The 55,961-nt window shown below is 64.7% G+C and carries 52 protein-coding genes and 1 tRNA gene (2 of these 53 running past the window's edge); 26 read left to right on the plus strand and 27 right to left on the minus strand.

The window, feature by feature from the left end; translation table 11 throughout:
* Positions 1-428 carry the 3' portion of a deoxyguanosinetriphosphate triphosphohydrolase gene (locus Q8M85_RS14705; RefSeq protein WP_305545931.1) on the plus strand. It extends 757 nt beyond the left edge of the window, so only the last 428 of its 1,185 coding nucleotides appear in the window; its start codon lies off the left edge, out of view; its stop codon occupies positions 426-428.
* Positions 429-473: 45 nt separating this feature from the next.
* Here the strand turns inward: Q8M85_RS14705 and Q8M85_RS14710 are convergent, their stop codons facing one another.
* Complete coding sequence (locus Q8M85_RS14710; RefSeq protein WP_305546058.1) at positions 474-935, minus strand: disulfide bond formation protein B; 462 nt, start codon at positions 933-935, stop codon at positions 474-476.
* A 283-nt stretch (positions 936-1,218) separates the two neighbouring features.
* Here Q8M85_RS14710 and Q8M85_RS14715 point away from each other — a divergent pair, with 283 nt between their 5' ends.
* The 4 genes from Q8M85_RS14715 (at position 1,219) to Q8M85_RS14730 (ending at position 6,713) form a co-directional block, all read left to right on the plus strand.
* Complete coding sequence (locus Q8M85_RS14715; RefSeq protein ID WP_305545933.1) at positions 1,219-2,079, plus strand: neutral zinc metallopeptidase; 861 nt, start codon at positions 1,219-1,221, stop codon at positions 2,077-2,079.
* A gap of 44 nt (positions 2,080-2,123) precedes the next feature.
* Positions 2,124-2,207, plus strand: a tRNA-Leu gene (locus Q8M85_RS14720).
* A gap of 490 nt (positions 2,208-2,697) precedes the next feature.
* Positions 2,698-3,324: a Hint domain-containing protein gene (locus Q8M85_RS14725; protein WP_371135258.1), complete on the plus strand. Its 627-nt coding sequence runs from the start codon at positions 2,698-2,700 to the stop codon at positions 3,322-3,324.
* A 185-nt stretch (positions 3,325-3,509) separates the two neighbouring features.
* The gene (locus Q8M85_RS14730; protein ID WP_305545935.1) at positions 3,510-6,713 is read left to right on the plus strand and encodes a Hint domain-containing protein; all 3,204 of its coding nucleotides are present in this window, start codon (positions 3,510-3,512) and stop codon (positions 6,711-6,713) included.
* Here the strand turns inward: Q8M85_RS14730 and Q8M85_RS14735 are convergent.
* From Q8M85_RS14735 to Q8M85_RS14775, 9 genes are all read right to left on the minus strand, one after another.
* Positions 6,705-7,319, minus strand: coding sequence for a nucleotidyltransferase family protein (locus Q8M85_RS14735; RefSeq protein ID WP_305545937.1), 615 nt, complete (start codon positions 7,317-7,319; stop codon positions 6,705-6,707). The two genes, Q8M85_RS14730 and Q8M85_RS14735, sit on opposite strands and share 9 nt — an antisense overlap.
* 53 nt (positions 7,320-7,372) lie before the next feature.
* On the minus strand, positions 7,373-9,793 hold the full coding sequence (locus Q8M85_RS14740) for an FAD-dependent oxidoreductase (protein ID WP_305545939.1): 2,421 nt from the start codon (positions 9,791-9,793) through the stop codon (positions 7,373-7,375).
* Between the two features lie 118 nt (positions 9,794-9,911).
* Complete coding sequence (locus Q8M85_RS14745; RefSeq protein ID WP_305545941.1) at positions 9,912-11,216, minus strand: branched-chain amino acid ABC transporter permease; 1,305 nt, start codon at positions 11,214-11,216, stop codon at positions 9,912-9,914.
* A 1-nt stretch (position 11,217) separates the two neighbouring features.
* The gene (locus Q8M85_RS14750) at positions 11,218-12,222 is read right to left on the minus strand and encodes a branched-chain amino acid ABC transporter permease (protein WP_305545942.1); all 1,005 of its coding nucleotides are present in this window, start codon (positions 12,220-12,222) and stop codon (positions 11,218-11,220) included.
* A complete protein-coding gene (locus Q8M85_RS14755) occupies positions 12,222-12,575 on the minus strand; it encodes a hypothetical protein (protein ID WP_305545944.1) in 354 nt (117 codons plus the stop codon). The genes Q8M85_RS14750 and Q8M85_RS14755 overlap by 1 nt, the downstream gene beginning before the upstream one ends.
* A gap of 31 nt (positions 12,576-12,606) precedes the next feature.
* A complete protein-coding gene (locus Q8M85_RS14760; protein ID WP_305545946.1) occupies positions 12,607-13,320 on the minus strand; it encodes an ABC transporter ATP-binding protein in 714 nt (237 codons plus the stop codon).
* Between the two features lie 52 nt (positions 13,321-13,372).
* The gene (locus tag Q8M85_RS14765) at positions 13,373-13,978 is read right to left on the minus strand and encodes a hypothetical protein (protein WP_305545948.1); all 606 of its coding nucleotides are present in this window, start codon (positions 13,976-13,978) and stop codon (positions 13,373-13,375) included.
* On the minus strand, positions 13,975-14,760 hold the full coding sequence (locus Q8M85_RS14770) for an ABC transporter ATP-binding protein (protein WP_305545950.1): 786 nt from the start codon (positions 14,758-14,760) through the stop codon (positions 13,975-13,977). Before Q8M85_RS14770 ends, Q8M85_RS14765 begins: the two co-directional genes overlap by 4 nt.
* Positions 14,761-14,864: 104 nt before the next feature.
* Complete coding sequence (locus tag Q8M85_RS14775) at positions 14,865-16,061, minus strand: ABC transporter substrate-binding protein (protein ID WP_305545952.1); 1,197 nt, start codon at positions 16,059-16,061, stop codon at positions 14,865-14,867.
* A gap of 201 nt (positions 16,062-16,262) precedes the next feature.
* Here Q8M85_RS14775 and Q8M85_RS14780 point away from each other — a divergent pair, with 201 nt between their 5' ends.
* Entirely contained in the window at positions 16,263-17,372 is a 1,110-nt protein-coding gene (locus Q8M85_RS14780; protein ID WP_371135259.1) for a PQQ-dependent sugar dehydrogenase, read from the plus strand.
* Here the strand turns inward: Q8M85_RS14780 and Q8M85_RS14785 are convergent.
* Positions 17,369-18,388, minus strand: a complete 1,020-nt coding sequence (locus tag Q8M85_RS14785; protein WP_305545954.1) for a GlxA family transcriptional regulator — start codon at positions 18,386-18,388, stop codon at positions 17,369-17,371. The two genes, Q8M85_RS14780 and Q8M85_RS14785, sit on opposite strands and share 4 nt — an antisense overlap.
* A 155-nt stretch (positions 18,389-18,543) precedes the next feature.
* Here Q8M85_RS14785 and Q8M85_RS14790 point away from each other — a divergent pair, with 155 nt between their 5' ends.
* Complete coding sequence (locus tag Q8M85_RS14790; protein WP_305545956.1) at positions 18,544-19,914, plus strand: class II 3-deoxy-7-phosphoheptulonate synthase; 1,371 nt, start codon at positions 18,544-18,546, stop codon at positions 19,912-19,914.
* A gap of 48 nt (positions 19,915-19,962) precedes the next feature.
* On the opposite strand, the gene Q8M85_RS14795 is transcribed toward Q8M85_RS14790, so the two are convergent.
* Complete coding sequence (locus tag Q8M85_RS14795) at positions 19,963-20,577, minus strand: PAS domain-containing protein (protein WP_305545958.1); 615 nt, start codon at positions 20,575-20,577, stop codon at positions 19,963-19,965.
* A 144-nt stretch (positions 20,578-20,721) separates the two neighbouring features.
* Here Q8M85_RS14795 and Q8M85_RS14800 point away from each other — a divergent pair, with 144 nt between their 5' ends.
* Genes Q8M85_RS14800 through Q8M85_RS14810 form a run of 3 tightly spaced genes read left to right on the plus strand, consistent with a single transcriptional unit; the run spans position 20,722 to position 22,778 of the window.
* On the plus strand, positions 20,722-21,615 hold the full coding sequence (locus Q8M85_RS14800; protein ID WP_305545960.1) for a YicC/YloC family endoribonuclease: 894 nt from the start codon (positions 20,722-20,724) through the stop codon (positions 21,613-21,615).
* A 3-nt stretch (positions 21,616-21,618) separates the two neighbouring features.
* Positions 21,619-22,263 (plus strand): guanylate kinase, encoded by a 645-nt coding sequence (gene gmk, locus Q8M85_RS14805; protein WP_305545962.1) that lies wholly within the window; start codon positions 21,619-21,621, stop codon positions 22,261-22,263.
* Positions 22,260-22,778 carry a gamma carbonic anhydrase family protein gene (locus tag Q8M85_RS14810; protein ID WP_305545964.1) on the plus strand — a complete coding sequence of 173 codons (519 nt, stop codon included), beginning with the start codon at positions 22,260-22,262 and terminating at the stop codon, positions 22,776-22,778. The genes gmk and Q8M85_RS14810 overlap by 4 nt, the downstream gene beginning before the upstream one ends.
* Before the next feature lie 4 nt (positions 22,779-22,782).
* Here the strand turns inward: Q8M85_RS14810 and Q8M85_RS14815 are convergent, their stop codons facing one another.
* Complete coding sequence (locus tag Q8M85_RS14815; protein ID WP_305545966.1) at positions 22,783-23,088, minus strand: hypothetical protein; 306 nt, start codon at positions 23,086-23,088, stop codon at positions 22,783-22,785.
* 205 nt (positions 23,089-23,293) lie between these two features.
* On the opposite strand from Q8M85_RS14815, the gene Q8M85_RS14820 reads away from it, so the two are divergent.
* Entirely contained in the window at positions 23,294-24,307 is a 1,014-nt protein-coding gene (locus Q8M85_RS14820) for a cell wall metabolism sensor histidine kinase WalK (RefSeq protein WP_305545968.1), read from the plus strand.
* A 352-nt stretch (positions 24,308-24,659) separates the two neighbouring features.
* Complete coding sequence (locus Q8M85_RS14825) at positions 24,660-26,024, plus strand: P-loop NTPase fold protein (protein ID WP_305545970.1); 1,365 nt, start codon at positions 24,660-24,662, stop codon at positions 26,022-26,024.
* A gap of 20 nt (positions 26,025-26,044) precedes the next feature.
* Here Q8M85_RS14825 and Q8M85_RS14830 read toward each other — a convergent pair whose 3' ends face one another.
* Positions 26,045-26,977, minus strand: coding sequence for a nucleoside hydrolase (locus Q8M85_RS14830; RefSeq protein ID WP_305545971.1), 933 nt, complete (start codon positions 26,975-26,977; stop codon positions 26,045-26,047).
* 122 nt (positions 26,978-27,099) lie between these two features.
* Between Q8M85_RS14830 and Q8M85_RS14835 the strand changes: the two genes are divergently transcribed.
* Together Q8M85_RS14835 and Q8M85_RS14840 are read left to right on the plus strand one after the other, a co-directional pair.
* The gene (locus Q8M85_RS14835; RefSeq protein ID WP_305545973.1) at positions 27,100-28,125 is read left to right on the plus strand and encodes an exo-alpha-sialidase; all 1,026 of its coding nucleotides are present in this window, start codon (positions 27,100-27,102) and stop codon (positions 28,123-28,125) included.
* Between the two features lie 134 nt (positions 28,126-28,259).
* Complete coding sequence (locus Q8M85_RS14840) at positions 28,260-31,316, plus strand: type ISP restriction/modification enzyme (protein ID WP_305545974.1); 3,057 nt, start codon at positions 28,260-28,262, stop codon at positions 31,314-31,316.
* 12 nt (positions 31,317-31,328) lie between these two features.
* Here Q8M85_RS14840 and Q8M85_RS14845 read toward each other — a convergent pair whose 3' ends face one another.
* The 3 genes from Q8M85_RS14845 to Q8M85_RS14855 all read right to left on the minus strand — a co-directional run bounded on the left by Q8M85_RS14845 (position 31,329) and on the right by Q8M85_RS14855 (position 34,062).
* Positions 31,329-32,339 carry a Fe(3+) ABC transporter substrate-binding protein gene (locus Q8M85_RS14845; RefSeq protein WP_305545975.1) on the minus strand — a complete coding sequence of 337 codons (1,011 nt, stop codon included), beginning with the start codon at positions 32,337-32,339 and terminating at the stop codon, positions 31,329-31,331.
* A 190-nt stretch (positions 32,340-32,529) separates the two neighbouring features.
* Positions 32,530-33,348, minus strand: coding sequence for a nucleoside triphosphate pyrophosphohydrolase (mazG, locus tag Q8M85_RS14850; RefSeq protein ID WP_305545977.1), 819 nt, complete (start codon positions 33,346-33,348; stop codon positions 32,530-32,532).
* A gap of 72 nt (positions 33,349-33,420) precedes the next feature.
* Positions 33,421-34,062 carry an outer membrane protein gene (locus Q8M85_RS14855; protein ID WP_305545979.1) on the minus strand — a complete coding sequence of 214 codons (642 nt, stop codon included), beginning with the start codon at positions 34,060-34,062 and terminating at the stop codon, positions 33,421-33,423.
* 247 nt (positions 34,063-34,309) lie between these two features.
* Here Q8M85_RS14855 and Q8M85_RS14860 point away from each other — a divergent pair, with 247 nt between their 5' ends.
* Positions 34,310-35,485 (plus strand): M20 aminoacylase family protein, encoded by a 1,176-nt coding sequence (locus Q8M85_RS14860; protein WP_305545980.1) that lies wholly within the window; start codon positions 34,310-34,312, stop codon positions 35,483-35,485.
* Here Q8M85_RS14860 and Q8M85_RS14865 read toward each other — a convergent pair.
* Positions 35,470-35,853, minus strand: coding sequence for a hypothetical protein (locus Q8M85_RS14865; RefSeq protein WP_305545982.1), 384 nt, complete (start codon positions 35,851-35,853; stop codon positions 35,470-35,472). The two genes, Q8M85_RS14860 and Q8M85_RS14865, sit on opposite strands and share 16 nt — an antisense overlap.
* 66 nt (positions 35,854-35,919) lie before the next feature.
* On the opposite strand from Q8M85_RS14865, the gene Q8M85_RS14870 reads away from it, so the two are divergent.
* The 8 genes from Q8M85_RS14870 (at position 35,920) to Q8M85_RS14905 (ending at position 43,399) form a co-directional block, all read left to right on the plus strand.
* A complete protein-coding gene (locus Q8M85_RS14870) occupies positions 35,920-36,327 on the plus strand; it encodes a DUF6636 domain-containing protein (protein WP_305545984.1) in 408 nt (135 codons plus the stop codon).
* 247 nt (positions 36,328-36,574) lie between these two features.
* A complete protein-coding gene (locus tag Q8M85_RS14875; protein ID WP_305545986.1) occupies positions 36,575-37,981 on the plus strand; it encodes an aminotransferase in 1,407 nt (468 codons plus the stop codon).
* A gap of 102 nt (positions 37,982-38,083) precedes the next feature.
* Complete coding sequence (gene speB / locus Q8M85_RS14880) at positions 38,084-39,049, plus strand: agmatinase (protein WP_305545988.1); 966 nt, start codon at positions 38,084-38,086, stop codon at positions 39,047-39,049.
* Between the two features lie 11 nt (positions 39,050-39,060).
* Positions 39,061-39,489: a DUF1499 domain-containing protein gene (locus Q8M85_RS14885; RefSeq protein ID WP_305545990.1), complete on the plus strand. Its 429-nt coding sequence runs from the start codon at positions 39,061-39,063 to the stop codon at positions 39,487-39,489.
* A gap of 19 nt (positions 39,490-39,508) precedes the next feature.
* Positions 39,509-40,453, plus strand: coding sequence for a hypothetical protein (locus Q8M85_RS14890; protein ID WP_305545992.1), 945 nt, complete (start codon positions 39,509-39,511; stop codon positions 40,451-40,453).
* Positions 40,454-40,492: 39 nt separating this feature from the next.
* Positions 40,493-41,548, plus strand: coding sequence for a peptide chain release factor 1 (gene prfA, locus Q8M85_RS14895; protein WP_305545994.1), 1,056 nt, complete (start codon positions 40,493-40,495; stop codon positions 41,546-41,548).
* The gene (gene prmC, locus Q8M85_RS14900; protein WP_305545996.1) at positions 41,545-42,399 is read left to right on the plus strand and encodes a peptide chain release factor N(5)-glutamine methyltransferase; all 855 of its coding nucleotides are present in this window, start codon (positions 41,545-41,547) and stop codon (positions 42,397-42,399) included. Before prfA ends, prmC begins: the two co-directional genes overlap by 4 nt.
* Positions 42,400-42,580: 181 nt before the next feature.
* Positions 42,581-43,399 (plus strand): DUF4167 domain-containing protein, encoded by an 819-nt coding sequence (locus Q8M85_RS14905; RefSeq protein WP_305545998.1) that lies wholly within the window; start codon positions 42,581-42,583, stop codon positions 43,397-43,399.
* A 171-nt stretch (positions 43,400-43,570) separates the two neighbouring features.
* On the opposite strand, the gene Q8M85_RS14910 is transcribed toward Q8M85_RS14905, so the two are convergent.
* The 6 genes from Q8M85_RS14910 to Q8M85_RS14935 all read right to left on the minus strand — a co-directional run bounded on the left by Q8M85_RS14910 (position 43,571) and on the right by Q8M85_RS14935 (position 49,200).
* Positions 43,571-44,116 (minus strand): fasciclin domain-containing protein, encoded by a 546-nt coding sequence (locus Q8M85_RS14910; protein ID WP_305546000.1) that lies wholly within the window; start codon positions 44,114-44,116, stop codon positions 43,571-43,573.
* 106 nt (positions 44,117-44,222) lie between these two features.
* Entirely contained in the window at positions 44,223-44,879 is a 657-nt protein-coding gene (locus tag Q8M85_RS14915; protein WP_305546002.1) for an anti-sigma factor domain-containing protein, read from the minus strand.
* On the minus strand, positions 44,876-45,409 hold the full coding sequence (locus Q8M85_RS14920; RefSeq protein ID WP_305546004.1) for a sigma-70 family RNA polymerase sigma factor: 534 nt from the start codon (positions 45,407-45,409) through the stop codon (positions 44,876-44,878). Before Q8M85_RS14920 ends, Q8M85_RS14915 begins: the two co-directional genes overlap by 4 nt.
* Before the next feature lie 53 nt (positions 45,410-45,462).
* Entirely contained in the window at positions 45,463-47,499 is a 2,037-nt protein-coding gene (locus Q8M85_RS14925; protein WP_305546005.1) for an ASKHA domain-containing protein, read from the minus strand.
* Position 47,500: 1 nt separating this feature from the next.
* Positions 47,501-47,887, minus strand: a complete 387-nt coding sequence (locus tag Q8M85_RS14930; RefSeq protein ID WP_305546006.1) for a cupin domain-containing protein — start codon at positions 47,885-47,887, stop codon at positions 47,501-47,503.
* A gap of 548 nt (positions 47,888-48,435) precedes the next feature.
* Positions 48,436-49,200, minus strand: a complete 765-nt coding sequence (locus Q8M85_RS14935; protein ID WP_305546007.1) for a helix-turn-helix domain-containing protein — start codon at positions 49,198-49,200, stop codon at positions 48,436-48,438.
* Between the two features lie 126 nt (positions 49,201-49,326).
* Here Q8M85_RS14935 and Q8M85_RS14940 point away from each other — a divergent pair, with 126 nt between their 5' ends.
* Positions 49,327-49,749: a hypothetical protein gene (locus tag Q8M85_RS14940; RefSeq protein WP_305546009.1), complete on the plus strand. Its 423-nt coding sequence runs from the start codon at positions 49,327-49,329 to the stop codon at positions 49,747-49,749.
* On the opposite strand, the gene Q8M85_RS14945 is transcribed toward Q8M85_RS14940, so the two are convergent.
* Positions 49,746-50,891, minus strand: a complete 1,146-nt coding sequence (locus Q8M85_RS14945; RefSeq protein ID WP_305546011.1) for a CaiB/BaiF CoA-transferase family protein — start codon at positions 50,889-50,891, stop codon at positions 49,746-49,748. The genes Q8M85_RS14940 and Q8M85_RS14945 overlap by 4 nt on opposite strands.
* An 82-nt stretch (positions 50,892-50,973) precedes the next feature.
* Between Q8M85_RS14945 and Q8M85_RS14950 the strand changes: the two genes are divergently transcribed.
* Entirely contained in the window at positions 50,974-52,782 is a 1,809-nt protein-coding gene (locus Q8M85_RS14950) for an ABC-F family ATP-binding cassette domain-containing protein (RefSeq protein ID WP_305546013.1), read from the plus strand.
* A 198-nt stretch (positions 52,783-52,980) separates the two neighbouring features.
* Positions 52,981-53,577 carry an outer membrane protein gene (locus Q8M85_RS14955; RefSeq protein ID WP_305546015.1) on the plus strand — a complete coding sequence of 199 codons (597 nt, stop codon included), beginning with the start codon at positions 52,981-52,983 and terminating at the stop codon, positions 53,575-53,577.
* A gap of 170 nt (positions 53,578-53,747) precedes the next feature.
* Here the strand turns inward: Q8M85_RS14955 and Q8M85_RS14960 are convergent, their stop codons facing one another.
* Both Q8M85_RS14960 and Q8M85_RS14965 read right to left on the minus strand, forming a co-directional pair.
* The gene (locus Q8M85_RS14960) at positions 53,748-54,650 is read right to left on the minus strand and encodes a TPM domain-containing protein (protein WP_305546017.1); all 903 of its coding nucleotides are present in this window, start codon (positions 54,648-54,650) and stop codon (positions 53,748-53,750) included.
* Positions 54,647-55,961 carry the 3' portion of a pyridoxal-dependent decarboxylase gene (locus Q8M85_RS14965; protein ID WP_305546019.1) on the minus strand. The gene runs 68 nt beyond the window's last position, so the window shows 1,315 of its 1,383 coding nt (coding positions 69-1,383); its start codon lies beyond the right edge, outside the window; it ends in the stop codon at positions 54,647-54,649. The genes Q8M85_RS14960 and Q8M85_RS14965 overlap by 4 nt, the downstream gene beginning before the upstream one ends.

Below are 55,961 nucleotides of genomic sequence, written 5' to 3' on the forward strand. Positions count from 1 at the left end.
AAGCCCTGCGCCGGGTCTTCGGCCGCATGGTCGAGGATGTGATCGCCGTCGCCCAGAACCGCCTGACCTCGGCCCAGCCGAAGTCGGTCGACGACATCCGCGAGATGGGGACCACGGTGATCCGCTTCTCGAAACCGCTTTATCAAGAGCTGAAGGCGGTCCGCAGCTTCCTTTTCCACCGCATGTACCGCGCGCCCAGCGTCATGGCGGTCCGGGCCGAGGTCACGCGGATGATCGACGACCTCTTTCCGCTGTTCATGAAGCAGCCCGACCTTCTGCCGCAGGAATGGCAAGGGGATGTGCAGGCCGCGACGGACGAGACCGCGCTTGCCCGCGTGGTTGCCGATTACGTGGCAGGGATGACCGACCGCTTCGCGATCCAGGAACATGCGCGGCTTTTCGGCACGACACCCCCACCCGGGACCTGATCTGCGGCGATGCGGGAGGTCCCGGGTCAAGCCCGGGATGGGCCCTCAGGCCGCCCGCGCCGCCTTGACCCAGAGCCCCGCGAAGATCACCGACAGGATCGCGTTCCAACCGGCCATCGAGATCCCCAGCATCTGCCAGGCGATCTCGTCGCAGCGCACCACGGCGGCCACGTCCTTTGACGGGTCCAGCAGATCCGCCGTCGAAATGCCTGCGATCGACCCCGCAGTGCAAGACGCCAGGCCTTCCCACCAGAGCTGCTCGACGCCGACGTGGAAGATGCCGATCCCGGCCGTCGCCAGCGCGGCCAGCGCGCCTGCCCATGCCAGCCCGCGCCAGCCGGTCAGCAGTGCCAGAGCCCCGATCCCGATGGCCGCGGCGTGTGGCCAGCGCTGCCACAGGCAAAGCTGGCAGGGTGCAAGGCCGCCGACATACTGGAAGGCGAAGGCCCCGCCCAGCAGGGCCACCGAGCCCAGGGTGGCGACCAGGATCAGGGTGCGGCTCGACAGGGACATGGCTTGCTCTCGGACAATGGGGCCGCGACGGGGCGCGGCGGGGCGGGGCGCGGCGCGACCATAGGCCGGAGGGCGGACAAGGGAAAGAGGAACCGAAGTCGCGGGGCAGGGGTTCTCATTCCGGCTTCCGATGCGGTCGCGGGGCGGATAGGATTTCCGAGAACCGGGGGTGGGCGCGGGTTAAGGATTCGTGAATGCCCACGGCCAAGGCATTGGATTTGCAGGGGAAGGGCGGATTGTCCACTGTGGACACCGACCCACAGGAAAGGGTGACGACATGCAGTGGCGCGGGCGCAGGGGCAGCAGCAACATCGAGGACCGGCGCCGGATGGGTGGCGGCGGGGCCGCGCGGGTAGGCGGGATCGGCGGGGTCGGGGCTGTCGTCGTCTTCCTGATCGCCATGTTCCTGGGGGTGGACCCCAGCCAGTTGCTCGGCCCCGAAGGAACCGGCGGCACCACCTCCTCTGCCCCGGTCGAGTTGACCGCAGAGGACCGTGCCGAGGGTGAATTCGTCTCGGTCGTCCTGGCCGATACCGAGGAAATCTGGACCCGTGTCTTCAAGGACCAGCTTGGCCAGCAGTATCGCCCCGCCACGCTGGTCCTCTTCAAGGAGGGAACCCGCTCCGCCTGCGGGGGCGCGACCGAGGCAACCGGGCCGTTCTACTGCCCGATGGACCGGAAGGTGTACCTGGACACCGCCTTCTTCACGACGATGCACCGCCGCCTCGGCGCCTCGGGCGACTTCGCCGCCGCTTACGTCGTCGCCCACGAGATCGGCCACCACGTCCAGAACGAGCTTGGCATCCTGGAGGAAGCGACCCGCGTCCGTCAGCAGGTCAGCCAGGAGGAATCGAATGCGATTTCGGTTCGGGTCGAGCTGCAGGCCGACTGCCTGTCCGGCATCTGGGCACGCGAGGCCGCTCAGTCGCTGGGGACAGTCGAACGCGGTGATCTGGAAGAGGCAGTGAACGCCGCCCGCCAGATCGGGGACGACACCCTGCAGCGCAATGCCGGCCAGCGCCCGATGCCCCATACCTTCACCCACGGCACGTCAGAGCAGCGGTCGCGATGGTTCATGATCGGCCTCCAGTCTGGCCGTCTCGCTGACTGCGATACCTTCGGAACCAACGATCTGTGACGCGTTGACGGCGGGCTGCCAAGGTATTAGACGATCTTCCGGTGGCCCGAGTGGTGGAATGGTAGACGCAGGGGATTCAAAATCCTCCGCCGCAAGGCTTGCGAGTTCGAGTCTCGCCTCGGGCACCACCCTCTCCCTGATTCGGCTTTTCAGTGACGCCTGAAAGGCATCCTCCTCGGTTCGGGGCCAGTCCCGCAGTCCGTCGCCGTTTGCCCGGGGTTGGGAAACACTCGGTCCGACGGGCCGGCGGCGGAACGGTCGCAAGCAACGGCATCACCAAGCCGTGACTGCACCCGCGCAAGGCATGTCGCAGATCGGGTTGAGTTGGTGAATAGAATACACGGTAAAATTGAAAGGACTTCTGGCAGGCCCGGTTAGCCGGGCCGATCTTCCAGCGATGACGGTCGTTTGCGCGAACAGAGCCAAGGCGGCGTGACAATCCCGCGTTGCACGCCACACGTCTCGGCTGAAAGTCGCCGGTGTTGTCCTTGTTTTCCAAGAACTTTCCCCTTCCCATCCCCCTGCTGGCAGGACTATCCAGAAGCAGGAACCCGGCCCTTTTCCCGCCGGGCGCCAAGTCGAACAGCAGGTCAACGACGCCAGGACGAGTATGCAAGAATGACATTTGACACGCCCCTTTCCCCGAAGCCCCAAAGGTGCACGCCCTGCTTCACACCGGGCACCCTGATCACCACTCAGCGCGGCGAACTGCCGGTCGAATTCCTGTCCTCTGGCGACCGGGTCGTGACCCGCGACAACGGCATCCAGACCGTGCGCTGGGTGGGAAAGACCCAGATGTTCCTGCACGACTTCCAGGCGGACCCGCATCTCCTGCCGGTGTTCATCCAGCAGGGGTCGCTGGGCAAGGGCTTGCCCGAACGTGACATGATGGTCTCGCCCAACCACCGCATCCTGGTGGCCAACAACCGGACCTCCGTCCGCTTTGCCGAGCGGGAAGTCCTGGTCGCGGCAAAGCACCTTGCTGCGCAGGGTGTGCATACCGTGCAGTCCAGTGGGACAACCTACATCCACTTCATGTGCGACCGGCACGAGGTGGTGCTAAGCAACGGGGTCTGGACCGAAACCTTCCACCCCGAGGACACCTCGCTGAAGGGAATCGGCAATGCGCAGCGGTTGGAGATCTTCGAGATCTTCCCCGAGCTTAAGACCGAGGCAGGCCGTGCAGCCTATGGACAAAGCCGCTTCATCGCCGATGGCCCGCATCGCGCCGAAGCTGTGGTTTAAGGCAACACCTGGCCTCTCCCGCGCGCCTGATTGTGCAATGGCGTTGCAGGAGACGAGGGCCGTGCGCTAGTTAGAAGCAGCATTACGTAGAGACGTCATCAGAATGGCGCAAAGCTTCCCGGGTTCGGACACTGATCGAACACGAAAGCTGACTACGGCTGAGCTGCGAACGGGGACAGACAAGTATGGCGACGATTGAAGGCTCGGGCGCGGGCAGCGTTCACACAGGGAACGATGCCGAGAACGACTCGATCTGGGGGGCTGGCGGCGCGGACGTCCTTTATGGCGGGCCCGGCACCGGCGGCGGCAACGATTTCCTGGATGGTGGCACGGGCAGCGACGTCATTTACGGTGGTGACGGCGACGACACGTTGATCGGTGGTTCGGGCGGAGGCGACGACACGCTTTATGGCGGAGCCGGTATCGATACCGCTGATTATAGCCGCCATCTGACCGACCTTGAGCCATCCCCTGTCTTCGTGGCCAACACCACTGCAGTCAACGTCAATTTGGCCACCGGCTTTGCCACCGGCCTTGGCACCGACCGGCTGTTCGGGATCGAGAACGTCATGACCGGCGGAGGGGCTGACACCGTAACCGGAAACGCGCAGGCGAACCTGATTTCGCTGGGCGGCGGGGCGGACACGGCGGATGGGGCCGCAGGCGACGACACGATTTTCGGCGAGGCTGGGGCGGACTCGCTGCTAGGCTCTGCAGGCAATGACCGGCTTTTCGGCGGCGCTGATGCGGACCGTCTATTCGGTGGAATCGACAACGATTATCTGGATGGCGGCGCGGGGGTCGACCTCCTGTACGGCGGTTCGGGTCGGGATACGCTGGTCGGCGGTGAAGGCGGCGATCTGCTTGATGGCGGGCAGGGGTTCGATGTTGCGGATTACAGCGGGTCGACCAACGCAGTTCAGGTCAACCTGAGCGATGGGGCACCCGAGACCGGCGGCCATGCGGCAGGCGACACCCTGATCGGAATCGAAGGCATCATCGGTTCGGCCTTCAACGATTCCCTCGTCGGCACGTCCGATGCGAACTTCATCGATGGCGGTGACGGAGCGGACACGATTTTCGGCGGTTTCGGCAACGATTCCATAGTCGGCGGCGGTGGAAACGACGTCATCGACGCAGGCCCGGATACTCCACCCACCGTCACCCCAGCGCCCGCCGAGAACCTGCGGCTGGACTGGGATGCCCAGCCGGGCGGTGTTGGAACCAGTTACGAAGCGGGGTTCACCCAGCTTGTCACCGGCGCGGGCGGAACGGCCCGGATGAACGTCACGGTGACCTACACCGAAGACAACCCGAACTCGCAGTTCACCGAGGACGATGTTCCAGGCGGGGGCGCGTCCGTGCCGATCTATGCGGGAGCAACCGATTTCCCGGACGGACGCAGTTTCGACACGACGTCTGCGGGCGTGCTGTATCGGGACGGTGGACCAGGTGTCTCGGAAGTCACCATCGACTTCTCGGCCCCTGCCGGATCAGGTGTGACCGATCAGGTCAGCAATGTCTTTTTCCGCATCTCGGACGTCGACACGTCGGACACTGCCCTCGGTTTCCGCGACACGGTCACCGTCACTGCTTACGATGCATTCGGCAATCTGCTGCCGGTGACCATCACCGTCGGCTCTACCCAGCTGGAGCAAACCGGGAATACGGTCACGGCCGTCCCGCAACCCGGGGACCCGAACGGGTTCAACACCTCGCCCGGGTCTTTGACCGGGTCTATCCTCTACAACATTGCCGGTCCGGTCGCGTCGATCGTCATCCAGTACGGCGATGCCGGCACCACGGGTTCGCCGCAAGCAATCCTTGTTTCGGACATCCATTTCACGACCATCCCGGAAACAGCTGCCACGGCTGACGATGATACGGTCTCGGGCGGACTGGGTGACGACTTCCTGCAGGCCGGGCTTGGCGAGGATCTGCTTTACGGCGATGAGGGTCGTGACACCCTGTTGGGTGAGGCGGGCAACGACACGTTGTACGGCGGGGTTGAGAACGACCTGGTCTATGGCGGTACCGAAGACGATCTGGTCTATGGCGGGGCCGACGAGGACACGCTTTACGGCGATGCGGGTAACGACACTCTGTTCGGCGGCGATGGCGCGGACCAGATCTTCGGTGGCCTGGGCAATGACAGCGTCGAGGCGGGCGATGGTGCCGACCTTGTCTACGGCGGGGACGGCAACGACCGGCTTCATTTCGGCTCGGGCGACGACACGGTCTATGGTGGCGCCGGCGATGACACGATCGACGATGTGCCGTTTGCGAACCTTGCGGGACGCAACCTGATCTATGGCGGCGACGGCAGCGACACTGTCTGGACCGGGGACGATGCGGACACGATCTACGGTGACGCTGGGCCGGATGTGCTTAACGGGGAGGGCGGGAATGACCTGATCTTCGGCGGCACTGGCAACGATCAGCTGTACGGTGGCGACGGGGTCGATACGCTTTTTGCCGACGAAGGCAACGACACGCTGTACGGCGAGCTTGGCAACGATATCCTTTACGGCGGGCTCGGGTCCGACGTGATCTATGGCGGCGACGACCGCGATCTGATTTCGGCGGCTTTTGCCGATGTCACCGGGCCCGAGAGTGTCTTTGGCGGCGGTGGCGGTGATGACAATGACACGTTGCGGGTCGACATCACCGGCTTCGGATGGGCGCGGATCGATCTGGTCTATGACCCGCTGAACGCCGAGAACGGGACGATCACCTTCTTTGCCGCCGACGGGGTTACCGTCATCGGCACGCTGACCTTCACCGACATCGAAAACCTGGTGATCGTCTGCTTTACGGCGGGTACACGGATATTGACCGCCGACGGGCCGGTCCCGGTCGAGACGCTGGCGGCAGGCGACATGGTGATCACGCGCGACAATGGCTTGCAGCCGCTCCGCTGGGTGGGCCGTCGCACGCTCAGCGCCATCGACCTGCAGGCCCGCCCTGAACTTCAACCGGTTCGGATCAGCGCGGGGGCGTTGGGCGCCGCTGGCCCGGAACGCAGCATCTTGCTGTCGCCGCAGCATCGCGTGTTGATCGAAGGGGCCAGAGCCGAGATGTATTTCGGCGAAAGCGAAGTCCTCGTCCCGGCAAAGCATCTGATCGGCTTGGCCGAAGTGTCTCGCGCCCTGCCAGCCGAGGGCGTGACCTATGTCCACATCCTCTTTGACCGGCACGAGATCGTGCTGTCGGACGGAATCTGGACCGAAAGCTTCCAGCCGGCCGAACGCACGCTGAACGCGCTGGAGGACGCTGCCCGCGCCGAAGTGCTGGCGCTGTTCCCCGAACTGGCCGCCGATGTGACAAGCTTTGCGGCTGCCCGCCTGTCGCTGAAAGCGCACGAGGCGCGGGTGCTGATCTCAGCTTAATGGCGTCGGGCGTCCGCGAAAGACCTCCCAGTCATCCGGCGTGTCCAGGTCCAGCGTCGCCATACTGCCGGGCAAGGGCACCTGACGGACCCGGTCCGTGTGGCGCTTCAGAACGGAACGGCCACCTTCGTCCCCGGTGATGGCGGCAAGCTCGGGCCAAAGATCGCGCGGGATGATCGCAGGATGACCCGGAGTGCCATCAATCGTTCCGCCGCGCCAGATCAGATCGGGCTCGGCCCGGAACCGCGAGATAAGGTCGGCCAGGGCCTTTGGGGAAAACCCGGGCATGTCAGCGGGCAGGATCATCACCGCGTCTTCTGGACCAGCCTCGCCGATCGCGGAAATTCCCCGTACGATCGAGCGCGACATGCCCTGCGCTGCATCCGGGACGTCCACCACCGTCACCGGAAGATCCGCGACCGCCGCACGCCGCGCGGCGGCGGCGGGCGGCAGGGTGACCAGGACCGGGGCACCGCTGGCAAGTGCCGTCTCAGTCACCAGCCGCAGGATCGGTCGGCCCCTGATCGTCTGCAAAAGCTTGTCGGCCCCGCGCATCCGCGAGGACGCTCCGGCAGCAAGCACAAGGATATGGACGGTCGGTCGCATGGGTAATGCTCCATCCGCCCCGGCCCAATTGTCAAGCGCGGCGTGACGCTACGTCAAGCGCGCATCCGGCCGCCGTCGTCCCACAGCGGGGCCAAGTGGACACGCGCCTTGCGACGCTCGCCAAGGATCTCGACTTCCAGCTCAAGCCCGTCCTGCACCCGGTCGGCCGGGATGAAGCCCTGGGCGACCGACTTTCCGGTCCAATGGCTGTATCCGCCCGAGGTGCACCAGCCCACGACCGCGCCGTCCAGCCAGATCGGCTCCCAGGCCACGACGTCGGCGTCACTGGCATCGACCACGATGGGCACCAGCTTGCGCGACGGGCCTTCGGCCTTTTCTTTCGTCGCAGCGGCCTTGCCGATCCAGTCGGCGGGTTTGTTCCAGCTGATGAAGCGGTCCAGCCCGGTTTCCGCAGGCGTGTAATCCGGGCTGAATTCGCGCCCCCAGGAACCGAACCACTTGTCCAGCCGGAGTGACATCATCGCCCGCATCCCGAAGGGTCGGATGCCCAGGTCCTGACCGGCGACCCAGAGCGTGTCCCACAACTGACGGACCGACATGTGGTCCGTAAAGATCTCGTAGCCCAGGTCGGCGGTGTAGCTGACGCGCTGGACGATGCAGTTGGCCATACCGACGGTCATGCGGCGGACGTCCATGAACTTGAACGCCTCGGCGCTGACGTCGCTGCGGGTGACGCGCGACAAAAGCTCACGCGCCTTCGGGCCCGCGATGGTAAAGCCCGACCGCGCGTCCGAGATGTTGTCAACCCGGACGTCCTCCATCGCGTTCTGCTCGAACCAGCGCGCGTGCCAGCCTTGGGCACCATAGCTTGCGGTCAGCTGGAACTCGGTCTCCGACAGGCAGGACACGGTGAAGTCACCGATGATCTTGCCGGAATGGGCCAGCATCGGGGTCAGCGACAACCGGCCCGGCTTCGGGATGCGGCCGGCCATGATCCGGTCCAGCCAGGCCCGGGCATTGGGGCCGGTGACGGAATACTTGCCAAAGTTCTGCAATTCGTTGATGCCGACGCCTTCGCGCACCGCCATCACTTCCTGACGCGTCGCCTCCCAGGCGTTCGATCGTTTGAAGGTCGGCGTCTCATAGCGCGGCTCGCCGGGCAGGGCGTAGTAGTTCGGCACTTCCAGCCCGTACTGCTGGCCCCAGACCGCGCCCAGCTTGTCGTTGATGTCGTACATCGGCGTGGTGCGGAACGGGCGGGCGGCGGGGCGTTCCTCGTTCGGGTAACCGACCGAAAAGCGCATCTGGTAGTTCTCGATCACCTTCGGCACGGTGTATCCGGGCGTGGTCCAGGTGCCGAAGCGGCTGACGTCAAAGCCGCGCGGGTCACGTTCGACCTCGCCTTCGATCATCCACTGCGCCAGCGCCAGACCCATGCCGCCGCCCTGCGAAAAGCCCGCCATCACCGCGCAGGCCGACCAGTAGTTGCGCAGACCCTGGACCGGGCCGATCAGCGGGTTGCCGTCAGGGGCAAAGGTGAAGGGTCCGTGGATCACCCGCTTGACCCCGGTGCGCTCCAGCACCGGGAAGCGGCGGTAGGCGAAGTTGACGCTGTCCTCGATCTTGTCGAACTGTTCGTTCAGAAGCTCATGGCCGAAATTCCACGGGGTGCCGTCCACGGCCCAGGGTTCGCAGGGTTTCTCATAGAACCCGATGCAAAGGCCGCGACCTTCCTGACGCAGGTAGGACTCGCCACCCGGGTCCATCACATGCGGGAACTCGCGGCCCGATTTCAGGATTTCCATGATCTCGGGGATGTCGTCGGTGACCAGGTATTGATGCGCCATTGGCAACAGTGGCAGGTAAACCCCCGCCATTGCCCCAATCTCCCGCGCCCAAAGGCCGCCCGCGTTCACCAGATGCTCGCAGGTGACGGTGCCCTTTTCGGTGACGACTTCCCAGCCGCCCCTGGTCGGGTTCGTCTCCAGCACGCGGTTGTGCAGCACGATCTCCGCGCCCCCCATCCGTGCGGCCTTGGCATAGGCATGGGTGGTGCCCGAGGGATCAAGGTGGCCGTCCAGCGGGTCATAAAGCGCGCCGACGATGCCTTCGAGGTTGACCATACCGTCGGTGAACTTGTTGATCTCTTCCGGCCCGAGGATTTCGGTATCAAGGCCCATGTAGCGGTGCTTGGCGCGTTCGGCCTTCAACTGGTCGAAACGCTCGTTGTTGTCGGCAAGGGTGATCCCGCCCACATGGTGCAGCCCGCAGGACATGCCGGTGATCGCCTCCAGCTCTTTGTACAGCCGGATCGTGTAGCCCTGCAGGGCGGCCATGTTGGTGTCGCCGTTCAGCGTGTGAAACCCGCCCGCCGCATGCCAGGTCGATCCTGAGGTCAGTTCCGACCGTTCGATCAGCATGACATCCGACCAGCCAAGCTTGGTCAGGTGATAGAGGACCGAGCAGCCGACAACGCCGCCGCCAATCACCACCACACGCGCATGGGTTTTCATCGCAAGTCTCCCCGCCCTATCCGGTTTTGCCGCACCATGACGGGGCAGGGGCCGGAAGGCATTAGGATTTGCGACAAAAAATGTCGCGGCCAGACAGTGAAGCCGGGCCGCGCGGGGCTTACTTCTCGGGGATCAACCCGCGGGGGGCGAAGCGCATGACGAGAAGGAGGACGACGCCCAGGGTCAGCAGGCGCATATGCGCGGCAGTGTCCTTCAGATGGTCCTTCAGGTCGCCAGCGGGCAGGCCTGCCGTGATCGCGCCCATGACTTGCGGCCCCAGGAACTCGACCGCGAGGTAGAGCCAGCCGATCAAGAGCCCCCCCAGGATCGAACCCCAGTTGTTGCCGGACCCTCCCACGATCACCATCACCCAGATCAGGAAGGTAAAGCGCAAGGGCAAGTAGGACGGCGGGGTCAGCTGACCCTCCATCGAGGTCAGCATGGCGCCCGCCAGACCCACCACGGCCGAGCCGATGATGAAGATCTGCAAGTGGCGGAACTTCACGTCCTTGCCCATCGCGGCGGCGGAAATCTCGTTGTCGCGAATGGCGCGGACAGTGCGGCCCCAGGGGCTGTTCAGCGCCCGCTCGCAGCCCCAGACCAGCAGGATCAGCACCAGGCCGAACATGCTGGCGTAGAGCAGTTTGACGAAGATGGTCGAAGCGGTGATCGGGTCGGCACCGATGGTCGCCACCTGATCCAGGAATGTGGGGTTGACTTGCAGGTCGATCTCGTAGGGGACCGGCCAGGGGCGGGGCAGGTCGATCAGGTTCTTCACGCCGCGCGCCAGCCAATCCTCGTTCCGAAGGATGGTCACGATGATCTCGGCGATACCCAGAGTGGCGATGGCGAGGTAGTCTTCACGCAGGCCAAGGGCGATCTTGCCGATGACCCAGGCGGCAGCCGCAGCCATCAGCGCGCCCACGGGCCAGGCGACCAGCGAGTTCAGGCCGAGGCCACCGATGTTGCCGGCCTGGGCGGGATTGTTCGCTTCGACCGCGATGACGCCGGGGTCAAGGATCATGCGGTAGATGAAGAACGCCACGACCAGATAAAGGGCAAGCGCCAGCGCGCGGTTGGTCCCTGGCTTGAGACGGCGGTAAAGCCAGGTCGCGAAGGCGATGGCAACGGCCCCGAACAGCAGCGCCTCCACGATCTGCGGACCGCCTGCGGCCCAGCCCTCGGGCACCGGCTTGGCCGAGACCAGCACAACAGCAAGGCCCCCCAGAGCGACCGATCCGACGATGCCGGTCGAGAACAGTCCCGCATAGCCCCACTGGATGTTCACCCCGATCGCCATGATGCAGGACAGAAGTGCCAGGTTCAGAATGTTCAGCGACAGGTTCCAGCTTTGGAACACCCCTGTCAGGATGAACAGCAGGGCCACACCGGCAAAGAGGAACAGGTTGCGATACCGTGCCATTTCACTTGCCTCCGAAGATGCCCTGCGGGCGGAACAGCAGGACCAGGATCAGGATCGAGAAACTGACCGCGACCTTGTAGTCGGTCGACAGCGCCTGATAGAGGCCGTCGCCCAGCCAGTCCGGCGGGACAAGATAGCCAAGGATCTTCTTCCAGGCGCTGGTAACGATCAGTTCCGAGAAGGCGACGATGAAGCTGCCGATCACGGCCCCCACCGGCGAGCCGAGGCCCCCCACAACCGCTGCGGCGAACATCGGCATCAAGAGGCTGAAATAGACGATCCCGCGGTAGGACTTGTCCAGGCCATAAAGCGTGCCCGCGATGCAAGCCAGCGCCCCGGCGATGATCCAGGTGATCATGACCACGCGTTCGGGGTTGATGCCGGACAGAAGCGCCAGATCCTCGTTGTCGGAATAGGCCCGCATTGACTTGCCGGTGCGGGTCCTTTGCAGGAACCAGAACAGAGCCGCGCAGCAGATCACCGCCGCTACGACCGAGATCGCCGCCGTCGTCTTGATCGCCAGCGGCTCGGCGAGCCCCGACCAGGCCTTGAAGTCCTGGGGGTTCAGCATCATCCGCGCGCCGTCGGTGAAGTTCTGCTCGGACGTGCCGATGATCAGGCGGACCAGGCCGTTCATCACGAACATGACGCCGGTCGAGACGATGACGACGATGATCGGCTTGGCGCGTTGCTTGCGGTAGAAGCGGTAGACCACCCGGTCGGTCCCCAGCACCATCGCAATGGTGACAAGGATGCCAAGCGGCAGCGCCAGTAGCGCGGTCGGCAGCGGACCCGCTGTGATGCCCATCGACTGGAACCACCAGGTAAACAGGATGACGAAGGCCGTCCCGAAGGCCATCGTGTCGCCATGCGCAAAGTTGGAAAAGCGCAGGACGCTGAAGATCAGCGTGATGCCAAGCGCCCCCAACGCAAGCTGGCTGCCATAGGCGAGGCCAGGCACGACGATGAAGTTCAGGAACGCGACGAGTGCGTTGAGGATGTCCATCAGTTCGACTCCGTCCGGCACGTGCCGCGCAGGGTATTTGAAAGTATTTCGGTTCCCGAACTGTAGTGTGCCGTCAAAGTCAGGCCGCCCTGATCGTGCAGCATCAAGAGCAGTGTGTTGTTCGGGCCGGGTGTTCCGGCAAATACCTGCGCTGCCTGGATGTGGGCAAGTTCGGTCAGCACGACCACATTCCCCTCAATCTCGTGCTCGACGCCGCCATCGACCGGCCGCACCCAGGCGGTACGCGGGTCGGCGAAAGCAACACAGGCTCCTCCAGTCTCGCAATCCTCGGCAAGCATGCAGACCTGCTCGCCCGCCCAGGCAGATTGCGTGGCAAGCAGCAGCAGAGCCACGGGCGCGGAAACCGACCTTATACCCATCCCGTCAGCCCCCCAGGAAGGATTTGCGCACATCCGGGTCGGCAAGAAGCGCCTGCCCGCTGTCGGTATAGCGGTTGCGGCCCTGCACCAGCACAAAGCCCTTGTCGGCTATGTCCAGGGCCTGGCGGGCGTTCTGTTCAACCATCAGGATGGAAATCCCGGTGCGGGCGATCTCGATGATGCGGTCGAAAAGTTCGTCCATGACGATGGGGCTGACCCCGGCGGTGGGTTCGTCCAGCATCAGGACCTTGGGCTGGGTCATCAGCGCCCGGCCCACGGCAACCTGCTGGCGCTGGCCGCCCGACAGTTCCCCCGCCTTTTGATAGCGCTTCTGCTTCAGGATCGGAAACAGACCGTAGATCTGTTCCATCGTGTCGCGGATCGTGTCGTCCTGCCGGATGAAAGCGCCCATCTCCAGGTTTTCTTCCACAGTCATCCCGGTGAAGATGTTGTGGGTCTGCGGCACAAAGCCCATGCCCTTGCGGACCCGCGCCTGGGGCGAAAGCGAGGTAATATCCTCGCCCATCAGCTTCACGCTGCCCTGGCGCAGCTTCAGCATCCCGAAAACGGCCTTCATCGCCGTGGACTTGCCCGCACCGTTCGGACCGACGATGACCGCGATCTCGCCCGGCTCTACTGCCAGAGTGCAGTCATGCAGGATGTCGACCGCGCCATAGCCGCCGGTCATGTTCTCACCGATCAGGAAGGGTGCGCTCATTCGGAAGGGTCCAGTTGCGGGGCCGGGATGTGACGATACGAAACGGCGCGCATCATTCGGCCAGCTTCGTGTTGGACAGGAAATCGGCCTGATATGCGGCGTGTTGCGGGGAATATGTATTGGCAATGGCATAGGTCATGATCTGCATGACGCGCTTCGGCTGCACAAAGACCGAGTTGGCGAACACCACGTCCAGCCCGTTGATCCTGGCCTTGTAGACCACGGTATCCCCGGTCAGCGCACCCAAGGTCACCGGCTGCACGTCGATCACTTCGGGCGTGTTGCCGGTCGCCATCTGGGCATTGTCCAGCACGACCTGGCGCATGAACTCAGGCGTCAGACCGTCATCGCTGCCCAGGTCTTCGATTAGGTATTGCGCGTAATGGCGGGCATCGATCCGGTAGGCGGCGTTGATCTCGGGGCTGGCGGGCGGAGTGGTCACCCAGCCAAGTGCCCCGCCACAGAACTGCACCGTGGGGGTCACATCCTTGCAAGCCGCAGGCGTCGACGGGTTCACCGCGTCTGAGTATTTCCAGGTTCCGTCATCGAACAGCGTCACCGTCTTGCCGCCCACGACGGCCTTGCCGACCGCCGATTGCGCAAAGGCCAGGCCCGGCAAAGCCAGGCAGGCCGCCAGGATCAGGCTCCCAAGTTTCATGCCGCACCCTCTTTCAGCTTGTTCTTCAGGCCCCGGCCCAGATAGGCCTCGATCACGCGTTCGTCGTTCTTGACCTCGTCCACGCTGCCCTCGGCCAGGACCTTGCCCTCGGCCATGCAGATCACCGGGTCACACAGGCGACCGATGAAGTCCATGTCATGCTCGATCACGCAGAAAGTATAGCCACGTTCCTTGTTCAGACGGACGATGGCGTCGCCGATCGTGTTCAGGAGCGTCCGGTTCACGCCAGCGCCAACCTCGTCCAGGAAGACGATCTTGGCATCGACCATCATCGTTCGGCCCAGTTCCACCAGCTTCTTCTGTCCGCCCGAGATCATCCCCGCCTTCTGGTCGGCAATGTGGCTGATCGTCAGGAACTCCAGCACCTCGTTGGCCTTCTGGCGGATGCGTTCCTCTTCCTCGGCGACGGCCCCGCGCGAGAACAGCGCGTTCCACAGCTTTTCCCCAGACTGGCGGGGCGGCACCATCATCAGGTTCTCGCGCACGGTCATCGAGCTGAATTCATGGGCAATCTGGAAGGTCCGCAGCAGGCCCTTCTCGAACAGCTTGTGCGGCGGCAGCCCGGTGATGTCCTCGCCGTCCATGAAGACCTGGCCGCTGGTCGGCGTGTAGCGCCCGGCGATCACGTTGAAAAGCGTGGTCTTTCCCGCGCCGTTCGGGCCGATCAGACCGGTGATCGTGCCGGTCTTGATCTCCAGCGATGCGCCGTCAACGGCGTGAAAGCCGCCGAAATGCTTGTGCAGCTTCTCGACCCGGATCATGTGCTTCCCCTGTCGCAGCCCGTTGCGCCTTGTGGCCGGGCCTTCTTTTGGGCAACGGCCCGGGGGTGTCCCGGGCCGCGCCTTGCTTCATAGTTCTTGGCAGATCAACGGAACTGGACGGTCTCGTAGACGCCGCCCTTGACTTCGAACTGCTTGTAGCGGCCAGCAGATTCGCCCGGCCCGATCAGGGTCACGCCCGAAGCGCCGTCGTAGTCGATGGCGGTGCCAGCCGCGATCAGCTCCAGCGCCTTGCCCAGTTCGCCCGGCAGGATCTTGGTGCCCGAACCGTCAGCCGGCCCGTTGGCGATCTCCAGGATCTTGTCCTTGTAGACGGCCGGATCGGTCGAACCCGAGGCTTCCATCGCCAGCATGATCAGCGCGGCAGCATCATAGCTTTCCGGGGTGTAGGGCGAGGTCGCATCAAAAGCGGGCTCGTTGGTCTTGCCCATTTCTTGCAGAACGGCAGCGCCGGGGCTGTCGGACTGCGCGACCTGGCCGTAGGACCCGTCCAGAGCCGGGCCGATGGCTGCGGGCAGGCTGTCGCCGACCATGCCGCCCGGAAGCCCGAACTGCGAGAACGCGCCGGTGTCCAGCGAGGCCTGGATGATGCCCTTGCCGCCCTGGTCCAGATAGCCCGCCACGACCAGAAGGTCGCCGCCCGCCGCCGCCAGCGCCGCGACTTCGGCCGAGTAGTCGGCCTTGCCGTCGTCATGCGCCGCGTTGATCGTCACGGTGCCGCCCTTGGCGGTGAAACCGGCAGCGATCGCCTCGGCAAGACCCTTGCCGTAGTCCGAGTTCGAGTAGGTCAGGGCAATCGACTTGATGCCCTTCTCGACAAGGATCTCGCCCATGACTTCGCCTTCCCGCGCGTCCGACGGCGCGGTGCGGAAGAACAGGCCATTGTCCGGGTCGTTGGTCAGCGCCGGCGAGGTGGCCGAGGGCGAGACCATCACGATGCCGTTCGGCATGGCAACGTTGGTCAGCACCGCGCGGGTCACGCCCGAGCAGTCGCCGCCGATGATGCCCTTGACGCCTTCGGCGGTGATCATCCGCTCGGCCGCAGCGGTGGCAGCCGCGGCGTCGGTGCAGGTCGAGTCACCGCGCACCGAAGTGTAGGTGTTCTTGGCCTTGCCAGAGGCATTCACTTCGGCCATCGCGGTCTCGGCTGCGTTCGCCATGTGCGAAGTCAGAGATTCGATGGGCCCAGTGAAGCCGATCAGGATGCCGATCTTGACGTCCTCGGCAGCGGCGGCACCAGCCATAAGCGCGCAGGCCGAAGCGGCCAGCAGAAGTTTCTTCATTGATTTTATCTCCCTAGTTGGATCGAAATCCTGCGGAGACGGTAGTGCGGGCTGCGTGAAAAGAAAAGGCCCATTTTGTCGACAGGGTGACGACACTGTTACCGCATGTGAGTCGACACAACCTTTGCGCCTTCTATCTTTACAGCGTTCCATCGTGCGTTGCCAATGGCGCGTTTGCGTTCATCAGGAAGGGATCAACAGTTGAAGATTTCGCTCGGAATAGTGCCGCTTTTCGCCCTGCTGCCACTTTCGGTTGCGGCTGATGAAATCCAGACCTCGGCCGGAGTCATGGCGATCACGCCGATGGTGCAAGGTCTTGAGGAACCCTGGGGCGTCGACTTCCTGCCCGATGGCGCGTTCGTGGTGACTGAAAGGGGCGGCCGCGTTCTGTTGGTCCGCGACGGCCAGGCACAGCCTGTGGGCGGGGTTCCCGAAGTTCTGGCCGAAGGGCAGGGCGGGCTGCTTGATGTGATGGTGCCCCGGGATTTCGCCACGAGCCGCGAGGTCTGGATCAGCTTCGCCGCTGCGGTCGAGGGCGGGGGCACCACGGCCGCAGGCGTGGGGCGGCTGTCGGACGATGGTACGCGGCTTGAAGGGTTCCGTATCGTTTTTCAGGGCGAAGGCTATCCGGGCGGCCGCCACTTTGGCGCCCGGCTGGTCGAGATGCCGGACGGGAGTGTCGCGCTGACAACCGGTGATCGGGGCACCGGTCCGGGCGGGATGCAGGCGCAGGACCCGATGCTGGTGGCGGGCAAGGTGATCCTGCTGAAGCGCGACGGCACCCCCGCGGTCACGCAGGAGGGCTGGCTGCCCGGCGCCTTCTCGCTGGGCCACCGCAACATCCAGGGTGCGGCCCTGGACCTGACGGGACGGCTTCTTACGGTGGAACACGGGGCGCAGGGCGGCGACGAGCTGAACGCGCCGGACCTTGGCCGAAACTACGGCTGGCCGGTCATCTCTTACGGGCGCAACTACAACGGCGATCCGGTCGGGCGGGGGACCGAAGTGCAGGGAATGGAGCAGCCGTTGCACTACTGGGACCCCTCCATCGCACCGTCGGGACTGATGGTCTATTCAGGAGCACTGGTGCCAGAGTGGAAGGGCGACATCTTCTTTGGTTCGCTGAACAGCGATTTCATCGGTCGGCTGGACCCCGACACCCCCACCCGGACCGGCTTTGCGGAGGAACGGCTTGCCGCCCCCGAAACCGAACGCGTGCGCGACATCGTCGAGGCCCCGGACGGATCGATCTGGTTCCTGTCGGTTTTCGACGGCGCGGTCTATCGCCTGGCCCCGGGCTCGGCCAGTTAGATCGACAACCGAACCGGGACGACACCGGGCATCCCTTGCGTGCCACGCTCGCGGTAGGGCGTGGTGCTGTAGTGGCTGCGGTAGCACTTGGAGAAGTGTGAGGGTGAGGCGAAGCCGCAGGCCAGTGCCACGTTGATCACGCTCATGTCGGTCTGCATCAGCAGGTTGCGCGCTTTTTGCAGCCGCAGCTCCATGTAGTAGCGCTTCGGCGAGCGGTTTAGGTAGCGGCGGAACAGTCGTTCCAGCTGGCGGGTCGACATGCCCACTTCCTCGGCCAGATCGGCGGGCGACATCGGGTCCTCGATATTGCCCTCCATCATCTGAATGACCTGGGACAGCTTCGGATGCCGCACCCCGATCCGCGTCGGGATCGACAGGCGCTGGGTGTCCTGGTCGGTGCGGATCGTCGAATAGATCATCTGGTCGGCCACGGTGTTGGCGAGGTCCTCGCCATGGTCGGCGGCGATGATCTTCAGCATCAGGTCAATGGACGAAATCCCGCCCGCCGTGGTCCAGCGGTTGCCGTCCATGACGTAGACCGACTTTGTCAGCTTCACATCCTCGAATTCCTCGGCAAAACCGTCCTGGTTTTCCCAGTGGATCGTCGCCTTCTTGCCGTCGAGCAGCCCCGCCTTGGCCAGGGCATGACCGCCCGTGCAGATGCCGCCGATGGTGACCCCGCGCCGCGCCTCGCGCCGCAGCCAGTTGACCACGCCCTTCGTGGTCGTGCGCTGGATGTCCAGCCCGCCGCACACAAGGATCGTGTCTTCGCGGTCCATCTCTTCCAGCCCGATCTCCAGCCGAAAGGTTGCACCGTTCGAACAGGACTTCTCTGTGCCTTCGCCGCACAGGACCCAGGTGTAAAGCGTCTCACCCGAGACCCGGTTTGCGATGCGCAGGGGCTCGATCGCGCCGGCAAAGCTGATCATGGTGAACTTGTCCAGAAGCAGGAAGACAAAGCGCCGGATCGCGCTGGTCTTCTGCGTCTGGGTGGCTTTTCGCGGCGCGAGCGTCATGTCTGCGACCTGTTCATGTCGTTTGCGGGCCAAAGAACCGCAAATTCAGGGCCGCCGCAAGGGCCGAAAGCTGCGGTTTTCGCCCAATCGCCCTTTGCAAAGGCGGAAACGGGGGCGTATACCGCTGGCCGATTGCACGGGACCGGAGTGGGACGATGACCAAGGGATGGACGAAAACGGCATGGCGCGCAAAACCGCGGATCCAGATGCCGGATTATCCCGACCAGACTGCGCTGACCGCGGTCGAAACTCAGTTGTCGAAATACCCGCCGCTTGTCTTCGCAGGTGAGGCGCGTCGGCTGAAGAAATCCCTGGCACTTGCGGGTGAGGGCAAGGCCTTCCTTCTGCAAGGCGGCGACTGCGCCGAAAGCTTTGCCGAGTTCAGCGCGGACAATATCCGCGACACCTTCCGGGTGATGCTGCAGATGGCCGTCGTCCTGACCTACGCCGCCAAGGTGCCGGTCATCAAGGTCGGCCGGATGGCGGGCCAGTTCGCCAAGCCGCGGTCCGCCCCGACCGAGGTGATCAACGGGGTGGAACTGCCCAGCTACAAGGGCGACATCATCAACGGCTTCGATCCCACGCCCGAGTCGCGGATTCCCGATCCGAACCGTATGCTGCAGGCCTATACCCAGGCGGCGGCGTCGCTGAACCTGTTGCGCGCCTTTTCGACCGGCGGCTTCGCCGACATCCACCGCGTCCACTCCTGGACCCTGGGCTTTGCCGAGCATGACAAGGCCGAACGCTACCGCGAGATGGCGAACCGGATTTCCGACGCGCTGGACTTCATGAACGCGGCCGGGGTGAATTCCGACACCGCAAACGAGTTGAGCCGTGTCGATTTCTACACCAGCCACGAAGCCCTGCTGCTGGAGTATGAAGAGGCGCTCTGCCGCGTGGACAGCATCACCGGGCAGAACATCGCGGGCTCGGGTCACATGATCTGGATCGGCGACCGCACCCGCCAGCCCGACGGCGCGCATGTCGAATTCTGCCGCGGCGTGCTGAACCCGATCGGATTGAAATGCGGTCCCTCGACCACGGCGGACGACCTCAAGGTCCTGATGGCCAAGCTGAACCCGGAAAACGAACCCGGCCGCCTGACGCTGATTGCCCGGTTCGGGGCCGGAAAGGTCGGTGATAACCTGCCGCGCCTGATCAAGACGGTCCAGTCGGAAGGCGCCAATGTTGTCTGGTCCTGCGACCCGATGCATGGCAACACGATCAAGGCGGCTTCGGGCTACAAGACCCGCCCCTTCGATTCCGTCCTGCGGGAAGTCCGTGAATTCTTCGCGATCCACAAGGCCGAGGGGACCGTCCCCGGCGGCGTGCATTTCGAGATGACGGGCCAGGACGTGACGGAATGCACTGGCGGCCTTCGCGCCGTGTCGGATGAAAACCTGGCCGACCGCTACCACACCGCCTGCGACCCGCGCCTCAACGCCTCGCAGTCGCTGGAACTGGCGTTCCTGGTGGCCGAGGAGTTGTCGTCGCAACGTGAGGCCGCTCGTCGCGTCGCCCTCTGAGCGTCGGGAAAAGCATGGCAGGGCGGTGGGGCGACCCGCCGCCTTCTTCTATTCGCTGACATGCACCAGAGACAGGTGGCCCACGCGCCGGATCGGCTGGACAACCGGCGCTTCGGTTGGGGGTATGGGGGCCCGCGGCAGGCGCTCGTCGCGCCAGCTGCGGATCTGCAATTTGCATCGTGCCGTCGGCCCCGGGGCAAAGCTGATGGCCCCCAGTATCAGCTTCGTCCCGCTCTCATCGGCCAACGGCAGAAGTAGTAGTCGCGCCACAAGCCCGCCTCCGGCCGCGCGGTCCGAGCCAAGATCTAATTCGGCCACCGCGGGTTCGGCAAAGACGCGCTCGACCGTCGCGGCCAGCTGGGGCCGCGATTCTGCAGCGAAAAGACAGCTTAGCGGCAGCCCGCGCACATCCATTCCGGCGAAATCGGCCAGGCCCGAGCCCGCGATCCGAACCTGCACCAGCCCGCGTCCGATCCGCTCGGCCAGAAACACCCGGTCCAGAACGCCACTCAGCCCGCGAGGATCAATCGCCGCCCGCGCCGGGAGCGTATCGCCCTGCCGCAAACCTTCCCAGTAGCCCCGGACCTGCGCCAGGCCATCGAAGACCAAAGACGTCTGCGCGGGACGCTGCGGGCGGAACCGATCCAGAAAGCTCAGGCTCATCATTCTCTCCACTGGCCGCATCCTTGCCCTTGCGGGTCAACCGCCCGCCGCGCCATGAAGGGAAAATAGCGCGGATCGACAAGATTCGGCTGAAAATCTATTCAAATGGTAAATACCCCGCGCTGGTGGCGCTGAAAGGACCGCATGATCTCGATGACAGGCTTCGCCGCCCGGCGCGGAACGGGCGTGGGCTACAGCTGGACCTGGGACCTTCGGTCGGTGAACGGCAAGGGGCTGGACCTGCGTCTGCGGGTGCCGGACTGGATCGACGGTCTGGAAGCGATGCTGCGGGCCGAACTGCAAAAGGCGATCAGCCGTGGCAATGTCAGCCTGACCCTGAAAGTCATGCAGGACGAGGGCCGGGATGACGCGGCCTTCCGGCTGAACGAAGCGGCACTGGCGGCGGCGCTGGGGGCACTTGGCCGGGTGGAATCGGCGGCGATGACCATGCATGTGACGTTGCGCCAACCGACCTCGGCCGATGTGCTGACCCTGCGCGGCGTGATTGATGCCACGGCGCAGGAAACTGATACCGCGCCACTGCGTCAGGCCCTGCTGGCCGATCTACCGGCCCTGTTGGCCGACTTTCACACCATGCGCGGCTCGGAAGGTCGGGCGCTGGCCGCAGTCCTGACCGCCCAGCTTGATCGCATCGCCAGCCTGACCGCCGAAGCGCAAGCCGAGACCGCCACTCGCGCGGCCACCCAGGCCGACACCTTGCGCGAAGCCGTGACCCGCGTCCTTGCCGCGACCGATGCCGTCGACCCCGCCCGTCTGGCCCAGGAACTCGCCCTCCTGGCCGTCAAGACCGACGTGACCGAGGAACTGGACCGCCTGGCCGCCCACGTCGCCGCCGCCCGCGCCCACCTGGCCGAGGGCCAACCGGCGGGCCGTAAGCTCGACTTCCTGATGCAGGAATTCATGCGCGAAGCGAACACGCTTTGCGCCAAGGCGCAGTCGCTGGCCCTGACCCGCATCGGTCTTGACCTGAAAACCGTGATCGATCAGATGCGCGAACAGGTTCAGAATGTGGAATAGGCGATGATCCCCAAGTCCCTTCGGCGTGGGCTGCTTCTCATCCTTTCCTCGCCCTCGGGGGCCGGGAAATCGACGCTGTCCCGGATGCTGATGGACTGGGACCCAACGATGCGGTTCTCGGTCTCGGCCACCACGCGCAGCCCCCGACCGGGCGAGCAGGACGGCCGCGAATACTATTTCCGCAGCCGAGAAGAATTCACGGCGATGGTCGCAGAAGGTGGGATGCTGGAACATGCCGAGGTCTTCGGCAATTTCTACGGCAGCCCCCGTGCCCCGGTCGAAGCCGCGATGCAGGCTGGCACCGACACCGTTTTCGACATCGACTGGCAGGGCGGCCAGCAGGTGAAACAGGCGATGCGCGGCGATGTCGTGTCCATCTTTATCCTGCCCCCTTCCATCGCCGAACTGGACCGCCGCCTGCGGACCCGCGCTCAGGACAGTGACGAGGTCATCGCCGGCCGCATGGCGAAAAGCCGCGACGAGATCAGCCACTGGGCCGAATACGATTATGTGCTGGTGAACGAGGAGCTTCCAGCAACTTTCGACAGCCTGAAGACCATCCTGACGGCGGAACGGCTGAAGCGCGAACGCCAACCGCAACTGTCCGCCTTTGTCCGCGCACTGAACGAGGAGTTCGAAGCCCGATGATCTACGTCCTCGATGGTATCGCACCGCAGATCGATCCTTCTGCTTGGGTGGCCGACACTGCCACGCTGGTCGGTAAAGTTGTTGTCGAAGCCGACGCCTCGATCTGGTTCGGCGCAGTGATCCGCGGCGACAATGAAGAGATCCGGGTCGGCGCAGGGACCAACGTGCAAGAGAATTCGGTCCTGCACACCGACATGGGCTATCCTCTGACCATCGGCACGAATTGTACCATCGGCCACAAGGCGATGCTGCACGGCTGCACCATCGGCGACGGCACGCTGATCGGCATGGGGGCCACAGTGCTGAACGGGGCAAGGATCGGCAGCGGTTGCCTGATCGGTGCCTGCGCCCTGATCACCGAGGGGAAGGAAATCCCGGATGGCTCATTGGTGATGGGCTCTCCCGGAAAGGTTGTGCGCGAGCTGGACCAGACCGCCCGCGCCAGGCTGCTTGCCTCAGCCGCAAGTTACCAGGCGAACGCACGCCGATTCCGTGCTGGACTGACCCTGGTGTGAGTTCCTATTCTTCCTCTAGCAGCTCGATGGTGATGCCTTGCCGGGCCGCATGACTGCGCAGTTCGCGCAACACGATCTGCCTGTTCGGCAGTTTCGGTGCCACGACCCGCAGCATCTTGCGGTAGTCCTGCGCCCCGAGCTTTTCGATAATTTCCAACGCGTCGAAGGTCTTGCAGAAAAGCGGTGTCACCACCAGCTCAAGCGAGGCCGGCAATGGCAGCTGACTTTCAAACGCGTCAAGCGGTATGGAAGCAAACTCTTCGGGTCGCAAGCTGCCCTCGGCGGCGCGCGCTTCCGGAATGCCGATCACCAGGCACCTCAACTTCTGCGACAATTCTCGACCTCTTCATGCGTGAGGCGCCGCCAATTCGTCGTCTTATGGACTTACGCCGGGGCAGACCCTTGTTCCGGGCAAAGGCCGGTTCCGCACCACGTTACGTATACAACCGGGAATTTACTGGTATTCCTGCGCAAGACAAGGGCAGAGGCCCGATTGTTGCGGAGAAGTCGAGCGAATGACCACCCTGGACCCTGAGCAGCTGCTCTCCGGCCTGCCGCTGCCTGCGATGCTGGTGCGGCCCGACGACCGGATCGTGGCGCTGAACCTGGCGGCCGAGGCGCTGTTCGGCGCCGGCATGGTGGGACGCCACGCCGCGATGGCTGTCCGTGCTCCGGCGGTGTTGGAGGCGATCGGATCGGTCACTCGCTCGGGGGGCCTTCAGCACGCGCGGATGACGCTGCGCCGCGAGGGGCAGGAAGCGGTGTTCCAGGTCACGGTGTCGGCCCAGGGCGACCTGATCCTCTGTGTCTTCCGCGATGCGACCAGCGAGGAGAGGGCGGGCGAGATGCGGCGGGATTTCGTGGCGAACGTCTCCCATGAACTGCGGACGCCGCTCACGGCGCTGATGGGGTTCATCGAGACCCTTAAACACGCCGCCCGCGACGACCCCAAGGCGCGGGACATGTTCCTGGGGATCATGGAGACCGAGGCGGGACGGATGAACCGGCTGGTGCGGGATCTGTTGCAGCTCTCCCGCGTCGAGGCGGAGGAGCGGGTCCGGCCGAAAGAGCCGGTCGAACTGCGCGGGCTTTTGCAAGGGGTGATCTCGTCCTTGCGGGGGGTGGCGGAAAAGGAGGGGGACCGGGTGGAACTGACCGGCGAGCCGGTGACGGTGCCGGGGGATGCGGATCAGCTGGTGCAGGTCTTCACGAACCTGGTCGAGAACGCGCTGAAATACGGGAAGGGGGGCCAAGTGGTGCGGGTCTCGCTGTCGGCGGAGGAGACGGTGCGGGGGCCGGCGGTGCGGGTCGAGGTCGCGGACGAGGGGGAGGGGATCGACCCGGTCCACCTGCCCCGGCTGACGGAGCGGTTCTACCGGGTCGACACCCACCGGTCGCGCGAGATGGGGGGGACGGGGCTGGGGCTGGCCATCGTGAAGCACATCGTGAGCCGCCACCGGGGGTGGCTGCGGGTGGACAGCGTGGTGGGCGAGGGGAGCCGGTTCTCGGTCGTCCTCCCGCTGGGGTGAGGTGGGGGCCGCAAGGGACTCCGTCTGTCCACGGTGGACATTTTCGGATTATCATTTGGAAGCAATGGGTTGCGCGTGGGCGTTAGGGGTTTGTTAAGGGGGTAGTTAAGGGATGGTGAAGGATTGTAGGGCGGGGTTTCACCCCGCCGACTGTGTCGATCCGACCCCCTAGTCTCGGGTCCTATTGGTCGAAGTTAGTGGGGTGGAACCCCACCCAACGCTTGCTATTTCGGAGGCTTCAAAGTTCATTGAAAACTGGGTGCAGATTACACAAGCTGATGACGACACAGGGCTTGCGCGTAGGCTGACCTTAGCTATCGTTTGATAACCGCTAGATTTAATGAGGAAATTCATGAGACTCGCTCCTTCGGAAGGCGACTTTACACTTTATGAAACTGGATTTTCGACTGATCTGCTCGACAGAACCGGCTTTGGAAAATCTCTTTCTAGGATAGTCGAAGGAATCGAAGACCCATTAGTGATTGCACTCGATGGTCGTTGGGGCACTGGCAAGACCTACTTTCTCAGGAGATGGGTGGCCGAACACAGATTGTCCAATGCTGGACGTGCCTTGACGGTCTACTTTGATGCGTTTGAGAACGATTACATTGGCGATCCCCTTGTTGCGCTTGTAGCGGCCCTAACCAACCGCTTGCCGCCGGCAGACCAATCAAAGCTCGATCAAGTTAAGAAATTTGCCGTAAAGCTATTTCGGCCCGCTACGAGAATAGGCCTAGCGCTCGCAACAGCAGGGGCTTCCATTGCACTAGATGAAGTAATGGACGCGGGTGCAGAAGCATTAAGAGAAGAGGCAAAGGAGGCGCTCAACGACTTTTGGAAACGTGAATCTGGCAGGCAAATTGCTATGGTGGAGTTTCGATCTGCAATCCAAGCACTGACCAAGGGAGGTGATGTGGAGGCTGCGCTTCCTCTGGTGGTTGTAATTGATGAACTTGACCGATGCCGACCTGACTTCGCACTAGATGTCCTAGAGGTTGTTAAGCACTTCTTCACCGTCCCAGGCGTCCACTTCATTCTGGGCGTCAACTTGGACGCTTTGGCGAGTAGTGTTCGAATAAGGTACGGTTCTGAGATTGACGCGATGTTGTATCTTCAGAAATTCATCAGCTTCTCAATGGCTCTGCCGGAGCATGTTGGAAGCACAAGGGAAACCAAAGCAATCTCCAAGTACGCATCGCACTTGGGCCAGAGAATGGAGCTGCCAAAGAAGTTTGTGGGCGAAGTCCGGGAACAGCTTGAGGCGATCTCGAAGGGTATGCACATATCGATGCGCGACATCGAAAAGATCTTTGCGATGGCAGCACTTTTGCCAGATGAAGCCAAGGCCGACAATATCTTCTTGGGCTGGCGAGTCGCAACCATTACTCTCTTGATAGCGCGGGTGATAAAATCGGATCTTGCAACGAAGTTCCTAGCTGCAACGATAAGTGAGGAGGAGTTATCTGCCTTCTTTGGTGCGTCAAGAAACCTAGTAAGCGAAACTCTTGAAAATGGAGAGCGCAATCCGGAGTTCAAGCACCGGATTGCTCTCCTTTATGACACGTGGCGATTCATTGCTCGTGATGGAGTAACGGACGGTAGTGATCGTTGGCACCACCTCGCAAAGATTTTTGACGACTTTGGACGTACTTATGAAGCCAGAAAGATTCCTGAGAAAATTCAGGAAATGTGGTTGAACCAATATCGCATCGTTTGATACGTGTCCCAAACTGCGCCTCACAAACTCCCCAACCGCTCCGTCAAAAGCCGGTAGAACCCGTCCCGGTCCACGCCTCCCATGAACATCGCATTGGGCTCCCTACCGCTCACGCGCCACCAGTCGGCGACGGTCATGCCGAGGGTGAGCTCGCTCCCCGTCTCGATTTCCACGTTGATGTGGCGGCCGGTGAAGAGGGACGGCTCCAAGAGGTAGGCGATCACGCAGGGGTCGTGCAGGGGGGCGCCATCACTCCCGTATTTCGCGGTGTCGAAGCGTTCGAAGAAATCGGTCCAGGAGGCGACGGCGGTGCCTACGGGGGTGCCGAGGGCGCGCATGCCTTCGACCCACGCCCGCGAGGTCAGCGCCTTGTGGGTGACGTCGAGGGGCATCACCACCAGGGGAACGCCGGATTTGAACACGATATCAGCGGCTTCTGGGTCGACGTAGATGTTGAACTCGGCCGCGGGGGTGACGTTGCCGCCCTCAAAACAGCCGCCGCCCATCAGGACGATCTCGGCCACTTTCGGGATGATGTCGGGGGCGCGTTGGAAGGCGGTGGCGATGTTGGTCAGGGGGCCGAGGGGGCAGAGGGTGATAGTGCCGGGCGCGTGGGCGCGCAGGGTGTCGATGATGTAGTCGACGGCGTGCTGGGGTTGGAGGGGGTACGTCGGGTCGGGCAGCGGGATGCCATCGAGGCCGGTCTTGCCGTGGACGTATTCGGCGGTGACGAGCTTGCGTTTGAGGGGCGCGTCGCAGCCGGCGTAGACGGGGGTCTTCAGGCCCGAAAGCTCGACGATCTGGCGGGTGTTCTTCTGTGTGAGGGGCAAGGGCACGTTCCCGGCGACGGCGGTGAGGGCGAGGACCTCAAGTTCCGGCGAAGCGAGGGCGAGGAGGATGGCGACGGCGTCGTCCTGGCCGGGGTCGGTGTCGATGATGATCTTGCGGGACATGGGGGGCTCCTTTCGCGGGAGTAAGCGGGAAGGGGGCTAGTTTGTCCAGATGGTCAGGAAAAGGCGTGCAATGCGGGGGAAGGGGCGTAGGCTTTTCGGCGTCGAGGCAGAGGAGGCTGGCGATGGAGATACTGGTCGGGACGACGAAGGGGTTGTTCGTGCTGGAGGGGGGCCGGGTGCAGGGGCCGTTCTGCGAGGGCTGGCCGATCAACCATGCGGTCGGGCGCGGGGGCGAGATCTGGGCGGCCGGGGGCGGCAAGTGGGAAGGTGTGGGCATCTGGCGGCGCAAGGGCGGCGCGTGGAGCGTGTCGCGCGGGCCGTTCGAGGGGGCCGAGCAGATGTGGTCGGTCTGCGTCGACGGCGGGCGGCTTCTGGCGGGGTCGAAGCCGGCGTATCTGTATGAAAGCGTCGATGAGGGGGAGACCTGGCGGCGGCTGGATGCGCTGACCGATCAACCCGGAGCGGACCAGTGGCAGCCGGGGGCGGCGGGGTTGACGCTGCATACGATCCTTTCCGACGGGAAGGGTGGGGTGTGGGTGGGGATCTCGGCGGCGGGGGTGTTCGAGAGCCGGGATGGGGGCGCGAGCTGGCAGCAGCGGAACCGGCGGGGGAACCGTGCGGGGCCGGCGGGGGCCTTGCCTCGGCATTGGGATGGCGAGGAAATCCGGCGGGAGGACGAGATCTTCAGTTGCGTCCACAACCTGGCGTTCGGGGCGGCGGAGGGGCTGATCTACATGCAGAACCACCAGGGGGTGTATCGGTCCCGGGATGGCGGGCAGGTGTGGGAGGAGGTGACGGAGGGGTTGCCGTCGACGTTCGGGTTCCCGGTGGCCGCGCATCCGACAAAGCCGGGGGTGTTCTGGGTGTTTCCGCTGAACGGGGATTCGCTGGGGCGGTATCCGGTGGGGGGCCGCGCGCTGGTCTGGAAGACCGAAGACGGCGGCGAGACCTGGGCGGGGAAGGGCGCGGGGTTGCCGGAGCGGGACTGCTTCTTCACCGTGCTGCGGCAGGGGATGGCCTCGTGCGACGGGGGAGTGGCCTTCGGGACGAACTCGGGCTCGGTTTACCTCAGCCGGGACGAGGGGGAGACGTGGCAGGAGGTGGCAAAGCATCTGCCGACGGTGCTGTCGGTAGAGTTCATGGGGTAGGTGTCCACGGTGGACAAGGGGACCGCCGCAAGGGATTCCAAGGGGTTGAGCGCGGACGTTAAGGGTTTGGAAAGGTTTGATTTCGTCACTATCTCTGGTTGCGGGACCGCCAAGAGGTGTGCTTCACTGACGCGATGAGCCGTATCCAAGTCGAAAGTTACCTGTCCCGCATCGACCAGCTTCGCCGGGTGTCGGGTGCCACGAACGAAGTCATTGTCAGCCAGGCCTTCGCGCGCCTGCTGGAGGACTGGGCCACTGATCAGAAGCTGATCTTCGTCCAGCAGCACGCCTATGAAACGCCCCAAAAGACCTTCGTCCGGCCCGACGGTGTCGTCCTGCATGATATCCGCGTCCCCCTGGGCTGGTGGGAGGCGAAGGACACCTCGGACGACCTGGAGAAGGAGATCGAGAAGAAACTGCGCAAGGGCTATCCGCAGGACAACATCGTCTTCGAGAACGGCGCGACGGCGATCCTGTACCAGAACCGGCACGAGGCGTTCCGCTGCGACATGACCGACCCGGCGGCGCTGGAAAAGCTGGTCACGCTGTTCTTCGGCTATGAACGCCCCGAGATCGCCGAGTTCCGCACCGCCGTGCGCCAGTTCGGCACCGACCTGCCCGCGATCCTGGAGGGCCTGCGCGCCAAGATCGCCGAAGCCTATGCCGACAACCCGGCCTTCGGCACCCAGGCCGCCGCTTTCCTGACCCATGCCAGGCAGACGATCAACCCCGGCCTCACCGAGGAAGACGTGCGCGAGATGCTGATCCAGCACGTCCTGACCGAGGAGATCTTCACCCAGGTCTTCAACGACGGCCAGTATCACCGCGAGAACAACATCGCCCGCGAACTGACCAAGCTGGAGGACGCCTTCTTTACCGGCGCGGTCAAGCGCGACACGCTGCGGGCGATGCAGCCCTATTACCAGGCGATCAAGGCGAACGCGGCGCAGATCAGCCTACATTCCGAAAAGCAGACCTTCCTGAAACTGATCTACGAACAGTTCTACAAGGTCTACAACCCCAAGGCCGCCGACCGGCTGGGCGTGGTCTATACCCCGAACGAGATCGTGCGCTTCATGATCGAAGGCGCGGATTGGCTGTGCGAAAAGCACTTTGGCAAGACGCTGATCGAGCCGGGGGTGGAAATCCTGGACCCGGCGACAGGCACCGGGACCTTCATCTGCGAACTGATCGAGCATTTCCGGGGCCAGCCCAAGGCCCTGCACCGGAAATACAAGGAAGAATTGCACGCCAACGAGGTGGCGATCCTGCCCTATTACGTGGCCAACCTGAACATCGAGGCGACCTATGCGGCGGTGGCGGGGCAGTATGCCGAATTTCCGAACCTGTGTTTCGTGGACACGCTGGACAATGTCGCGGGCTTGGGCGTCCGCAAGGGAACCACGCCGGACCTGTTCGGGGCGCTGTCGGACGAGAATGTCGCGCGGGTGAAGCGGCAGAACATGCGCAAGATTTCCGTGGTGATTGGCAACCCGCCCTACAATGCCTGGCAGGAAAATTTCAACCAGCGCAACGCGAACCGCAGTTACAAGAAGATCGACCAGCGGATCAAGGAAACCTATATCCTGAAAGGGTCGGCGCAGAACCAGAACAGCGTCTACGACATGTATACCCGCTTCTTCCGCTGGTCGGCGGACCGGGTGCATGATGACGGGATCATCGCCTTCATCGTGGGCCGCAAGCCGGTGGCGAAAGGCGCCTATGACGGCTTCCGCCGCGATCTGGCCGACGAGTTCAACGAGGTCTACGTCGTGGACCTTGGCGGCGATGCCATCGACAATCCCAAGCTGTCGGGAACCAGGCACAACGTCTTTGGCAACCGCTCGGGGGTGGCGATCTACTTTCTGGTCAAGAAGCACCGCGCGCAGGGCTGCAAGGTGTTCTACGCGCGCCGCGATGAATACGACACGAAGCAGGACAAGCTTTCGTGGCTGGGGTCAACCCCGATGGCGCAGGTGAAGTTCGACCGGATCACGCCAGACAAGAAGGGCAACTGGTTGGGGCAGACGGAGAACGACTGGGAGGAGTTGCTTCCTCTTGTTAGCAAAGACGTTAAGGCCGGGAAACGTGGCGCAGAGAAGGGGGCGATTTTCAAACTTTTCTCTCGGGGGCTAGGAAGCTACCGGGACGAGTGGGTCTATGATTCCAACCGCACAGGCTTGGAAGCCAAGATGCGCTATATGGTCGAGACCTATGAGGCGACGCGGGCGGACCCGGAGTTTACTGATCGGAATACGATAAAGTGGGACGCCGAGTTGGACCGCTATGCCAAGTCCAACATAAAGAAGCAATTTGATCCGACGCTGATCCGACGCGCCGAGTTCCGACCGTTTTCAACGCTCTGGCTTTACCTTGACCAACACTTCAACGGACGCACCTACCAGCTTCCAGTGATGTTCCCGCCGGGTGCCGAGAATCCGGCGATCAGCTTCAGTGACCCTTCCGCTCAGAAACCCTGGATGACGATTTCAACGAGCGGCGTGCCGGACCTGCACCTTGTCGGTCCAGCTGCTGCCGCGATGGTCGCCTCCCGCTACCGCTTCACCCCCACCGGCGAGCGGGTGGACAACATCACCGATTGGGCTCTGAAGACCTTCACCGACCGCTACGGCAAGAGTGCCGGGGTCAGCCGCGATACGATCTTTGCCTATGTCTATGCCGCCCTGCACGACCCCCTGTGGCGCGAAACCTATGCGATCAACCTGAAACGCGAGTTCCCGCGCATCCCGCTCCATCCGCAGTTCGGGCTTTGGGCCGGGTGGGGGCAACGCTTGCTTGACCTGCACATCGGCTATGAGGGCGTGGCGCCCTGGCCGCTGACCCGGCGCGACGTGGAGGATGCAAAGTCCAGGGCGGCGGGGGTCAGCCCGCGCGTGATCCTGAAGTCGGACCCCGGCGCGGGCGTTGTCATGCTGGACAGCGAGACGACCCTGGCCGGGATACCGACCAGGGCCTGGGACTATCGGCTGGGCAACCGCAGTGCGATCGACTGGGTGCTGGACCAGCACAAGGAGAAGACGCCGAAGGACCCGACGATCCGTTTGAGGTTCAACACCTACCGCTTTGCCGACCACAAGGACCGGGTGGCGGACCTGCTGACCCGGGTGGTCCGGGTCAGCATCGAGACGCTGGAGATCGTCGACGAGATCGCAACGGCGCGGCGGGGTTAGCCCCCGACAGCGTCAGCCGTCAAAGTCCACCGTCTCCATGATCTTCACTGCGGCGGGGCGCTGTGCGGCGATGTCGGCCAGGGGGGTGGTGTCCGCCGTGAACTCACCCCAGGACGCGACCAGGGCCGACCGTTCGACGCCGGGTTTCACCGGGTATTCGTGGTTCGTCTCGGCATAGATCTTCTGGGCGGCGTCGCCCGAGAGCCACTCCATGAACTTGAGCGCGTTGTCGCGGTTCGGGGCGGATTTGGTCATCGCGACGCCCGAGATGTTCAGGTGGGTGCCGCCTGCCGAGCCCGCATCTTCAAAGGTCGGGAAGACGATGGTGACGCTTTCGGCGGCCGGGACCTGTTCGGGGTCGGCAAGCATCTGGCCCATGTAGTAGGTGTTGCCGATGGCGATGTCACATTCGCCGGCCGCGATGGCCTTGACCTGGTCACGGTCGCCGCCGTCGGGTTTGCGGGCGAGGTTGGCCTTCAGGCCCTGGGCCCAGGTGGTCGCATAGGCCTCGTCATGATGGGCGATGATCGCGCCAAGAAGGGCGACGTTGTAGTCGTGCAGGCCCGAGCGCGAGCAGATCCGGCCCTTCCATTTGTCCGAGGCGAGGTCCTCGTAGGTGGTGACTTCGCCTGGTGCGACCCGGTCCTTCGAGGCATAGACGATGCGGGCGCGGGCTGTGAGGCCGAACCACAGGTCGGTCGGGTCGCGGAATTCGGCCGGGATGTTGGCCTCCAGGACGTCGGACTGCACGGGCTGGACCACGTCGGCCTCGACGATCTGCATCAGGCGGGCGATGTCCACGGTGAGGACAAGGTCGGCGGGGGAGCGGTTGCCTTCGGCCACCAGGCGCTCGGCCATGCCCTTGTCGACGAAGGCCACGTTGACGGCGATCCCGGTCTCGGCGGTGAAGGCGTCGACGAGGGGCTGGATCAGTTCCGGCTGACGGTGGGAATAGACGTTGATCTCCTGGGCCAGCGCCGGGACGGAGCAGGCGAGGAGGGCGAGGGTCGAGAGGCGGAACATGGTTGAGTCCTTTTGTCAGGTTTATGCAGCGGGTTTAATCGGGTTCCGAACGACCCGTCAAGAGCCTGAGTGAAAGAGTCGGCTTTTTATCGCTGCGGCAGCCACCGGCCGATTGCGTGCCTTAAACCGTGCTTGCGCCACGGGTCGGGCGGGGGCCTCCGGCGGGGATATTTCGACAAAGATGAATGGCTTAGGGACGGCGCTTGTCTTCGGCCCGGGCGCGGTTCCACAGGGCGTCCATTTCGGCGAGGTCGCTGTCGGCGGGGGTACGACCGGATTCGGCCAGCCAGTCTTCGATCCGGGAAAAGCGGCGGGTGAACTTCTGGTTGGCGGCACGCAAGGCGGCCTCGGGGTCGACCTTCAGATGGCGGGCGAGGTTGGCCATGACGAAGAGGAGATCGCCGATTTCCTCGGTCAGGGCGTCATGGGTGAGGGTGTCGCGCGCTTCGACCACTTCGCGGGCTTCCTCGACCAGCTTGTCGAGGACCTGGTCGGTCGAGGGCCAGTCAAAGCCCACACGGGCGGCGCGGTTCTGGAGTTTCAGGGCGCGGGTCAGGGCGGGAAGGGACGCGGCGATGCCGTCGAGGAGTCTTGCCGCCCCCCTTTCGGCCGCCTTCTGCGCCTCCCAGTCCTGCGTTTGCTGCTCTGCCGTCTGGTCGCGGCTTTCGGTCCCGAAGACATGCGGGTGGCGGGCGATCATCTTGTCGGAGATGGCGGTGACGACATCGGCGAAGCTGAAAAACCCCGCCTCTGACGCCATTTGCGAATGGTAGACGGCCTGGAAAAGGAGGTCGCCAAGCTCGCCCTTCAACTCGCCCCAGGCCTGGCGGTCGATGGCATCGGCGACTTCGCAGGCCTCTTCGAGAGTGTAGGGGGCGATGGTGGCGAAGGTCTGCTCGATGTCCCAGGGGCAGCCGGTGGCCGGGTCACGCAGGGCGGCCATGATGGCGAGGAGGCGGTCGATACCCGAGTCTGGGCCGGTGGGGGGGAGGTCGGTCGGAAGGGGCATGGGGCCTCGCGCTTGGATGCGACGCCAGAGTAGGGTGAGCGCGGCGGCGATGGTAGCCCCCGCGCGGCAGGGTCAGAAGGACAGGCCGACGCGCAGGGACAGCGTGTTCATGTCGAAGTCGACATCGCTAGCCGTTGGATTTGGGCGGTCACCCTGCATCCTCCGCGCGAGATACTCGACTCCGATGCTCACGCGCTCGGTTGCGGCGTAGTCGAGGCCCAAGCCGTACGAAGCTCCTTTAGGCGAATAGGATGCGGAAACTGCCGGGAGGGACGACCCGAACTCGCCAGTGCTGTAGCCAAGGATCCCGTGGACCTCCAGCCTGTTCCACGCGTAGCCCAGACGACCCTTGAGATCGGTGGTTGTCTCCATCTGAAAGATTGGGGCGCCCACAAAATTCACATCATTGTAGGTCAGGCGTGCCAGTTCGGCTCCGTAGACCAGGTTCCCGCTTTGGAACAGATAGCCAAGATGAAAACCGGCGACTGAGCCGCTGTTGAAGTCGAACACTGCTCCCGTGGTTGTAGCGGTGGCCTGCGAACCCCTGCTCTTGCCATAGCCGAGACCAATATAGGCCCCCGACCAGTCATGCACAGCAAGGGGAGCGAATTCAGCGGCGGGAGCCGGGTCCGTCTCGACGGCAAGTGGACCGCCAGCATGCGATGCTGCGGCGGAACCGATGACTGCCGTAAGAGCAAGGCTGGCGATTTTCATTTCTGCGCTCCTCGGGGTGTATTCCCAATTCAAGGTATCTGAAGTCAGAACCAGGACGATCGGCTTTTGGAAGGTACAGACCGGCGAGGTGCAAAAATGCATCACCAAGACGTCTGCTGCAAGGTTGGCCGGTCAGGCACTCGTGACCCGGTGCGACGGCTTCTGCAATTGCGGTGGCGTGAATTTTCCGATTTGATCAAAGGTCTTTCAACCACGCCTGCTAGGCACGCCTGCTAGGATCGTCGACATGCCCGTTCTGAACCGTATCGCTTCATATGCCGAGGAAATGAAGGGGTGGCGGCGGCATCTGCACATGCATCCAGAGCTGGCCTTCGACTGCCACGAGACCGCAGCCTGGATCGTGGAGCGCCTGCGCGAGATCGGGGTGGATGAGATCCACGAAGGGATCGCGCAATCCGGGGTCGTGGCGCTGATCAAGGGGCGCGGGGCCACTTCTGCTGGTGGCCCGGTGATCGGGCTGCGTGCGGATATGGATGCGCTGCCGATCGACGAGCAGACCGGCGTGGCCTATGCCAGCACGGTGCCGGGCAAGATGCATGCCTGCGGCCATGACGGGCATGTGACGATGCTGCTGGGCGCGGCGAAGTACCTGGCGGAAACGCGGAACTTCGCCGGCACGGTGGCGCTGATCTTCCAGCCGGCCGAAGAAGATGGCGGCGGCGGACAGGTCATGGTGCAGGAAGGCATCATGGACCGCTTCGGTATCGGGCAGGTCTACGGCATCCACAACGCTCCGAACGTGCCTTTCGGGCAGTTCCATACGACGCCCGGGCCGCTGATGGCATCCGTGGATACCGCCGTCGTGAAGATCACCGGCAAGGGCGGGCACGGGGCCACGCCGCATGATTGCGTCGATCCCGTGGTGGCGATCGTCGGCATGGTGCAAGCGGTGCAGACGATCATCCCGAGGAACGTCTACGCGCTGGACGAGGCGGTGCTGTCGGTCACGATGATCCATACCGGCACTGCCAGCAATATCATCCCGAAGGAGGGGTTCTTTGCGGCCACGATCCGCTGCTTCAAACCGGATGTGCGGGCGCTGTTGAAGAAGCGGTTCCACGAGATCGTCGAGGGCCATGCCGCGGCCTATGGGGTGAACGCCGAGATCAACTATGACTGGGGCTATCCTGCCACGATCAACCACGAGGACGAGGCGGATTTCGCGGCCGAAGTGGCCCGCGAAGTGGCTGGGGCCGATGCGGTGGAGGCACGGACCGACCGCAAGATGGGGTCGGAGGATTTCAGCTACATGCTGGAGGCGCGACCGGGAGCCTACCTGTTCCTTGGCACCGGGCCGGGGGCGGGGCTGCATCATCCGGCCTATGATTTCAACGACGAGGCGGCTCCGGTCGGGGCCAGCTTCTTTGCGCGGCTGGTCGAGCGGGCTCAGCCCCTGACCTGACGGACGAGCGGGATCAGGGCAAAGCCGATCTGTCCGGCAAGGCCAAGCGCCCCGGCGGGCGTCGTCATCGCGGCGAGAAACTGCGCGGGGGTCTGGCCGAATGCCAGAGCGGTGGCGAGTTCCAGCAGCATCAGAAGCGCGAAGGACAAGAGCGCCAGAGCGATGCGCTTTTCCAGGAGCGGCCAGCGAGAGAGCACCCGACCCGCGACGATCCAGGACAGGGCCAGCACGGCAGGCACCTCCAGCGCCACGGCAAGGACGGGGCCGAGGGCGGGGGCCACGAAGGTCACCCTCAGCGCGCCAAGGACGAAGGCCACGGCGAAGACCGGGATCACGTAGGCAAGTCCGGCCTTGACGAGTGTCGACATCTGCGCGCCTTCTGAAGCCGGTCTCCGGGGGCCGCCGGGTCCCTTTTCGCATGAAAGGCGTTCGATTTGAAGCTGCCCGTCGTTCTTGTCGCCGGGGTCCTGGCGAGCCCTGGCCTTGCCGATGAATACATCGGTTTCCAGTCTCCGACCGGAAATATCCACTGCGCGATCTATGCCTTTGACGGCAGTGCCGAGGCGCGCTGTGATCTGCGGGATTATGTGCCAAGCTATACCAAGCGCCCGGCGGGCTGCGATCTGGACTGGGGCATGGCCTTTGCGGTGGGTGCCGCGGGCCAGGGCGTGCTGGCTTGCGTCGGCGACACGGTGCAGGAGCCCGGCAATGCCGTGCTGCCTTATGGCGAGGCGGTGAGCCTGGGCGGGATCTCTTGCGTGTCGGCCAAGACCGGGATGACCTGCACCAATGCCGAGGGGCACGGGTTCAGTGTGGCGAAGGCGAAGCAGAAGCTGTTCTGACGTGGGCGCGCACCCGGCCCCGGCGGCGGACGCTCCGCGGGGGATATTTGGGCAAAGATGAAATCGCGAATCGTGTGAGGCGGCGGGCGGCGACGGCCCTGGTCCTAATGGGGGAGAGATCAACCTTTGGACACCATATCTGGGCGACCCCCAACCTTTGGAACAAGGCGGGGGCTGGTCGGGTTTTGATCAAAATGCTAGTCTGGCGTTGTTATCCATTTGTGTCATTCATCCAAGGAGACCCGACATGACCGCCCCCCTGGCCCTGGCAAGGCCCACCCCGAACTCGATTTGGGAGATGGACCGGAGCCACGCTCTGCACCCCTGGACGAACTTTGGCCCCTTCGAACGCGACGGGTCCCTGGTGATCGCGCGGGGGGAGGGCTGTTACCTCTGGGATGCGGAGGGGCGGCGCTATCTGGATGCCGTGGGCGGCATGTGGTGCACCAACGTGGGGCTGGGCCGCAAGGAGATGGCGCAGGCGATTGCAAGCCAGGTGGAGCGGCTGGCGTTCTCGAACAGCTTCGTGGACGTCACGAACGAGCCTTCGGCGCGGCTGTCGGCGAAGCTTGCCGCGTTGGCTCCGGGCGATCTGAACCGGGTGCATCTGACGACCGGCGGGTCCACGGCGGTGGATACGGCGGTTCGGATGGTCTGGTACTGGCAGACCTGCATGGGGCGTCCTGAAAAGACTGACATCGTGGCGCGGGATCATTCGTATCACGGGTCCACCTACCTGTCGCAGTCCGTGGGCAAGCGCCCGGGCGACCGGGTCGAGGAGTTCCGCTACAAGCACGACGGAATCCACCATCTGACCGCGCCGAACCCTTATCGCCGCCCCGAGGGGATGAGCGAAGACCAGTTCTGTGACTGGCTGGTGTCGGAATTCGAGGCGCTGATCGACCGCGTGGGCGCGGACCGGATCGGCGGGTTCATCGCCGAGCCGATCCAGGCATCGGGCGGAGTGATCGTGCCTCCGCCCGGCTATCTGCGCCGGATGTGGGAGGTCTGCCAGCGTCACGACATCCTGTTCATTGCCGACGAGGTGGTGACGGCCTTCGGGCGGCTGGGCCACTGGTTCGCCAGTGAGGCGGAGTTCGGCGTGGTGCCGGACATGATCACCTGCGCCAAGGGCCTGACCTCGGGCTACCTGCCCTTGGGCGCGCTGATCTTCAGCGACCGGATCTGGGAGGGGATGGCGGCAAAAGGTGAGCGTTGGTTCACGTCCGGTTTCACCTACTCCGGGCATCCGGTGTCCTGTGCTGCGGCGCTGACGTCGATCGAGATCATCGAGCGCGAGGGGTTGCTGGAAAACGCCGCCACCGTGGGGGACTATTTCCTGGACCGACTGCAGGGTCTGGAGGCGCTGCCATTGGTGGGTCAGGTGCGGGGGCGGCGGCTGATGGTCTGCGTGGAGAATGTGGCGTCGAAGCTGACGAAGGAGCCGCTGCCGGACGGCGTGAATGAAAGCAAGCGCATCTCGGACGCGGCCGAGGCGATGGGGTTGATGGTGCGCCCCATCGGGCATCTGAACGTCATGTCGCCGCCGCTGACGATCACGGAGGACCAGGTGGATTTCGTGGCCGAGACGCTTGAGAAGGCCATCCGCAAGGTCACGGATGAACTGGTGCGGGAAGGCCATCGGATCGGGTGATTTGATCAAACCCTTGACAAGCGGGCGGGGCAGGGGTTTTCTGCCCTTCCCGGATCCGCGCGTCTCCGCTGAACGACTGCGCCGAAAAGACCCGAGACCATCATGGCACTTGAAGACGCGAAGACGCAGGTAGACACTGCGTTCACCCGGAATTCGCACCGGGGCTATTCCTTTGAAAACGCCTTTGGCGGCGCGACCAGTTTCCTGCGCCGGACCTGGACCAAGGACCTGACCGGGGTGGACCTTGCCATCACCGGGGTTCCCTTCGACCAGGCGGTCAGCCACCGCAGCGGGACCCGCTTTGGCCCCCGCGCGATCCGCGAGGCCTCGGCGCTGATGCCCTATGACCCACCGCCGGGCTGGGGTACAGACCCGCTGGAGGATCTGAGCATCGTCGACTACGGCGATGTGGCCTTTGACTATGCCAACGTGCCGGAATTCCCGGAAACCCTGACCAACCACATCCGCACCATCCTTGCGGCAGGTGCCGGGACGGTGACGCTGGGTGGCGACCATTACATCACCTGGCCGATCCTGAAGGCCTATGCCGAGAAGTTCGGGCCATTGGGTGTGATCCATTTCGACGCCCATTCCGACCTCTGGCCCGACGACAACCCGGCGCGGATCGACCACGGGACGATGCTTTACAAGGCGGTCAAAGCGGGCGCGGTGGACCCGAAACGGTCAGTCCAGATCGGTATCCGCACGACGACCGAGGACTATCTGGGGGTCAATGTCATAACCGCGCGCGAGGCGCATGAATGGGGTGTGGCAAAGGTGGTCGAGACGGTGAAAGGGATCGTGGGGGACAAGCCCACCTACCTGACCTTCGACATCGACGCGCTGGACCCGGCCTTTGCGCCGGGCACCGGCACGCCGGTCTGGGGCGGGCTGGCCAGTTGGCAGGTGGCCGCGATGCTGCGGGACCTGGCGGGGATCAACCTGGTCGGCGGCGATGTGGTCGAGGTCTCGCCCCCCTACGACACCACCGGGGCCACGGCGATTGCCGGGGCGCATGTGGCCTATGAGCTGATCTGCCTTTACCACTGGGCACGGACACAAGGATGAGGAGAGGGCGCATGGCGGTCTGGCTGCTGTGGGGACTGCTGGCGGCGGTCCTTGTCTTTGCGGTTTGCGTCCGCCTTGCGCCTTCCGACCCGGCACGCTGGCATGTCGCGCCTGCAGCCGAAGGTCCTTCCGGCACGGTCTCGGCGGGCGAGGGCTGGGCAAGCCTGCGACTGGAGGCCGGGGACGCGCGCGCATTGTTGGCACGGCTGGATGCGATTGCCATTGCCAGCCCCCGCACGACCCGGCTGGCGGGCAGCGTCGAGGCGGGGCGGATCACCTGGATCACGCGAAGTGCGCTGTGGGGGTTTCCCGATTACACCACGGCCGAGGCGCGGGCGGACGGGCTTTACCTCTATGCCCGCCTGCGTTTTGGCCGGGGGGACATGGGGGTAAATGCGACGCGGCTGCGGGACTGGCAGGCGGCTCTGACCGGGGGGTGAGACCGATCCACAGCCTTGCGTGGGCCATGACCTCGTGCGAATAGGCGGTGAACCCGCGTCTTTTTCTGGTCGAGTGCTACGCATGCGTGATCCCAAATCTGCCTGGCAATGCGTACTCATCGCCTGGGGGGACCGTTATCCGGTGTCCGAGATCAATCGGCTGGTCGCGTCTGTCCGATCGCAGTCGAAAGGTCCCGCGCGGTTCGTTCTTCTGTCCGACCGTGAACGTCCCGGGCTGGACCCAGGGGTCGAGCTGCGCGACATTCCGGCCTGGTTCCTGGTCCCTGATTTGCGCGGTCCTGGCTGCCAAGCAAAGTTGTGTCTTTTCGAGCCGGGGGTGGTTCCCGCCGATATGCCAGCGATCTACATCGATCTCGACACCATCGTTTTCGGCGACCTGTCCCGCCTTGTGCAGTTGATGGAAAGCCCGCAGACCATTGCCATTCTGCAAAGCGCCATTCTGCCGTTCGGAGCTTTTGCGCGCTGGCTTTACCGGGTGACGGATAAACGACGCTATGCAAGGGGCAACTCCTCGGTCGTCGTCTACCATCCCGCCCATGCGACTTACATTGCCAAACGATTTCGGGAGTTGGTGGCGCAGCACGGCATCGCGGCCTTCCGTCCGCTCTGGGCTGATGAGCGATTCATCTCCTGGGTGGCCCAGCCGGTCATGCGGGCGGTACCCGGGACACTAGTGGTGAAATTTCCCACCGAGTACATGCAGCCCTGGCGCTGGCTGGTGCATCTGCGGGCGCGTCTGCCTTGGATCCGGCGTCGGCGTGATGGTCTGATTGCAGTGACCTTCCCCGGCGTCAAACTTAAGGGCGAAGACCTGGCCGCCTTGCCGGAAGGGGCAGTCGTTACCGACCGAAAGGGACGCCGGTTGTTCTGGACAGATCGTGCGCTTGGATCGTTGCGTCGCAAGATCATCGACTTCTACGGAACCTCGTCCGCACCGCAGTGAACCCTTGACCCTTCCGGGACTGCCTGCCAAACCCCCGGCATGGTTCCGTTGGACAAGCTTGCCCAGATTACCGAACGCTTCGAGTATCTCGAAGCGCAACTCAATGCCGGGGCCGCCCCGGCCGAGATCGCGCGGATCAGCCGGGAATATACCGAACTGAAACCCGTCGTCGACGAGATCCGCGTCTATCGCCGGTCGCTGGACGATCTGGCCGAGGCCGAGGCCATGCTGGCCGACCCCGAGATGAAGGCGCTGGCCGAGGAGGAACTCCCCCGGCTGAAGGCGCGCATCCCCGAGATGGAACAGGCGCTGCGGCTGGCGCTTCTGCCGAAGGACGCGGCCGATGCACGACCCGCGATCATCGAGATCCGGCCGGGGACGGGGGGCGACGAGGCGGCGCTGTTCGCAGGCGACCTCGCGCGGATGTACCAGCGGCACGCGGAAAAGATGGGCTGGCGCTGGGAAGTGCTGGAGGAGCAGGCCAGCGATCTGGGCGGTCTGAAGGAACTGGTCGCGCTGGTCTCGGGCGAGGGGGTCTATTCGCGGCTGAAGTATGAAAGTGGCGTCCACCGGGTGCAGCGCGTGCCCGAGACCGAGGCGCAGGGGCGCATCCATACCTCGGCGGCGACTGTGGCCGTCCTGCCCGAGGCGGACGAGGTCGAGATCGACATTCCCGCCAGCGACATCAGGATCGACACGATGCGGTCCTCGGGTGCGGGCGGGCAGCACGTGAACACGACAGACTCGGCGGTGCGGATCACGCATATTCCGTCCGGGATCGTCGTCACGTCGTCAGAGAAATCACAGCACCGCAACAAGGAAATCGCGATGCAGGTTCTGCGGTCCAGGCTATACGAGGCGGAACGGGAACGCATCCATTCGGCGCGGGCGGCGGACCGGAAGTCCCAGGTCGGCAGCGGTGATCGCAGCGAACGCATCCGCACCTACAACTTTCCGCAGGGCCGGATGACCGACCACCGGATCAACCTGACGCTTTACGCCCTGCCGCAGATCATGGCGGGCGAGTTGACCGAGGTGATCGACGCACTGGTCTCGCACGACCAGGCGGAACGGCTGGCGGAGATCGAGGGATGAAGGCTCAGGATGCTCTGCGCCGGGCGGTCCCGCTGCTGCGCGAAGCGGGGATCGAGGATGGCTCGCGCGATGCCCGGGTGCTGCTGGCGCATGCGCTTGGGATCGCGCATGACCGGCTGACGCTGAAGTTGCAGGACGACATGACCGAGCCGCAGGAGGCGCTGTATGACGCGGCGCTGCAGGCCCGGATGGCGCGGCAGCCGGTGGCGCAGATCACCGGGCGGCGGCTGTTCTGGGGTCAGTCGTTCCGGGTGACGCGCGACACGCTGGACCCGCGGCCCGAGACGGAAACCCTGGTTGCCGAGGCGCTGAAGGTGCCGTTCCTTAAACTGCTCGATCTTGGAACGGGGACCGGCTGCATCCTTTTGTCCTGTCTCAAGGCGATGCCGCTTGCGCGGGGCCTGGGGACGGACATTTCGGACCCGGCGTTGCAGGTGGCGATGGGCAACACCCGCGACCTGGGGCTGGAGGCGCGGGCGCGGTTCCGCAAGTCGGACTGGTTTGCCAGCGTGACCGGCACCTTCGATCTGATCGTCTCGAACCCGCCCTACATCGCCGCCGCCGAGATGTCGACGCTGGCCCCCGAAGTGCGCGACTGGGAGCCGGACCTCGCGCTGACCCCAGGGGGTGACGGGCTGGACGCCTACCGCGCCATCGCGCAGGGGGCGGGGGCACGGTTGATGCCGGGCGGGCGGCTTCTGGTCGAGATCGGACCGACGCAAGGCGCTGACGTGGCGGCGATGTTCCAGGCGGCGGGGCTTGAGGACATCCGCATCCTGCCCGACATGGACGGGCGCGACCGCGTGGTAGCCGCCGTCAAACCCGGTGGAGATCGTTGCGGCGCGGCCTGATGCCGGCCGATTCACGGGCATTTCAGCAATTATCCCTTGTCAGGTCGCAATGCCTGTGTTTATTGACCCATGTCAGCCGCGGGTTCCCACCTGCCGATGACGCACTGCCCAGGCCCTGCTGACCCAAATCTGCTGCCCATGAGGGGCGGCGGTCGCAGGCCAAAGCCATCAAAAGGACCAGATGCGCTCCTCCAAGAAACGCTCGCGTTCCAGCCAGAACCGCCCGCGCACGCTCGGCAACATCATCAACCGCGTCTTCGATTCCTCGGGACCCGAGGGCAAGGTGCGTGGCACGCCGCAGCAGATCATCGAGAAATATCAGATGCTGGCGCGCGATGCCCAGTTGTCGAACGACCGCGTGGCGGCCGAGAACTTTCTGCAGCACGCCGAGCACTACACGCGGATGCTGGCCGAAGCGATGAAGGAAATGGCGGCCGAGCAGGAAGCGCGGCAGCAGCAGTTCCAGCAAAGCGGCGGGCAACAGGGCGGGGGTCAGCCGGGCCAGCAATACGGGGGCAGTCAAAACGGGGGCGGCCAGAACGGTGGTGGCCAGAACGGCGGCAGTCAGAACGGCGGCGGCGGGCAGCAGCAACCGCGCGGCGACCGGCCCGAGGGGCAGCGCGACCGGGACCGCGGCGACCGGCCTGACCGGGAGCGTCAGGATCGGGGAGAGCGTCAGGATCGCGGCGAACGCCAGGACCGGGGCGAGCGTCAGGATCGGGGCGAGCGTCGGCAGGACTTCAACCGCGACTTCCGCGATGAGCGCAGCCTTCCGTCCGAGGAAACTGCCATGGCGACGGATGTGATCGACCTGCACGGTAGCGACGACAGCGGGCTGATTGAGACGCCAGAATCCTCGGGTCGGCGGGTTGAGCAGGAGGCTGCCGCCGCAGCCCATGAGACCGCGCCGAAAGAAGGACCAGCCCGCCGCGCGCGCGGGCCGCGCAAGCCCAAGGCCGACAAGCCCGATGGCGAGCCGCCGAAGGAAGCAGCAGAGTAGGATCGGGCCGCCTTCGGGCGGCCTTTTCGTTGGTGCCGAACGAAAGAAGGTCCCCGGACTTGCGCCCGAAGACCCACCGGGGCCGAAAGCTGGAAGAAGGGGACATGACCTGGCCCCCGGCCCCGGACCGGACGCGCGGGATGAGTGACCATCCGCGGCCCGATAGCAGGATCACATGGCCGGCAAGAGGACCGTGTCGATCACATGGATCACGCCGTTCGACTGCTTGACGTCGGCGATGGTGACGTTGGCCACGTTGCCCTGGCCGTCCTTGATCATGATCTTGTCGCCTTCGTACATCGCGGTGAACTCGCAGCCGCCGACGGTCTTGACGGGATGGGCGCCCTTGTCGTCATCGACCATCTTCATGATCGCATCCGACATCGCATCGGCAGCGACGACGTGGCAGGTCAGGATCTTCACCAGCTGATCCTTGTTCTCGGGCTTCAGCAGCGTCTCGACCGTCCCTGCCGGCAGTTTGGCAAAGGCGTCATTGGTCGGCGCGAAGACGGTGAAGGGACCTTCGCCCTGCAGCGTCTCGACCAGACCCGCGGCCTGCACCGCGGCGACAAGGGTGGTGTGGTCCTTGGAGTTGACCGCGTTCTCGACGATGTTCTTGTCTTCATACATCGCAGCGCCGCCAACCATCGGGTTTTCCGCCAGCGCCATGCCAGTCGACAGGGCCAGGATCGCGGTGGCAATTTTCAGGGATTTCATCGGGTCGTTCCTCCGGTTTCGGGCGGGGTCATTCCCACCTCACACCTGAAGGAACGGATCGATTTTGCCGAAGTTTCGCGCGCCCACCTGGCTCGCGTTTTCGTGATCAGGCGTCCTGGCCGATCTCGGCTGTCAGGATCACCGGGCCGGTCGGCGCACCAGTGGGCGAGCCGCCCTCTGGCTCGATCGAGACGGCCAGGACGACGCCCGCGGGCGGAACCGGATACGAGACGACCAGCGGGCGGTCCTGCAGGAGACCCAGCGAAACCGGGCTTGCGCCGGGGGCGATGACCCAAAGCTCGTGGACCTGGCCGGGGACGGCGGCGACGCCGGCCACGCGGGTCACTTGCAGGCTGCCGCCGAAATGCGTGACCTGGTAGGCCAGCCGGTTGTCGGCGGTGGCAAGCGTGGCAACCGGATCGGGCTGCGGCGGGGCCAGGATGGTGATGCTGACAAGGGCCAAAGATGCCGCAACCAGACCGCCAGAGAGCCAGCCGAAGACCCCGAAGCGTCGGGTGGGGGCGGGTCTGGGGAACAGCCGCGCCTCGATCTTTGGCAACAGGTTCGGGGCAGGGGCCGCGTCAAAGCCGTCGTTCAGGCCGCCAAGCCGCTCTTCCCAATCGGTCACCCGGGCGGCAAAGGCGGCATCACGTTTGATCCGGGCGGCAACTTCGGCACGTTCTGCAGCGTCAAGAACGCCCAGCACAAATTCGGCAGCCAGGGCGTCTTCGGCCTCACGCGGGGTCAGGGGTGCGTCGGTCATTGCTCGAGACACTCCTTCAGTTTCAGAAGGCTGCGCCGAAGCCAGGTCCGCATCGTGTTCAGGGGCACCGCATGGCGCGCGGCCAGGTCAAGATAGGAGAGCCCGTTCAGATAGGCCCCGCGAACCGCGTCGGCCTTGTCGGGGTCCAGCGTGGCAAAGCAGTCGGCCATCCGCCGCGCCTCGCCCTGGGCCACAAGCCGCGTCTCGGCCCGGGGCGCACTGTCCTGCACCGTGTCCAAACCGTCGTCCGACGTGGCTTCGGGCCGCGCGCGCAGCCGGTCGATGGCCAGATTGCGCGCGATGGCGATCAGCCAGGTCATGCCCCGGCCCTTCGCCGGATCATAGCGACCGGCGCGCAACCAGACCCGTGTGTAGACTTCCTGCAAGGCATCCTCCGCCTCAGCGCGTTCTCCCAACATACGCAGGAGAACACCCATGAGTTTCGCAGAGGTCACACGATATAGCTGGCGGAAGGCGTTCCGGTCCGCTGCAGCGCATTTCGTGATCAAATCGGCGACGGGATCGTCCATGTCGGCGACGTTAAGGGTTTTCGCCCGAGGTGCAAGCCTTTCGCGGCAAGGACTTATCCGCGCCGCCGTCGCCGTCCGCCATCCTCGCCGCCCGACTTGGTGTTGAAGTTGACGTCGGGAAGCGTGACCACGGACAAGAGGTTCGGGAAGGCCTCGACCGCATTCGGGATGGCGGAGGCATTGACGAAATGCTCCTGGAAGCGGGGTTCGATGGCGGTCTCGATCTTGTGGATGTCGCGCACCGTCGCCTCGATCTCGGCCCGCGCGGCCCGGTTCAGAAGCGCGATCCGCGCGCCGGTTCCGGCGGCATTGCCCGCGCTGGTGACCTTGTCCAGCGGCACGTCGGGGATCATGCCGAGGACCATCGCGTGCTTGGGGCTGATATGCGCGCCAAAAGCGCCCGCCAGGATGATCCGGTCGACGGTGTCGACCTCGAACTTGTCCATCAAAAGCCGCGCACCGGAATAAAGCGCGGCCTTCGCCATCTGAATCTCGCGGATGTCGCGGTTGGTGACCGTGATCTTCGGTCCCCCTTCGGCGCTGCCGTCATGGACGAGGTAGGAATAGGTCCGCCCGTCCAGGAACAGGCGATCCGACCCGGTCTGTTCGTTCGATCCGATCAGCCCTTGCGCATCGACGATCCCGGCCATCCGCATCTCGGCCACCATCTCGATGATGCCGGACCCGCAGATGCCGGTGATGCCGGTCGTGGCGGTGGCCGCCGCAAAGCTCGGATCGTCGGACCAGAGGTCAGAGCCGATCACCTTGAAGCGCGGTTCTTTCGTCAGGGCGTCGATCTCCACCCGCTCGATGGCACCAGGGGCGGCGCGCTGGCCGCTGGAGATCTGTGCGCCTTCAAACGCCGGGCCAGTGGGTGAGGAACAGGCGAGCACCTTGGTCGTGTTGCCCAGAAGGATTTCGGCATTGGTGCCGACATCGACGACCAGCATCAGGTCCTCGGACTTGTCGGGATTTTCCGACAGCGCCACAGCAGCGGCATCTGCCCCGACATGCCCGGCGATGCAGGGCAGAAGGTAGACCCGCGCCGCCGGATGCATCTGCAGGTCCAGATCGCGCGCGGTCAGGCGGAGCGCGTTCGACGTCGCCAGCGCAAAGGGGGCCTGACCCAGCTCATAAGGGTCGATGCCAAGGAACAGGTGGTGCATCACCGGGTTGCAGACGAAGACCGAATCCATGATCAGCGCGCGGTCCACCTTCGCCTCGTCGCACAGCTGGCCGAAGAGGGTGTTCATCGCCTGGCGCACCGCCGATGTCATCTCGGCCGCGCCAGAAGGGTTCATCATCGAATAGCTGACCCGGCTCATCAGGTCCTCGCCAAAGCGGATCTGCGGGTTCATCAGGCCGGACGACGCCACGACTTCGCCCGTCCGCAGGTCGCACAGATGCCCCGCGATGGTGGTAGAGCCAAGGTCCACCGCGACCCCGTAGATCGAGCCTTCGTAAAGCCCCGGCCAGACCTGCATGATCCGCGGTGTGTCGCTGTCGGACACCTGGTGCAGGGCCACCGTGACCTTCCATTCGCCCTTGCGCAGCGTCGGTTGCAGCGTGGTCAGGATCGGCAGGTCGATGGTGACGTTCTGGAACCCCCATTGATCCTGCAGCGCGTCCGACAGGCGTTCCAGATCGCCCGAGGGGTCGTGCATGTCGGGTTCGGCCACCTCGACGAAATGCAGATGCACGCTGGGGTCCATGCGGATTTCCCGCGCCTCGACCCGCTTGCGCACGACCTGCTTGTGGACCTGGCTTTCGGGCGGCACGTCGATCACCACGTCGCCCATGACCTTGGCCTGACAGCCCAGCCGACGCCCGTCGATCAGGCCGCGGATGCGCTTGTAACGGTCCTCGACCGCGTTCCATTCCGAGAGGGCATCGGCCTCGACCGTGACGCCGTGCTTGGAAAACTCGCCATATCCGGGCGTGATCTGGCATTTGGAACAGATGCCGCGTCCGCCGCAGACGGAATCGAGGTCCACCCCCAACTGCCGCGCCGCTGTCAGGACGGGCGTTCCCAGCGGAAACCGCCCGCGCTTGCCCGAAGGCGTGAAGATCACCAAGGCGTCGTCTGTCATGTCAGGTCTCGTGCAGGAAACTGTAGCGGATGTCGGCAAAGCGGTCGGCGGCAAAGGTGTAGAACCACGTCATCGATGTTCTTGCCAAAGGCACGCCATGCACGGCGCCTCCGGGGATGTAAAGTGCGACTCCGGGGCCAAGGGAATACGGCACCCCGTCGATCATGACCTCGCCCGTGCCCTCCAGGCCAAAGTACACCTCTGGCTCGGAATGGGAATGAAGGGCAAAGGTCTCCCCTGCAGCCAGCATCGCAACCCCACAGACAATGTCCGTCGTCGCGGTCTCGGGGGCCGAGATCAGCGTGCGAAAGCGGATCGTTCCGCGCGCCGGATCATCCCAGCGCTCGTCCGGCAAGGCGGCTGCATCGACACGAGTGGCAGGTGGCATCGGGTTCCTCGGCTGCTCAGGCAGTTGTAGAGCCGCCCGGCGCGCCTGCAATGCTTGGAAACGGCACCCCAAGCAACCAATCCGGCATGGCCGGGTCATTCGCCGGGAGGCGGGTTGGCTGGCGCCCAACGACAGTCGGGCGATGTCGGTATGGACAACGCCAAGGTCCGTCAGGTCGCGGTCATCCAGGCCGGACCCCCGCCGGCCGGCGCGCTCCGCAAAAGCCGGTCCAGCGTGATGAGAACGAGACGACGTCCACCAGGCAGGCTGTGCTTTCGGCCAGTATTCCCGCACCATTGTTCCGGCAACAGTGCTGCAACTCTGCGACAGGTGACGTCCCGGTCGGGACGGCCCGTGCAACCTTGACCGCGCCCCGGGGGGGCATAGGTCCCGCCTGGCATCCCGGGCCAGATGGACGAAATGCCTTTCACATTTGCCCAAATATCCCCGCCGGAGGCGCCGCGAGCGGTTTTGCGTCCTTCACGCAAAACCGCGAGGCAAAGGACTTGCGGCGCAAGCCGCTCAATCTGAAAACCGTCCGCACCCGGCTAGCCGACCAGCCCTTCAAGCGCTGCCCTGGTCTCGGGATCGGCGGGGAACATCAGTTCGATCTTCATGTCCGACAGCGCCACTTCTTCGGCGGCACCGAACTGGGCATAGGTCGAGACCAGCGCCAGCCTGTGGTCGCCCATTCGGTAGACCGTGGGCAGGATCGCCCGGCCGGTTGCGCGGGGCTGGTGCGCAGCGATGGCCGGGTACGCCAGCAGCGCCGCGACGGCCCGGTCCAGTGCCGCGATCCCGCCGGCCCGTGCGCTTTCCGCCTTCAGCCGCAGCGCGGTGTGGTGGCCGACCTCGACCCAGTTCTCGATCAGGCCCGCGAAGACCGCCGGATCGGCCAACGCATCCAGAAGACTGGCCCCCTTGGCAAAGCCTGCGGGACCAAAGAGCCGCTCTGCAGGCGGGTTCAGGGCGACGATCCGCCAAAGCCGGTCAAGGATCAGCGCGGGATAGGGCGCGTGGCGATCGATCATCCAGACCATCGCGGCACGGACCTGGGCCATTTCCTCGGCCTCCAGCGGCAGGACGGGGAACTGCGGCGCGAAACCGGCGGCGGCCAGCAGCCCGTTCTGATCGCCGCGGGGCAGGGCCATCACGCCGGCCAGACGCAGGACCATCCCGCGCGAGGGGCGGGACCGACCGGTCTCCAGAAAGGCCAGGTGACGGGGCGAGACTTCGGCTTCGGACGCAAGGTCCAGCTGGCTCAGCCGCCGGGTCCGGCGCCAGTGCCGCAGGGCGGTGGGAAAATCGTGCATGGTGCCTCCGATGGTTTGGAAGCGCAGTTTAACGCGCGCACCGGGGCAAGACACTTACCTTGCAGGGAATTGGTTCGCTTGCCCCCACACGCTTTTCTGACGGCATCCATGCAAAGGAGAGCGACTATGACATCCGAACAGAAAGGCCTCCGGCTTGCGGCGGGCGTGACGATGCTGACCGGGCTGGCCCTGGCGCTGGCCGCCGTTCCAGCGCTGAATCTGCCGATGCGGCTTCTGGCCGACATCCTGATCTGGCCGCTGGATCAGGCCCAGACGATTGCCTTGCCCGAGACGAGGTTGGCCTTCGCCATCGCAGGCGGGGTCCTGACGGCCTGGGGCCTGATGATCTGGCATCTGGCCGGAGAGCTGCTGCAAAGCGCTCCCAAGCCGGTGCGCGCCATCATACGGACCTCAGTCCTGTGCTGGTTTGTGGTGGACAGCGCAGGGTCAGTTGCGGCAGGGGCCGCGCTGAACATTCTGCCGAACCTGGTGTTTCTGGCGTTGTTCCTGGTGCCGATGCGCGGCGCGCGGGCGACGTTTGCAGCCTAGTCCTGATCCAGCCAGGCCAGGATCGCTGCCCGGTTGCCGTCCAGTCGTGGAGCCGGGGGCAGGGCGGCGACCTCGGGCAGGGTGGACATCTTGATCGGATTGCCGGTGGCGGTGAAGGCGGGCCCACCGGGATGCGGCGTCACCGGCAGCACCATGTTCCGGGCGCGGATCTGCGGATCGGCCAGCACCTCGACCATGTCCTGCACCCGTGCGGTCGGCAGGCCGGCCCGGTCCAGAACCTCCAGCCAATGCACAACGGGCTGGAGCAGGGTCACCGTCTCGATCAGCCGCTTCAAGAGGGCGTGGTTCTCGCAGCGCGCCGCATTGGTTGCAAAGCGGGGATCGGCTGCGATCTGCAGGCCGAGGACCTCGCTGAGCTTGCCGAACATCGCATCGTTCCCGGCCGCGATCACCACGAAGCCGTCAGCGGCGCGAAAGGTGGCGAAGGGAGTGATCGTGGGATGCCGGGCGCCCGTCGGTCCGGGCGCGACCCCAGTGGCCGAGGCGATCGCGACGGCGTGTTCCTGGATCGCCAGCTGTGCGTCCAGCATGGCCACGTCGATGAAGGCGCCCTCACCCGTTCTCTCGCGCTGGAAAAGCGCCGCAAGGATGCCCTGCGCCAGATACATCCCCGCGACGATGTCGCCGATGCTGGCCCCCACCCGGACCGGCGGGCCGCCGCTTTCGCCGGTGATCGACATCACCCCGCCGCGGGCCTGCACCACCATGTCATAGGCAGGCTTCAACGCGTCCGGCCCGGTCTGGCCAAAGCCCGACACCGCCGCATAGACAAGGCGCGGGTGGCGGGCGTGCAGCACCTCCCAGCCATAGCCCAGCCGGCCAATCACGCCGGGACGGTAGTTTTCAACCAGGACATCGGCCCGCGCCACCAGTCGGTCGAAGACGCCTCGGTCGGCCTCGGTCTTCAGGTCCAGCACGATGGACTGCTTGCCTGCGTTCAGTGTGGCGAAATAGGCGCTTTCGCCCTGCACGAACGGCGGGAAGGCGCGGGTGTCGTCACCTGTCCCCGGCCGTTCGACCTTGATCACCCGCGCGCCCAGATCCTGCAGGCCTTGCGTGCAGAAGGGTCCCGCCAGCACATGCGTCAGGTCCAGGATGGTGATGCCGTCGAGGGGTGCCATACGTTTCTCCGTTTTCGTCATCCTGCCACGGGGATCATGACCAGACGTTGACGCCGGTCAAATCCCCCTCTACCTCGCCCGCATGGCACGCGCACCCCTTCTTCAGCTTTCCGGCATCTCGTTGACCTTCGGCGGCAACCCGGTCTTCGATGACCTCTCCCTTACCGTCCAGCCCGGCGACCGCATCGCGCTGGTTGGCCGCAACGGATCTGGCAAGTCCACACTGATGAAGGTGATGGCCGGGCTCGTCGAGGCCGACCGCGGCAACCGGACGGTGCCCCCCGGCGTGACCGTGGGCTACATGGAGCAGGAGCCGGACCTTGGCCGCTTCACGACCCTCGGCGATTTCGCGGCCTCCAACCTGCCCGACGGGATGGACTACCGACTGGCTGTCGTGGCCGAAGGGCTGAAGTTCAATCCCGAAACGCCGGTCGCCACGGCGTCCGGCGGGGAACGCCGCCGCGCCGCGCTGGCGAAACTCCTGGCCGAGGCACCAGAGTTGATGCTTCTGGACGAGCCGACCAACCACCTCGACATCCAGGCGATCGAGTGGCTGGAGGCCGAGTTGTCCACCACGCGCACCGCCTTTGTCCTGATCTCGCACGATCGGGCGTTCCTGCGGGCGCTGTCCAAGACGACGCTCTGGATCGACCGGGGCGAGGTGCGTCGCCGCGAGGCCGGGTTCGACGGCTTCGAGGACTGGCGCGAAACCGTCTGGGCCGAAGAGGACGAGGCCCGCCACAAGCTTGACCGCAAGATCAAGCACGAGGCGAAATGGGCCGTCGAAGGCATCTCGGCCCGCCGCAAGCGCAACCAGGGCCGGGTCCGTGCGCTCCAGGCCTTGCGGGCCGAACGTGGCGCGCAGATCCGGCGGCAGGGGACGGCGGCCTTTGCGCTGGACTCGGGCCCGACCTCGGGCAAGAAGGTGATCGAGGCCGAAGGGCTGACCAAGACCTACGGCGACAAGCTGATCGTCAAGGAGTTCTCGATCCGGGTCCTGCGCGGTGACCGGGTCGCCTTCGTCGGGCCGAACGGAGTCGGAAAGACAACGCTTCTCAAGATGTTGACAGGCGAAGTTCAACCGGATTCAGGCAAGGTATCCCTGGGCACCAACCTGGAAATCGCCGTTTTCGACCAGACGCGAACCCGACTGGACCTGGAGGCAAGCCTTTGGGACAACCTGACGGTCGATCCGCTGATGCGGGTCTCGGGCAGTTCCGATCAGGTGATGGTCCGAGGCACGCCCAAGCATGTCGTGGCCTATCTGAAGGACTTCCTCTTTGCCGAGGCGCAGGCGCGGGCCCCTGTGCGCAGTCTGTCGGGCGGCGAACGGGCGCGGCTCTTGCTGGCAAAGCTGATGGCACAGCCGTCGAATTTGCTGATCCTTGACGAACCGACGAACGATCTTGACGTCGAAACGCTGGACCTTCTGCAGGACATTCTAAGCGAATACGACGGCACCGTGCTGCTGGTCAGCCACGACCGCGATTTCATCGACCGGATAGCGACGGTGACAGTCGCGATGGAGGGTGAGGGCCGGGCGACCGTCTATCCCGGTGGCTGGACTGACTACGTGAGCCAAAGACCTCAACGCATTGAAGAGGCCGCAAAATCCATTGGGCGGGCTTCGGTTGCCGCCGCGCCGAAACCGGCAGAGACCCCCCGCGGCACTGCGCTGTCCTTCACTGAAAGGAAGCGGCTTGACGATCTTCCGGGCGTCATTTCGCGGCTGGAAGCAGAGATTGCCAAGCTGCACGATCTTCTGGCCGATCCCCAGCTCTTTTCCCGCGAGCCGGTGAAGTTCCGCAAGGCAACCGAGGCCCTGGCAGAACGCCAGAAGGCGCTGGACACGGCCGAAGCCGAGTGGCTGGATCTGGCCGACCGCGTCTGACCCCGGTCAACCGGCGGGGGATGGCCGAAACGCCGCCGGTTCCTCGGCTGATCGTCGCCGGCTCCCAACACAGCCCTTCAAGCTGCCGTGAGCAGGCATTGTGCTTTTGCAGCAACATCCCCATTCCCTGTTCCGAGCCGACCGGAACCGTTCCGATCCGTCCGGGGTTGAGGTCGGCCAGAACAAGGAGACAGAAAAATGAAAACTATCGCAGCATTGTTTGCTACCGTTGCCCTGACCGCCCCCGCCTTTGCAGGTGGCCCGGTCGCCGTCGCTGACGAGCCGATGATCGTCCCCGCGACCGAGGTTTATGCCGCCCCGGGCCTGGACTGGACCGGCGGTTATGTCGGTGCGCAGCTGGGTTATGGCGATGTCGATTCCAGCACGGGTGCCCTGGAAGGCTACGGCTGGCTGGGCGGCGTCCATGCGGGCTACCGCTGGGACATGGGCAACTGGGTCGCGGGCACCGAACTGTCCTATGACACCGCCTCGATCGATCTTGGCGCTGATGCCGGCACGCTGGACGACGTGATGGCGCTCAAGCTGACTGCCGGCCGCGAGATCGGCAACAGCCTGGTCTACGGTGCGCTGGGTGTGGCCCAGGCCAACGCCACTGTTGGCACGGCCGAGCTGAGCGACAACGGCCTCGTGTATGGCGTAGGCTTCGACTATGCCCTGACCGAACGGGTAACCGTCGGCGGCGAGGTGCTGCAGCACCAGTTCGACGACTTCGACGGGTCGGGCGTGGATCTTGATGCCACCACGCTGAAGGCCAAGGTCGCGCTTCGCTTCTAATCCCTTGTCGGCACGGCTGTCAGCCGTGCCGACAGTTCTTTTCAGGGCGAAGACCGCAGGAAAAACCAGCGATCTTCGCCCTGATTGCGTTCATGACGGACCGTCGATGCGGCCCCAGAGCTCGGACGCGCCCAATGGTGGAAGAAACGTCGCGGAAGGGACTGAAGACGCTACCATTTTCCGCTTGCTCCGCCGCCCGAGGATCGTCCGCCGCCGAAGCCGCGACTGTCCCCGGAAGAGCTGCTGCCGCTGCCCCGGCTGGATAGGCCACGGCTCTGGCGGCCTTCGCGGCTGGACCAGGAAACCGGATAGGACTTGTGGTCGTTGAACCCGCAATTCGAACAGGTCAGGTGCTGCATGCCCACGCCCGCGTCGCTGCGGCTTGGCGGCTGGATGACCTCGCGTGAGCGATCAAGTGTCAGGGCGCCGCAGTTTGGACAGGTCCGCCGTTTGCGCCGGTTGCGCCAGATCCCGAAGCCGCCAAGTGCAGCGACGGCACCGACGCCCAGCACGCCGGTCAGGGCCTCCGAGCCACTGTCCGGCGTCGCGAACCCGTCGGTGACCGAGACGGGGGCGCCGACCAGGAAGGGTTCGATCAACCGCTCCCGCGCCGAGATGACGCCCGCCTCGATTCCCTCGGCATAGTTGCCCGCGCGCAAGGGTGGCAGTACGGCCGTCGACAGCACCCGCGCCGCGCGGCCGTCATAGACCGGGTCATAGCCCGCGCCAAGTGCGATCCGCGCCTCGCGCGCTTCGGTGTCCAGAAGCAGCATGATGCCGTCGTTCCGCTCGGTCGTGCCGACGCCCCAGGCGTTGAACAGCGTCTTGCCGTAATCTTCCATCCGCAGGCCCGCGCCACCCTGAGAGGCGATGCCGGGAACCGTGACCACGACCATCTGGACCCCGGTCGTGTCGCGCAGCTCGACCAGAAGGCGCGTGATGCGCCCCTCGGCCGTTGCGTCAAGCACATCGGAGAAGTCGGATAAAGTATCGCTTTGCGGCTGGGGCAGGTCCTGCGCCAGAACGGGAGAGGCAAACACCAGGGCAATCGCAAGGGTACGGAGGAACATCATGCAAGCATTTCTAGAACTGTAGTTGTGATCAGCATGACATCTTCCTCGCGGCAGTCAAATGATCCGACCTGCACCCGGATCGCGAAGCGGCCATCGACGCGGGTCTGGGTCAGGTAGATCCGGCCATCGTCGTTGATCCGCTGCAAAAGCGCCTCGGTGGCCTGGTCCGTCGCCAGGGCAAAGCTGAACAGCGACAGCCGCGGCTCGGTCACGATCTGGACCCCCGGCAGCGCCGCCAGCTGGTCACGCGCCACCTGCGCCCAGGCGACATGGTTACGGATACGCGCCCGCAACCCCTCCAGCCCATAGGCGCGCAGCACGAACCACAGTTTCAGCGCCCGGAACCGGCGGCCAAGGGGGACCGTCCATTCGTTGAAGTTGACAATCTCTTCGCGCCCCGCCGTCTCGAGATAGGTCGGCCGCAGCCCCAGAGTGCGCACCTGGGCACCGGGGTCGCGCAAGAGCTGGACGGAACAGTCGAACTGCGCGCCCAACCATTTGTGCGGGTTGAAGACGACCGAATCAGCGCCTTCGATCCCGGCCCAGAGAGCCCGGAACTCGGGGCAGATCATCGCCGATCCCGCCCAGGCCGCATCGACATGGACCGGCACGCCTTCCGCCTGCGCGACGGCAATGCACGCGCCGATCCGGTCGAAGGCCCCGACACTGGTGCCGCCCGCGCACAGAATCACGCCCGCCGGCACCAGCCCCGCTGCCCGGTCCGCCGTGATGGCCGCCTGCAGCGCCGGTCCGGTCATCGCCCGGTCGGCATCGGTCGCAACCTTGACCAGGTTTCGCTGCCCGATCCCGGCAACCCGGATCGCCTTGTCCACCGAAGAATGAGTCTCGGCGCTGGCATAGAAGCGCAAGGTCGGCGCGCCCGACAGCCCGTCCTCCAGCCCGTGCCACCCCAGTGCTTTCTCGCGCATCGTCAGCACAGCCGAAAGCGTCGCGTTGGTCGCCGAATCGTGGATCGTGCCGACAAAGTCCTCGGGCATACCGACCGCCTGGCGCAGCCAGTCGACCATCACCTGCTCGATCTCTGTGGCAGCAGGAGAGGTCTGCCAGATCAGCGCATTGCAGGCCATCGCGTTGACCAGCTGCTCGGCCAGCATGGACGCCGGGGCCGCGTTGGCGGGGAAATAGGCGAAGAAACGGGGGTGCTGCCAATGGGTCATGCCATCCGGCACGATGCTTTCGAAATCGGCCCAGATCGCCTCCATCGGCTCGGCCGACTCGGGTGGGGCAGGGGCCAGCTGCCGCGCCACGGCCCCGGGCACCAGCGGCGCGCGCACCGGCCGGTCGCGCAGA

The organism is Tabrizicola sp. (assembly GCF_030694085.1).
GTDB lineage: Bacteria > Pseudomonadota > Alphaproteobacteria > Rhodobacterales > Rhodobacteraceae > Tabrizicola.

Excerpts from the sequence above, each read along its gene's own strand:
- Q8M85_RS14925 (WP_305546005.1), bottom strand. The coding sequence starts at position 47,499 with ATGACAGACGACGCCTTGGTGATCTTCACGCCTTCGGGCAAGCGCGGG.
- Q8M85_RS14835 (WP_305545973.1), top strand. The coding sequence starts at position 27,100 with ATGGAGATACTGGTCGGGACGACGAAGGGGTTGTTCGTGCTGGAGGGG.
- Q8M85_RS14770 (WP_305545950.1), bottom strand. The coding sequence starts at position 14,760 with ATGATCCGGGTCGAGAAGCTGCACAAGCATTTCGGCGGCTTTCACGCC.
- Q8M85_RS14845 (WP_305545975.1), bottom strand. The coding sequence starts at position 32,339 with ATGTTCCGCCTCTCGACCCTCGCCCTCCTCGCCTGCTCCGTCCCGGCG.
- Q8M85_RS14795 (WP_305545958.1), bottom strand. The coding sequence starts at position 20,577 with ATGAGCCTGAGCTTTCTGGATCGGTTCCGCCCGCAGCGTCCCGCGCAG.
- Q8M85_RS14855 (WP_305545979.1), bottom strand. The coding sequence starts at position 34,062 with ATGAAAATCGCCAGCCTTGCTCTTACGGCAGTCATCGGTTCCGCCGCA.
- Q8M85_RS14800 (WP_305545960.1), top strand. The coding sequence starts at position 20,722 with ATGATCTCGATGACAGGCTTCGCCGCCCGGCGCGGAACGGGCGTGGGC.
- Q8M85_RS14715 (WP_305545933.1), top strand. The coding sequence starts at position 1,219 with ATGCAGTGGCGCGGGCGCAGGGGCAGCAGCAACATCGAGGACCGGCGC.
- Q8M85_RS14915 (WP_305546002.1), bottom strand. The coding sequence starts at position 44,879 with ATGACCGACGCACCCCTGACCCCGCGTGAGGCCGAAGACGCCCTGGCT.
- prfA (WP_305545994.1), top strand. The coding sequence starts at position 40,493 with ATGGTTCCGTTGGACAAGCTTGCCCAGATTACCGAACGCTTCGAGTAT.
- Q8M85_RS14810 (WP_305545964.1), top strand. The coding sequence starts at position 22,260 with ATGATCTACGTCCTCGATGGTATCGCACCGCAGATCGATCCTTCTGCT.
- speB (WP_305545988.1), top strand. The coding sequence starts at position 38,084 with ATGGCACTTGAAGACGCGAAGACGCAGGTAGACACTGCGTTCACCCGG.
- Q8M85_RS14775 (WP_305545952.1), bottom strand. The coding sequence starts at position 16,061 with ATGAAGAAACTTCTGCTGGCCGCTTCGGCCTGCGCGCTTATGGCTGGT.
- gmk (WP_305545962.1), top strand. The coding sequence starts at position 21,619 with ATGATCCCCAAGTCCCTTCGGCGTGGGCTGCTTCTCATCCTTTCCTCG.
- Q8M85_RS14910 (WP_305546000.1), bottom strand. The coding sequence starts at position 44,116 with ATGAAATCCCTGAAAATTGCCACCGCGATCCTGGCCCTGTCGACTGGC.
- Q8M85_RS14940 (WP_305546009.1), top strand. The coding sequence starts at position 49,327 with ATGACATCCGAACAGAAAGGCCTCCGGCTTGCGGCGGGCGTGACGATG.
- Q8M85_RS14730 (WP_305545935.1), top strand. The coding sequence starts at position 3,510 with ATGGCGACGATTGAAGGCTCGGGCGCGGGCAGCGTTCACACAGGGAAC.
- Q8M85_RS14735 (WP_305545937.1), bottom strand. The coding sequence starts at position 7,319 with ATGCGACCGACCGTCCATATCCTTGTGCTTGCTGCCGGAGCGTCCTCG.
- Q8M85_RS14820 (WP_305545968.1), top strand. The coding sequence starts at position 23,294 with ATGACCACCCTGGACCCTGAGCAGCTGCTCTCCGGCCTGCCGCTGCCT.
- Q8M85_RS14785 (WP_305545954.1), bottom strand. The coding sequence starts at position 18,388 with ATGACGCTCGCGCCGCGAAAAGCCACCCAGACGCAGAAGACCAGCGCG.
- Q8M85_RS14875 (WP_305545986.1), top strand. The coding sequence starts at position 36,575 with ATGACCGCCCCCCTGGCCCTGGCAAGGCCCACCCCGAACTCGATTTGG.
- Q8M85_RS14725 (WP_371135258.1), top strand. The coding sequence starts at position 2,698 with ATGACATTTGACACGCCCCTTTCCCCGAAGCCCCAAAGGTGCACGCCC.
- Q8M85_RS14950 (WP_305546013.1), top strand. The coding sequence starts at position 50,974 with ATGGCACGCGCACCCCTTCTTCAGCTTTCCGGCATCTCGTTGACCTTC.
- Q8M85_RS14920 (WP_305546004.1), bottom strand. The coding sequence starts at position 45,409 with ATGGACGATCCCGTCGCCGATTTGATCACGAAATGCGCTGCAGCGGAC.
- Q8M85_RS14760 (WP_305545946.1), bottom strand. The coding sequence starts at position 13,320 with ATGAGCGCACCCTTCCTGATCGGTGAGAACATGACCGGCGGCTATGGC.
- Q8M85_RS14790 (WP_305545956.1), top strand. The coding sequence starts at position 18,544 with ATGACCAAGGGATGGACGAAAACGGCATGGCGCGCAAAACCGCGGATC.
- Q8M85_RS14745 (WP_305545941.1), bottom strand. The coding sequence starts at position 11,216 with ATGGCACGGTATCGCAACCTGTTCCTCTTTGCCGGTGTGGCCCTGCTG.
- Q8M85_RS14945 (WP_305546011.1), bottom strand. The coding sequence starts at position 50,891 with ATGGCACCCCTCGACGGCATCACCATCCTGGACCTGACGCATGTGCTG.
- mazG (WP_305545977.1), bottom strand. The coding sequence starts at position 33,348 with ATGCCCCTTCCGACCGACCTCCCCCCCACCGGCCCAGACTCGGGTATC.
- Q8M85_RS14740 (WP_305545939.1), bottom strand. The coding sequence starts at position 9,793 with ATGAAAACCCATGCGCGTGTGGTGGTGATTGGCGGCGGCGTTGTCGGC.
- Q8M85_RS14935 (WP_305546007.1), bottom strand. The coding sequence starts at position 49,200 with ATGCACGATTTTCCCACCGCCCTGCGGCACTGGCGCCGGACCCGGCGG.
- Q8M85_RS14765 (WP_305545948.1), bottom strand. The coding sequence starts at position 13,978 with ATGAAACTTGGGAGCCTGATCCTGGCGGCCTGCCTGGCTTTGCCGGGC.
- Q8M85_RS14885 (WP_305545990.1), top strand. The coding sequence starts at position 39,061 with ATGGCGGTCTGGCTGCTGTGGGGACTGCTGGCGGCGGTCCTTGTCTTT.
- Q8M85_RS14955 (WP_305546015.1), top strand. The coding sequence starts at position 52,981 with ATGAAAACTATCGCAGCATTGTTTGCTACCGTTGCCCTGACCGCCCCC.
- Q8M85_RS14840 (WP_305545974.1), top strand. The coding sequence starts at position 28,260 with ATGAGCCGTATCCAAGTCGAAAGTTACCTGTCCCGCATCGACCAGCTT.
- Q8M85_RS14905 (WP_305545998.1), top strand. The coding sequence starts at position 42,581 with ATGCGCTCCTCCAAGAAACGCTCGCGTTCCAGCCAGAACCGCCCGCGC.
- prmC (WP_305545996.1), top strand. The coding sequence starts at position 41,545 with ATGAAGGCTCAGGATGCTCTGCGCCGGGCGGTCCCGCTGCTGCGCGAA.
- Q8M85_RS14860 (WP_305545980.1), top strand. The coding sequence starts at position 34,310 with ATGCCCGTTCTGAACCGTATCGCTTCATATGCCGAGGAAATGAAGGGG.
- Q8M85_RS14930 (WP_305546006.1), bottom strand. The coding sequence starts at position 47,887 with ATGCCACCTGCCACTCGTGTCGATGCAGCCGCCTTGCCGGACGAGCGC.
- Q8M85_RS14830 (WP_305545971.1), bottom strand. The coding sequence starts at position 26,977 with ATGTCCCGCAAGATCATCATCGACACCGACCCCGGCCAGGACGACGCC.
- Q8M85_RS14865 (WP_305545982.1), bottom strand. The coding sequence starts at position 35,853 with ATGTCGACACTCGTCAAGGCCGGACTTGCCTACGTGATCCCGGTCTTC.
- Q8M85_RS14960 (WP_305546017.1), bottom strand. The coding sequence starts at position 54,650 with ATGATGTTCCTCCGTACCCTTGCGATTGCCCTGGTGTTTGCCTCTCCC.
- Q8M85_RS14825 (WP_305545970.1), top strand. The coding sequence starts at position 24,660 with ATGAGACTCGCTCCTTCGGAAGGCGACTTTACACTTTATGAAACTGGA.
- Q8M85_RS14750 (WP_305545942.1), bottom strand. The coding sequence starts at position 12,222 with ATGGACATCCTCAACGCACTCGTCGCGTTCCTGAACTTCATCGTCGTG.